Source organism: Cohnella phaseoli (genome assembly GCF_003386235.1).
Classification (GTDB): domain Bacteria; phylum Bacillota; class Bacilli; order Paenibacillales; family Paenibacillaceae; genus Cohnella; species Cohnella phaseoli.
Window position 1 is genome coordinate 57,672 of record NZ_QRDZ01000021.1, and the last position, 57,671, is coordinate 115,342.

46 protein-coding genes (2 of these 46 cut by a window edge) are annotated in these 57,671 nt (G+C 54.9%); 33 read left to right on the forward strand and 13 right to left on the reverse strand.

The genetic code is table 11. The annotated features are described in order from the left end of the window. The 4 genes from DFP98_RS23650 to DFP98_RS23665 all read left to right on the forward strand — a co-directional run. On the forward strand, nucleotides 1-1,303 hold the 3' portion of the coding sequence (locus tag DFP98_RS23650; RefSeq protein ID WP_116063088.1) for a UxaA family hydrolase. It extends 191 nt beyond the left edge of the window; 1,303 of the gene's 1,494 nt are visible here — the last part of the coding sequence; its start codon lies off the left edge, out of view; its stop codon occupies nucleotides 1,301-1,303. Beyond that, nucleotides 1,303-2,247 carry an aldo/keto reductase gene (locus tag DFP98_RS23655; protein ID WP_116063089.1) on the forward strand — a complete coding sequence of 315 codons (945 nt, stop codon included), beginning with the start codon at nucleotides 1,303-1,305 and terminating at the stop codon, nucleotides 2,245-2,247. Before DFP98_RS23650 ends, DFP98_RS23655 begins: the two co-directional genes overlap by 1 nt. Before the next feature lie 12 nt (nucleotides 2,248-2,259). Further along, complete coding sequence (locus DFP98_RS23660) at nucleotides 2,260-3,273, forward strand: zinc-binding alcohol dehydrogenase family protein (RefSeq protein WP_116063090.1); 1,014 nt, start codon at nucleotides 2,260-2,262, stop codon at nucleotides 3,271-3,273. 175 nt (nucleotides 3,274-3,448) lie between these two features. Beyond that, nucleotides 3,449-4,603: a cation:proton antiporter gene (locus DFP98_RS23665; RefSeq protein WP_116063177.1), complete on the forward strand. Its 1,155-nt coding sequence runs from the start codon at nucleotides 3,449-3,451 to the stop codon at nucleotides 4,601-4,603. 142 nt (nucleotides 4,604-4,745) lie between these two features. On the opposite strand, the gene DFP98_RS23670 is transcribed toward DFP98_RS23665, so the two are convergent. After that, on the reverse strand, nucleotides 4,746-5,663 hold the full coding sequence (locus DFP98_RS23670; protein ID WP_116063091.1) for a DMT family transporter: 918 nt from the start codon (nucleotides 5,661-5,663) through the stop codon (nucleotides 4,746-4,748). A 169-nt stretch (nucleotides 5,664-5,832) separates the two neighbouring features. Here DFP98_RS23670 and DFP98_RS23675 point away from each other — a divergent pair, with 169 nt between their 5' ends. Next, entirely contained in the window at nucleotides 5,833-7,053 is a 1,221-nt protein-coding gene (locus DFP98_RS23675; RefSeq protein ID WP_116063092.1) for an MFS transporter, read from the forward strand. Here DFP98_RS23675 and DFP98_RS23680 read toward each other — a convergent pair. The 3 genes from DFP98_RS23680 to DFP98_RS23690 all read right to left on the reverse strand — a co-directional run bounded on the left by DFP98_RS23680 (nucleotide 7,035) and on the right by DFP98_RS23690 (nucleotide 11,137). Continuing rightward, nucleotides 7,035-7,640: a hypothetical protein gene (locus tag DFP98_RS23680; RefSeq protein ID WP_116063093.1), complete on the reverse strand. Its 606-nt coding sequence runs from the start codon at nucleotides 7,638-7,640 to the stop codon at nucleotides 7,035-7,037. The two genes, DFP98_RS23675 and DFP98_RS23680, sit on opposite strands and share 19 nt — an antisense overlap. 70 nt (nucleotides 7,641-7,710) lie before the next feature. Continuing rightward, a complete protein-coding gene (locus DFP98_RS23685) occupies nucleotides 7,711-9,321 on the reverse strand; it encodes a response regulator (protein ID WP_116063094.1) in 1,611 nt (536 codons plus the stop codon). A gap of 1 nt (nucleotide 9,322) precedes the next feature. Then, a complete protein-coding gene (locus DFP98_RS23690; RefSeq protein WP_116063095.1) occupies nucleotides 9,323-11,137 on the reverse strand; it encodes a cache domain-containing sensor histidine kinase in 1,815 nt (604 codons plus the stop codon). A gap of 211 nt (nucleotides 11,138-11,348) precedes the next feature. Here DFP98_RS23690 and DFP98_RS23695 point away from each other — a divergent pair, with 211 nt between their 5' ends. The 6 genes from DFP98_RS23695 (at nucleotide 11,349) to DFP98_RS23720 (ending at nucleotide 21,939) form a co-directional block, all read left to right on the forward strand. After that, nucleotides 11,349-12,719, forward strand: a complete 1,371-nt coding sequence (locus DFP98_RS23695) for an ABC transporter substrate-binding protein (RefSeq protein ID WP_116063096.1) — start codon at nucleotides 11,349-11,351, stop codon at nucleotides 12,717-12,719. Nucleotides 12,720-12,806: 87 nt separating this feature from the next. Beyond that, nucleotides 12,807-13,685, forward strand: coding sequence for a carbohydrate ABC transporter permease (locus tag DFP98_RS23700; RefSeq protein ID WP_181917901.1), 879 nt, complete (start codon nucleotides 12,807-12,809; stop codon nucleotides 13,683-13,685). Further along, nucleotides 13,685-14,536 (forward strand): carbohydrate ABC transporter permease, encoded by an 852-nt coding sequence (locus tag DFP98_RS23705; RefSeq protein ID WP_116063098.1) that lies wholly within the window; start codon nucleotides 13,685-13,687, stop codon nucleotides 14,534-14,536. The genes DFP98_RS23700 and DFP98_RS23705 overlap by 1 nt, the downstream gene beginning before the upstream one ends. A gap of 89 nt (nucleotides 14,537-14,625) precedes the next feature. Then, complete coding sequence (locus tag DFP98_RS23710) at nucleotides 14,626-18,075, forward strand: discoidin domain-containing protein (RefSeq protein ID WP_116063099.1); 3,450 nt, start codon at nucleotides 14,626-14,628, stop codon at nucleotides 18,073-18,075. A gap of 15 nt (nucleotides 18,076-18,090) precedes the next feature. Beyond that, nucleotides 18,091-19,707 carry an S-layer homology domain-containing protein gene (locus DFP98_RS23715; protein ID WP_116063100.1) on the forward strand — a complete coding sequence of 539 codons (1,617 nt, stop codon included), beginning with the start codon at nucleotides 18,091-18,093 and terminating at the stop codon, nucleotides 19,705-19,707. Between the two features lie 51 nt (nucleotides 19,708-19,758). Continuing rightward, nucleotides 19,759-21,939, forward strand: coding sequence for a discoidin domain-containing protein (locus DFP98_RS23720; protein WP_116063101.1), 2,181 nt, complete (start codon nucleotides 19,759-19,761; stop codon nucleotides 21,937-21,939). Here the strand turns inward: DFP98_RS23720 and DFP98_RS23725 are convergent. Next, complete coding sequence (locus DFP98_RS23725) at nucleotides 21,936-22,583, reverse strand: C40 family peptidase (RefSeq protein ID WP_116063102.1); 648 nt, start codon at nucleotides 22,581-22,583, stop codon at nucleotides 21,936-21,938. The two genes, DFP98_RS23720 and DFP98_RS23725, sit on opposite strands and share 4 nt — an antisense overlap. A gap of 306 nt (nucleotides 22,584-22,889) precedes the next feature. On the opposite strand from DFP98_RS23725, the gene DFP98_RS23730 reads away from it, so the two are divergent. The 6 genes from DFP98_RS23730 to DFP98_RS23755 all read left to right on the forward strand — a co-directional run bounded on the left by DFP98_RS23730 (nucleotide 22,890) and on the right by DFP98_RS23755 (nucleotide 29,237). Beyond that, a complete protein-coding gene (locus DFP98_RS23730; RefSeq protein ID WP_116063103.1) occupies nucleotides 22,890-24,836 on the forward strand; it encodes an ATP-dependent DNA helicase in 1,947 nt (648 codons plus the stop codon). 89 nt (nucleotides 24,837-24,925) lie between these two features. Further along, nucleotides 24,926-25,471 carry an NADPH-dependent FMN reductase gene (locus DFP98_RS23735; protein ID WP_116063178.1) on the forward strand — a complete coding sequence of 182 codons (546 nt, stop codon included), beginning with the start codon at nucleotides 24,926-24,928 and terminating at the stop codon, nucleotides 25,469-25,471. 304 nt (nucleotides 25,472-25,775) lie between these two features. After that, complete coding sequence (locus DFP98_RS23740) at nucleotides 25,776-26,213, forward strand: MarR family winged helix-turn-helix transcriptional regulator (RefSeq protein WP_181917902.1); 438 nt, start codon at nucleotides 25,776-25,778, stop codon at nucleotides 26,211-26,213. Then, nucleotides 26,200-27,678, forward strand: coding sequence for a DHA2 family efflux MFS transporter permease subunit (locus DFP98_RS23745; protein WP_116063105.1), 1,479 nt, complete (start codon nucleotides 26,200-26,202; stop codon nucleotides 27,676-27,678). Before DFP98_RS23740 ends, DFP98_RS23745 begins: the two co-directional genes overlap by 14 nt. Before the next feature lie 294 nt (nucleotides 27,679-27,972). Further along, a complete protein-coding gene (locus DFP98_RS23750) occupies nucleotides 27,973-28,890 on the forward strand; it encodes a glycerophosphodiester phosphodiesterase (RefSeq protein WP_116063106.1) in 918 nt (305 codons plus the stop codon). A 59-nt stretch (nucleotides 28,891-28,949) separates the two neighbouring features. Beyond that, nucleotides 28,950-29,237: a YqkE family protein gene (locus tag DFP98_RS23755; protein ID WP_116063179.1), complete on the forward strand. Its 288-nt coding sequence runs from the start codon at nucleotides 28,950-28,952 to the stop codon at nucleotides 29,235-29,237. A 6-nt stretch (nucleotides 29,238-29,243) separates the two neighbouring features. Here the strand turns inward: DFP98_RS23755 and DFP98_RS23760 are convergent, their stop codons facing one another. Next, nucleotides 29,244-29,432 carry a uracil-DNA glycosylase gene (locus tag DFP98_RS23760; protein ID WP_116063107.1) on the reverse strand — a complete coding sequence of 63 codons (189 nt, stop codon included), beginning with the start codon at nucleotides 29,430-29,432 and terminating at the stop codon, nucleotides 29,244-29,246. Between the two features lie 77 nt (nucleotides 29,433-29,509). Between DFP98_RS23760 and DFP98_RS23765 the strand changes: the two genes are divergently transcribed. The 4 genes from DFP98_RS23765 to DFP98_RS23780 all read left to right on the forward strand — a co-directional run bounded on the left by DFP98_RS23765 (nucleotide 29,510) and on the right by DFP98_RS23780 (nucleotide 36,811). Beyond that, nucleotides 29,510-30,499, forward strand: a complete 990-nt coding sequence (locus tag DFP98_RS23765; RefSeq protein WP_220377157.1) for a M15 family metallopeptidase — start codon at nucleotides 29,510-29,512, stop codon at nucleotides 30,497-30,499. A 75-nt stretch (nucleotides 30,500-30,574) separates the two neighbouring features. Next, entirely contained in the window at nucleotides 30,575-31,093 is a 519-nt protein-coding gene (locus DFP98_RS23770; RefSeq protein WP_116063108.1) for a GNAT family N-acetyltransferase, read from the forward strand. Between the two features lie 915 nt (nucleotides 31,094-32,008). Beyond that, nucleotides 32,009-36,385, forward strand: a complete 4,377-nt coding sequence (locus DFP98_RS23775; protein WP_246016668.1) for a DEAD/DEAH box helicase — start codon at nucleotides 32,009-32,011, stop codon at nucleotides 36,383-36,385. 72 nt (nucleotides 36,386-36,457) lie between these two features. Further along, nucleotides 36,458-36,811 carry a PH domain-containing protein gene (locus DFP98_RS23780; protein WP_220377158.1) on the forward strand — a complete coding sequence of 118 codons (354 nt, stop codon included), beginning with the start codon at nucleotides 36,458-36,460 and terminating at the stop codon, nucleotides 36,809-36,811. A 95-nt stretch (nucleotides 36,812-36,906) separates the two neighbouring features. Here the strand turns inward: DFP98_RS23780 and DFP98_RS23785 are convergent, their stop codons facing one another. From DFP98_RS23785 to DFP98_RS23800, 4 genes are all read right to left on the reverse strand, one after another. Continuing rightward, a complete protein-coding gene (locus tag DFP98_RS23785) occupies nucleotides 36,907-37,548 on the reverse strand; it encodes a metal-dependent hydrolase (RefSeq protein ID WP_116063111.1) in 642 nt (213 codons plus the stop codon). Nucleotides 37,549-37,741: 193 nt separating this feature from the next. Beyond that, nucleotides 37,742-38,890, reverse strand: a complete 1,149-nt coding sequence (locus DFP98_RS23790) for a Ger(x)C family spore germination protein (RefSeq protein ID WP_116063112.1) — start codon at nucleotides 38,888-38,890, stop codon at nucleotides 37,742-37,744. Next, on the reverse strand, nucleotides 38,887-40,365 hold the full coding sequence (locus tag DFP98_RS23795) for a spore germination protein (RefSeq protein ID WP_116063113.1): 1,479 nt from the start codon (nucleotides 40,363-40,365) through the stop codon (nucleotides 38,887-38,889). Before DFP98_RS23795 ends, DFP98_RS23790 begins: the two co-directional genes overlap by 4 nt. After that, complete coding sequence (locus DFP98_RS23800; RefSeq protein ID WP_116063114.1) at nucleotides 40,362-41,456, reverse strand: endospore germination permease; 1,095 nt, start codon at nucleotides 41,454-41,456, stop codon at nucleotides 40,362-40,364. Before DFP98_RS23800 ends, DFP98_RS23795 begins: the two co-directional genes overlap by 4 nt. A gap of 253 nt (nucleotides 41,457-41,709) precedes the next feature. On the opposite strand from DFP98_RS23800, the gene DFP98_RS23805 reads away from it, so the two are divergent. Continuing rightward, a complete protein-coding gene (locus tag DFP98_RS23805; protein WP_116063115.1) occupies nucleotides 41,710-42,810 on the forward strand; it encodes a glucosaminidase domain-containing protein in 1,101 nt (366 codons plus the stop codon). Here DFP98_RS23805 and DFP98_RS23810 read toward each other — a convergent pair. The 3 genes from DFP98_RS23810 to desA form a co-directional block, all read right to left on the reverse strand. Further along, nucleotides 42,803-43,408 (reverse strand): response regulator transcription factor, encoded by a 606-nt coding sequence (locus DFP98_RS23810; protein WP_116063116.1) that lies wholly within the window; start codon nucleotides 43,406-43,408, stop codon nucleotides 42,803-42,805. The genes DFP98_RS23805 and DFP98_RS23810 overlap by 8 nt on opposite strands. Continuing rightward, nucleotides 43,405-44,550, reverse strand: a complete 1,146-nt coding sequence (locus DFP98_RS23815) for a sensor histidine kinase (RefSeq protein ID WP_116063117.1) — start codon at nucleotides 44,548-44,550, stop codon at nucleotides 43,405-43,407. The genes DFP98_RS23810 and DFP98_RS23815 overlap by 4 nt, the downstream gene beginning before the upstream one ends. A gap of 92 nt (nucleotides 44,551-44,642) precedes the next feature. Next, nucleotides 44,643-45,707, reverse strand: coding sequence for a Delta(5) desaturase DesA (gene desA, locus DFP98_RS23820; RefSeq protein WP_116063118.1), 1,065 nt, complete (start codon nucleotides 45,705-45,707; stop codon nucleotides 44,643-44,645). A gap of 186 nt (nucleotides 45,708-45,893) precedes the next feature. Here desA and DFP98_RS23825 point away from each other — a divergent pair, with 186 nt between their 5' ends. The 11 genes from DFP98_RS23825 to DFP98_RS23875 all read left to right on the forward strand — a co-directional run. Then, the gene (locus DFP98_RS23825) at nucleotides 45,894-48,161 is read left to right on the forward strand and encodes an ATP-binding protein (RefSeq protein ID WP_246016669.1); all 2,268 of its coding nucleotides are present in this window, start codon (nucleotides 45,894-45,896) and stop codon (nucleotides 48,159-48,161) included. An 87-nt stretch (nucleotides 48,162-48,248) separates the two neighbouring features. Next, nucleotides 48,249-49,430, forward strand: coding sequence for an MFS transporter (locus DFP98_RS23830; protein WP_116063119.1), 1,182 nt, complete (start codon nucleotides 48,249-48,251; stop codon nucleotides 49,428-49,430). A 25-nt stretch (nucleotides 49,431-49,455) separates the two neighbouring features. Further along, nucleotides 49,456-51,006: an AraC family transcriptional regulator gene (locus DFP98_RS23835; RefSeq protein WP_181917903.1), complete on the forward strand. Its 1,551-nt coding sequence runs from the start codon at nucleotides 49,456-49,458 to the stop codon at nucleotides 51,004-51,006. Between the two features lie 108 nt (nucleotides 51,007-51,114). After that, nucleotides 51,115-52,065 carry an ABC transporter permease gene (locus tag DFP98_RS23840; protein WP_116063121.1) on the forward strand — a complete coding sequence of 317 codons (951 nt, stop codon included), beginning with the start codon at nucleotides 51,115-51,117 and terminating at the stop codon, nucleotides 52,063-52,065. Further along, entirely contained in the window at nucleotides 52,058-53,008 is a 951-nt protein-coding gene (locus DFP98_RS23845; RefSeq protein WP_116063122.1) for an iron chelate uptake ABC transporter family permease subunit, read from the forward strand. Before DFP98_RS23840 ends, DFP98_RS23845 begins: the two co-directional genes overlap by 8 nt. Further along, nucleotides 53,005-53,763, forward strand: coding sequence for an iron ABC transporter ATP-binding protein (locus DFP98_RS23850; protein ID WP_116063123.1), 759 nt, complete (start codon nucleotides 53,005-53,007; stop codon nucleotides 53,761-53,763). The genes DFP98_RS23845 and DFP98_RS23850 overlap by 4 nt, the downstream gene beginning before the upstream one ends. A gap of 65 nt (nucleotides 53,764-53,828) precedes the next feature. Continuing rightward, the gene (locus DFP98_RS23855) at nucleotides 53,829-54,845 is read left to right on the forward strand and encodes a siderophore ABC transporter substrate-binding protein (protein WP_246016670.1); all 1,017 of its coding nucleotides are present in this window, start codon (nucleotides 53,829-53,831) and stop codon (nucleotides 54,843-54,845) included. Between the two features lie 23 nt (nucleotides 54,846-54,868). After that, entirely contained in the window at nucleotides 54,869-55,195 is a 327-nt protein-coding gene (locus DFP98_RS23860; protein WP_116063124.1) for an antibiotic biosynthesis monooxygenase, read from the forward strand. Nucleotides 55,196-55,349: 154 nt separating this feature from the next. Further along, nucleotides 55,350-55,724: a hypothetical protein gene (locus DFP98_RS23865; RefSeq protein WP_116063125.1), complete on the forward strand. Its 375-nt coding sequence runs from the start codon at nucleotides 55,350-55,352 to the stop codon at nucleotides 55,722-55,724. Nucleotides 55,725-55,726: 2 nt separating this feature from the next. Further along, entirely contained in the window at nucleotides 55,727-57,445 is a 1,719-nt protein-coding gene (locus tag DFP98_RS23870; RefSeq protein WP_116063126.1) for an ABC transporter ATP-binding protein, read from the forward strand. A gap of 189 nt (nucleotides 57,446-57,634) precedes the next feature. Further along, nucleotides 57,635-57,671 carry the beginning of a neutral/alkaline non-lysosomal ceramidase N-terminal domain-containing protein gene (locus tag DFP98_RS23875; RefSeq protein WP_181917904.1) on the forward strand. It continues 1,367 nt past the right edge of the window, so 37 of the gene's 1,404 nt are visible here — the first part of the coding sequence; it begins with the start codon at nucleotides 57,635-57,637; the stop codon falls past the right edge of the window.

Sequence of the window (57,671 nt, forward strand, 5' to 3'; positions counted from 1 at the left end):
CGGGAAGGCGAAGGCCGACCTGCGGCCGGGAGCTTGGGTGCACACGCACAATTTGCGAACGGGGCTAAAGGGGCTGCTCGACTATAAGTACGAGCCCTCCGCCCAGACGGCAAGCGCCAAAGCTGCGCCGAGGCAAACATTCCAAGGCTATGTAAGAGCAAATGGAGAAGTCGGCATTCGCAACGAAATCTGGGTGATCAATACCGTCGGCTGCATCAACAAAACGTGCGAAATCATTGCCAATCGCGCGAACGCGATGTATCGCGGGCGCGTGGACGGCGTCTATCATTTCTCCCATCCGTTCGGCTGCTCGCAGCTGGGCGACGATCTGCGCTTCACTCAGAAGCTGTTGGCGTCGTTAGCCAACCATCCCAACGCGGCAGGCGTGCTCGTCGTCGGACTCGGCTGCGAGAACAATCAGATCGAGCAGTTCAAGCAAGCGATCGGAGAATCGGACTCGCGCAGAATCAAATTTATGAAGTCGCAGGAGTTGGAGGACGAGCTGGAAGAGGGACTGGCGCTGGTCGAACAATTGGTGGAATACGCGGAGACGTTCGAGCGGGAGCCGGTACCGGTTTCCAAGCTGAAAATCGGCCTGAAGTGCGGCGGTTCGGACGGCTTCTCCGGCCTCACGGCCAACCCGCTTGTCGGCTCGCTGTCGGATCGGCTGATCGAATTCGGAGGCACGGCGATCTTAACCGAGGTTCCGGAAATGTTCGGCGCGGAGACGATTCTGATGAATCGCGCTGCGGACGAAGGCGTGTTCGGGCGGATCGTATCGCTGATCAATGACTTTAAGCAATATTTTATCCGGCACAATCAGGAAATTTACGAGAATCCGTCCCCGGGCAACAAGGCCGGCGGCATTACGACGCTGGAGGAGAAATCTCTTGGCTGCACGCAGAAGGGCGGCAACTCGATCGTAACCGATGTCGTGCCGTACGGCGAACGGGTGCACAGCGCCGGGTTGAATCTGCTGGAAGCGCCCGGCAACGACCTCGTATCCGTCACTGCGCTGACCGCGGGAGGCGCTCACATCGTCTTCTTCACGACGGGGAGAGGAACGCCGTTCGGCGGACCCGCGCCTACCGTGAAGCTATCGACCAACAGCGAACTGGCCCAGCGCAAAAAAAACTGGATCGATTTCGACGCCGGTCGCCTGTTAAAGGATAAAAGCATGGAGGAATTGACCGACGAGCTGTGGGAGCGGACGCTCGCCATCGCTTCCGGAGAGGCGCACACGCTGAACGAAGAGAACGGTTTTCGCGAAATCGCGATTTTCAAAGATGGAGTGATTCTCTGATGAAAAAACGCAAGCTGGGCAGAACGGGATTGGACGTATCGGTGCTAAGCTTCGGGGCGTCCTCGCTCGGCTCCGTCTTCCGGGAGACCGACGACGCCGAGGCGATCCGCGCCGTTCACGCCGCGCTGGACAGCGGCATCAATTATATCGACGTCTCGCCGTATTACGGGCTGACGAAAGCCGAGACCGTGCTGGGCAAGGCGCTTAAGGACGTTCCGCGCGACCGCTATTTGCTGTCCACGAAAGCGGGCAGATACGGTCCGGACAGCTTCGATTTCAGCGGCGGCCGCATCCGGGCGAGCCTGGAAGAGAGCTTCGCCAGACTCCATACCGACTACGTCGATATCTTGTTTTTGCACGACATCGAGTTTGTCCCGGCGGACATCATTTTGGAGGAAGCCGTGCCGACGCTGCACAAGCTAAAGCAGGAAGGCAAAATCCGCAACTATGGCATTTGCGGATTGCCGCTTTCGCTGTTTGAACAACTGCTCCCGCAGATCGACGCGGATGCCATCATCTCGTACTGCCATTATTCGCTTAACGATACTTCTCTGCTTCGCCTGCTCCCGCTGCTGGAGAGCCAGGACGTCGGTCTTGTCAACGCCTCGCCGTTGTCCATGGGCTTGCTTAGTCTGCGCGGAACGCCGGACTGGCATCCTGCGAGCCCCGAGCTGAAAGCCGTTTGCCGGCGTGCGGCAGAGCATTGCGCGAACCAGGGGGAGAACATCGCCAAGCTGGCGGTGCAGTTCTCGACGGCCGACGAGCGCATTCCGACGACGCTTGTCAGCACGGCCAGCCCGGACAACATTCGCGACAATGCTCAATGGGCGGAGGAGCCTATAGATGCGGCGCTGCTGCAGGAGGTAAAGGACATTTTGGCGCCCGTGCGCGATCTGACCTGGACAAGCGGCCGACCGGAATATAACGAAGGCATTACAGGATAAGGAGGCGGGACGATGTTCGGAATTGTATGCGCGGAGGTGGGGCGCTTTGAGCCGATTGAGCTGCCCGAGCCTGTGTTGGGGGAGGACGAAGCGATTGTCGGCATCAAGAGAGTCGGCATTTGCGGCACCGACATTCATGCTTTTGGCGGCAATCAGCCGTTCTTTACCTATCCGCGGGTGCTTGGCCACGAGCTTGCGGGAATTATTGAGCGCATAGGGGAGAACAAAGCGGGTTTGGCCGTCGGCGACCGGGTCGGCATTATTCCGTATATGCATTGCGGGAAATGCGGCGCCTGTCGCCGCGGCAAAACGAATTGCTGCGTTTCTATGAAGGTGCTGGGGGTCCATATCGACGGGGGCATGAGAGAGCGCATCGCTGTGCCGATCTCGCATCTCGTTCGGGCGAACGATCTGACGCTTGACCAAGCGGCCGTGCTGGAGCCGCTCAGTATCGGAGCGCATGCGGTGAGAAGATCGGGGCTTCAGGCGGGAGAGACGGCGCTTGTGATCGGGGGCGGGCCGATCGGGCTCGGCGTAATGGCGTTTGCTCGTCATGCCGGAGCCAGGGTCGTCGCTATGGATGTGAACGAAGCTCGGCTTGCTTTCTGCCGATCGTGGGCGCGCATTGACGAGACGGTGAACGCGAGAGGGGACGCGCTCGACGAACTGACGAGGTTGACGAACGGAGAACTGCCGACGGTCGTGTTCGATGCGACCGGGAACGCGGCTTCGATGGCTGCCGCCTTCGGCCTGACCGCGCATGGCGGAACGCTGGTCTACGTCGGTCTCGTCAAAACCGACATCGCTTTTCACGATCCGCTTTTTCATAGCCGCGAGCTGACGCTAATGGGCAGCCGCAATGCGACGAGAGAGGATTTCGAGACGGTGTACGAAGCGGTGAGAAGCGGCTCCATCGACGTAGAGCGATACATTACGCATAGAGCGCCGATCGGCGACATGATCGAGTCTTTCTCGGACTGGATGGATCCGACGTCGGGGGTCATTAAAGCGATGGTGGAGTTGTAGGTTAGCGCCGCCATCCCGCAGATGGCGCCAAAGCCGCTATTGAGAAGCTGCTAAATAAACGGTATAATAAGCTTTATTCATGAACAAAATAAGCAGCAATCCGGAGGAGCCTGTCACAGCAGGCTTCTTTTTGTCTTTTTTAGGGCTGTGGAAAGCATGCAACGGGGGGAAACGCGTGGAATTCATTTTGGAGCTTATGTTGATCATTCTATGTACGAAGTTGGCGGGAGATCTGTCCGTCCGTCTGGGACAGCCTGCCGTTCTGGGCAAGCTGCTAGCCGGAATCGCGCTTGGGCCCGCCGTGCTCGGCTGGGTCTCCCAGGGAGGCTTTATCGATCAAGCGGCGGAAATCGGCGTGCTGCTGCTAATGTTTATCGCAGGGCTTGAGACCGATCTGGAGCAGATGAGACGAAATTGGCAATCGGCGTTTGCAGTGGCCGTTGCCGGAATTATCGTTCCATTCGCTGGCGGGTACGCTGCCGGAATCGTCTTTGGATTAAGCACGACCGCCTCGTTATTTCTTGGAGTCGTGCTGTCGGCGACTTCCGTCAGCATCTCCGTGCAGGTGCTCAAGGATATGAACAGGCTGAATTCGCGCGAAGGGACAACGATTCTTGGCGCGGCCGTGCTCGACGACGTGCTCGTTGTCGTTCTGCTGGCGGTTATGATGAGCGCATTCGGAACGGGAGCGGATATTTCGATTGGCGCGCTGATCGGCAAGAAGGCGCTGTTTTTCGCCGTAGTGATCGCCGTTGGCTGGTTGGTCGTCCCGAGAGTGCTGAAATGGCTGGCGCCGCTGAAGGTAACCGAGGCGGTCGTTAGCGCCGCATTGGTGATCTGCTTCGCTTTCGCTTACTTCGCGGAGGAACTGCAAATGGCCGGCATTATCGGCGCTTTCGCCGCCGGAATCGCCATCGCTCAGACCGAATTCAAGAAGACGGTGGAGGAGAAAATCGAGCCGATCGCGTACTCGCTGTTCGTTCCGGTCTTTTTCGTTAGTATCGGGCTGAACGTCTCCTTCGCCGGAATCGGAGAACAGTGGCTATTCCTGCTTGTCGTCTCGGTGGTCGCCTGCATTACGAAGTTGGCGGGGGGCTGGTTCGGCGCCCGTGTGACCGGCTTCGACGGACGTTCATCGCTTTTGATTGGAGCGGGTATGGTATCTCGGGGGGAGGTCGCGCTGATCATTGCCACGATGGGCCTGCAGGGCGGTCTAGTGCTTCCGAATTACTACACCCCGATCATTATTGCCGTGATCGTGACGACGCTGGTTACGCCGCCGCTGCTCAAACAGTTCGCAAAGGATCGGCCAGCGAAACAATTTAACTAGTAAGGCGCAGATAGTAAGGGGCCGCACCATAAGCAGGGTCGTACAAGATGATCGATAAAGAGAAGGTGCACATGCACGAACACTCTCTATCGATCTTTTTTTTGTACGACTTTTTGCTTATGGTACAGCCCCTTTAGGTAGTTCAGGCGGCTTCTGCGGAAGTGGAGGCAGCAGGAATGCCGAGCGATTCCGTCCGCATATAGAGCAGCAGGCCAACGATGACCAAAACGCCGCCGATAAGCTGGGACGTCGTCAACATTTCTCCGAACAACATCAGCCCCAACAGACTGGCCCCCACCGGCTCTGCAAGTACGGTCATCGAAATGGTCGTCGGGCTAATGAATTGCAGCAGCCAATTAAAGATCATATGGCCGAGCACAGTTGGAACGATGGCGAGCAGGATGAAAATGAGCCATTCCGTCGGCACATAATCGATGACGTTAATTCCAAGAACGGCATTATAAATCGCAAAGCAGACGAAAGCGATGGCGAACACGATCAGGCTGTACAAATAAGAAGAAACTCGCCTGAGAATGACTTTGGCCACCAGCATGTTCACGACGACCGCGAGCATGCCCGTGAAGCTTAGCATATCCCCCTTAAACGCTTCGCCAGAGATGCGGAAATCCCCGGAGCCGACGACGAAGGCCCCTGCCAAAGCGAGGGCGAGTCCGAGCAGCGGCAGCTTGCCGATTTTATCCTTGAACGCAAAGTAGGCGCCGATCATAACGAAGACGGGTTCCAGCGTGAGAATAATCGTGGAGCTTGCAATCGACGTGTAATTAAGCGAAGCCATCCAGAGCAAGAAGTGCAGCGCCAGAAAAAATCCGGCCAGCCCGAGCAAGCCCCAATCCTTGCGCGAAATCGAAGATACCGATCGCAGTTGGCGATGGCCGAACGGCAGCATCAGCAGCACTGTGAACAGCATGCGGTACATGCCTTGGACAGATACCGGAGCATCGGAGTAACGGACGAGAATCGGAGCGAAGGAAATGGCGATCATTCCCACGATTAACGGAAGGAGAACCGGAATAGGCGCAGATGACGGTTTGTGATTCATGGTTGAGATCCTTTCCTTATCTTGAAGCAACCTTACCATTGTAAGGCCGAATCGGCGAAAGAGCAATGAACTTCCATCCCCGAATAAAAACATAGACAAAAATATAATTTGTTTGTATATTAATAAACGTAAATTAAATTTGTTTGTTTTAAAGAGAGGGAATTATGGCATGTGGAACAATCGTTACGTCCGCGTCATCTTATCGTCCAGAATTTTGCTCAATTTGGGCGTCTGGATCAGAAACTTTGCCGTTTTGCTGTATGTGAGCGAAATGACCGATAACGACTCTTATTACGTTTCGTTGATCTCGGTGGCCGAGTTTGCGCCGATTTTCATTTTTTCCATGATCGGGGGAACGCTGGCGGATCGCTGGAAGCCGCGCCGCACGATGGTTTGGAGCGATCTTCTTACCGCGGCGTCCGTATTTGCCGTACTGCTGGCGCTTATATACGGAAGCTGGCACGCGCTGTTTTTCGCGGCGTTCGTTTCTTCGGTGCTGTCGCAATTTTCACAGCCGTCGGCGATGAAGCTGTTTAAGCGGCACGTCCCGGACAAGCAGCTTCAGGGCGTGATGGCCGCTCATCAGTCGCTTTCTTCGCTCTTTATGGTAATCGGCCCGGTCGCCGGAGCGTTTGTCTATTCCGCGTTCGGGATAGAGACTTCTTTGACCGCAATGGGAATCTTGATCGTCGGCTCCGGACTTCTTCTGTTGAGACTTCCGAAGGACGACGAGGAGCCGACTGCGGGGAGAGGCAAGGCGCATTTTCTACAGGAGCTGAAGGATGGCCTGCGATACGTGGCTGCGAATCGGACCCTTCGTACGCTTGGCGGCACATTCGTAGCGGCGGGACTTGCCGTCGGTCTGATCCAGCCGCTGCTGCTGTTTGTCGCCATTGAAAACCTGGGACAGGACCGGACCTTTGTCCAATGGCTGCTTATGACCAACGGAGCGGCGACGCTGGTTGGCGGTGCGCTGGTGATGACCGCCGTCAAAAAAGCCAAACCGCAGCAGCTGCTGGCATTCGGCTTGCTGGTTAGCGCGGCCGGAACGGTCGGTATCGGATGGTCGCACAGCCTGGCGGTCATTATCGCGTTACAAATCGCCAGCGGGCTGTGCTACCCGCTGATTATGATCGGAATCCAAACGATGATTATGCGAAATACGGAAGGGGCTTATATCGGCAGAGTAGGGGGCGTGATGACTCCGCTGTTTATGGGCATGATGGTTGTCGGAATGTCGCTCGGGGGCGGATTAAAAGCGACGCTGTCGCTGCAAATCGTCTATTCGATTTCCGCGATTTTGTTTATGGCAGGCTCGGCCGCGCTCATCCCGCTGCTGGGTAGCGGTAGAAGCCGTACGTCGCGAGAGGATTATAGACCGAACGCTTGATAGACGAGGAAGGTGACGGTCGCTGCCAATGCAACTCCCGCGAGCGCTTGTGAGAGGGTATGTGCACCGACGCGCCACCTTGCCCAGCCGACGAGGACGATGAGCGGAGCAAGCCAGTAAGCTAGCGGTGTTAGGAGCAGCGCTAGCGTCAAGACCGTTCCGGTCACTCCGATCAGATGCAGGCTGATTTTCCAGCGTGCCAGCTGCGTGACGAGCAGAGCGGAGGCGACGGCGCAGACCATACCGGCGAAGGTCGCCAGCAGCTCAAGCGGCGCTTCCAATAAGAGCAGAAATGCGAAGGCGCAAACCATGCAACCGATCGTATACAGGAACGGAACGAGGCGCTGCTCGCGGCGGCTGATGTCATGGTCGCTCCAGCGTCCTCGCGATACGCCGCGCCGGATAAACGCGAACGGGGCGGCGGCCGATCCGAGAATAATGACGATGCCGCACAGTACTCCTTCGTAGACGGTAGGCGCAAAACGGATCGAAATGATCATGAATAACGGAACGATGAGCACAAATGGATGAAGCAGGAAAGATACGATATATGCGAAACGATAGGAGGGGGAAATCCCGGTTGTCATCCGTTTAACCTCTTTTCCTCGGAGTTTCATCGATTATAGCATGCGACTTGTCGCCTTTCACCTTCAGAAATCAAGTGTTCCTGAACCTGTACTCGCTTGGGGTGAAACCCGTTGTTTTCTTGAAGACTTTAGAGAAGTATTTTTCGTCGTGGTATCCGACAAGTCTGGCGATCTCGTAGGTCTTATAGTTTCCTTGTCTCATATATTCTTTAGCCTTGTTTATTCTTAGCCGGAGCAGGAAATCGATAAAGTTCTCGCCGCTTTCCTTCTTGAATTCGCGACTGAGATACTCGGGACTGATGTGCAGCTGTTCGGAGACGAGCTCGAGGCCGATTTCTTCATGGAAATGGGCGCTCATAAATTCTTTGGCCTTGTCCACCAGCTTCTTTGTGCTTCTGGTAGATCTCTCGGAGATGTAGTCAAAGCAACTTTGCAGCAATGTCTGAAACCATTCGATGATTGCGGCTATGCTCTTAAGGCGATTGACCTTCGTATAAAGATAGTATTCCTCCCCCATCACAGCTTCCGGATCGAAGCCAAGCTGGCTCATGATCTTATGGATGAGGATGAGCAGGTGATAGTTTAATTGCTGAACATCCTTGATCTCGAAGGAGCAAGGTTTCGCGAAGATCCGATAGCGATCGGCGATGAACTGCATTCCCGCCTCGAACTGACAGGAGTCGAAGACGGCGAGCAGTTCCTGTTCCAGCTTGAGGTCAAGAGCCAGAAGCAGCGGCTGGATCGGTTCTTCCGGTCTATAGGCATATACGCCGTCGACATGGGGCTCGGCGATCGTCTGCGCGTAAGCTCTTCTTGCCGTATCGAAGGAATTTCCCGCGGCAGGCAAGCTGCACTCTACAGAACCGATGGCTGCCGCAATATCCAGCTTCAAATAGGTATGTGCCATTTGTCGAAGGGCCAAGGACTGGCCGACGATATCGGGAAATCCCCCTTTCTCGTCGAGAGAGCCGCTGTTTAGCAAGAAGCCGACCCCTTCCTCCCACTTGAACGGCTCCGCCGTGAATCCCCGCTCGCGGAACACCTCGGAACACATATTTTCCAGCCCGTATTTCAGCAGTTCGAGGTCCGGATTGGACATCGCGAGGGCAAGCTCGTCTAAGTTGTCGATGCCCGCAAGCCAGACGCAGTAATGCGGATGTGTGAATTCAAGGTCGTATTCCTGGCATTTTCTAGCCAATTGGCTTTCATCCGCATGTCCGTTCAGCGCCTCTGTCAGCAGCTGCCTGCGCAGCGCTGTCGTTCCTTGTTTCAACTTGATTTTGATTTTCAGCTCGTCCTCGAACAGTTCGCGCTTCAGATTCAGCACTCGGAGCGCTTCTCGCATGACCGTTTCCAAGTCCTCGTCGCTTAGAGGTTTGAGCAAATAGGAGAAAGCGCTGTGACGGATCGCCTTCTGCGCGTATTCGAATAAATCGTATCCGCTAAGCACGATAAAAAGAATGTCGCTGTATTCTCTTCGTACGGTTTCCAGCAACGCGATTCCGTCCATTCCCGGCATGCGGATGTCGGAGAGGATAAGATCGAATTTGCGGCTCTTGATCATTTCCAGCGCCTGCGTGCCGTCATGGGCCATCCAGATGTCCGTGAAGCCGATTCTTTGCAGAGAGTCATGAAGAGTCGAGCGGATCTGGCTCTCATCTTCGACAATAAGAATATTCATCTTACATATCCGCCTCCTGAGTACGCTGCAGAGGCAGCGTGATTTTAATGGTCGTATGCAGACCGGACTTGCTGCCGATCTTTAGTCCGAATTCCTGACCGTATTGAAGTTGAATGCGGGAATTGACGTTTCGGATGCCGATATGCTCCATGGAATAAAGGGGCTCATCGTAAGGTTGCTTCAGCAGCGTATTGAAGTGGCTGAGCGCTTGCTCCGAGAATCCCCGGCCGTTATCGTAAATATAGATCAGCCACTTGTCTCCGGATGCTTTGGCAGAGATGCGGATCTCGCCGCCGAACGATTTCTCTTTCAGCCCGTGCTCGATGGCGTTCTCCACGATCGGCTGTAGGGTGAGCCGAAGCAAACGACAGTTCCACAACGATTCGTCTATGTCGTAATGTACGGTGTATTTGTCGGCGAAACGGATCTCATGCAAGTATAAATACTTGCGGATATGATCGATCTCCTCGCGCAGGCTTACGGAGCTGCTTCCCTGATTCAGGCTGTAGCGGAATATTTCCGACAGATTCTGAATCATCGCGGAGGCTTTATCATACTCGTTCCGGTCGATGACGGATTTCGTCGCGTACAGAGTATTGTAAAGGAAATGCGGGTTGATCTGGCTCTGCAATGCGCTGAATTCGGCCTGCTTGCGGAGCAGGTTGGCCTCGTACTTCTGGTTGATCAGGTTTTCGATGTTTTGCACCATATGATTAAAGGCGCTGCTGATCTGGGCAAGCTCGTGAGTTCCCTTCACCGGGACCCGCGTAGAGAAGATTCCCATCTCCAGCTTCTTGAACGACGGCATCATTCTGCGCAGCGGCTTAACGAACATATAGGAGACGGCTATGGAGATAAAAAAGACGATCCCGGTAACGATCGGCAGCATGATTAAATTCATGTTTTTGAGATAGGCGCTCTTCTTCTGCAGCTCGGCAACCGGAAGCAGGGAAATTACCTGAAACCCGTATTGCGAAGGTTTGCTGGCGATCAGCAGTTCCTGCCGGCCGTCCAGATTAATTCTTGCCGGGGTTTGTCCTTCGGACTGTACGGCATCCAAAATGGCCTGCTTCTCGGGCTCGTCCAAGGGAATGTTGGAATAAATCAACTTACCCGTACGGCTGATGATGGCGACTTGTTCGCCCTTCTGCAAATTGACGGTTGCGATATCATCGAAGAACTGCTGCGTATTCTGATCGACGAGCAGCACGCCGATGGTCCTGTTGGCATAATAATCCATGATGGATTGGGCAACCGAGATAACGGTCGGCTTCGTTTCATTCGTCAAATACAGGATGAAATCATTCGTGTGCGGATCGATGAAATAGGGAGCGCCGTTCAGCGCCAGCGTCTCCTTGAACCAAATCTCCTCTTTCTCGGAGCCGGAGATTGAATTTTTCCCCTGAATGTTGATCGCGTATTTGACTTCGCCCTCGGCGTCCAACAGACTAATGCCGTTCAGCTTGTCGTTCATCTGGAGCACCGCAAGGAAAAAGTTGTCAAGGCGTTCTTTAACCTCGAAGAACGTATCGCTTCTGTCCGTCGGATCGGCGTTTAAGAGGTAGTTGATCTCTTTGTTGATCAGAAATAGAGAAGCGGATTGCTTCTGCAGCACTAGGACATTTTCGTCGATATTGCGCATGATTTGAGAGGAGATGTTGACTTTGTTGCGGATATAGTCGGCTTCCGCGTTGCGCGCCGACAGGCTGTAGGACAGGAATCCGTAGAGAAATAAAGGCACCGAGATTACAACAAAATAGATAACGAACAAACGGAAGGCGATGGTGTTCTTGAGGAGAAACCGCCAATTGCGCATAGATGCTGTCTCCTGTCATGTAGTCCTCTTGAGCTTGTGCTGACATCATACCATGACTTGATTCTGCCGTGGGAGAGCAGGGGGAAACGGGTCAAAAAAATACTCCTATTATCAAATATTTGATTCTACTTTCAGACGATAGCCATGCTTACAATAGAGAAGCAAGACGCGAACAGAGAGGATTCACGACGACAGAGGAGGGGCTTTGCAAATGAAAAAACCATTCATCTCGATTTTGACGGCTACGCTAGCGATCGGAGTTATCGCAGGCTGCGGGTCGAACAACGATGCCGGGAATACGCCGGCAGCCAGTCCGACCGGATCTAGCGAGACTTCGGGAGCAAGCGGGGGCCAGACGCAGGAGGGATCGGAATCCGTTCAGGACACGGAAGCATTCACGATCTCCGTAGCCAGCTGGAATCTGGCCGACGAGCCGCTCGGGATCGTCCAAGCCTACCGAGAGGCTTTCGAGAAAGCCTACAAGGTCAAATATCCCAATGCGACGATCGAATACAGAAACTCGCCCGGCGAGAAGTATTTCGATCTGCTGAAGGCGCAGATGGCGTCGCACTCCGGCGCGGACGTCATTCAATTCCAGCCGGCGCAGCTCCCCTTGTTCGCCAAGGCTGGATATATTGCCGATCTGTCCGACATGGATTTCGTGACGAAGATCGACGGCGCGGCGAAGATCCAGAGCTCATACGACGGCAAGGTCTATGCGGTCCCGTTCGATCTGAACAGCAACGGCGTCTGGTATAACCGCAAAATGTTCGAGGAGAACGGCATTTCCGTGCCGAAGACGTGGGACGAGCTGCTGCAAGTGGCGGCGGACTTGAAAACCAAAGGAATCGCGCCGTTCGCAAGCGGCTTCAAAGACGCCTGGGTGGCGAACATGACCGTCGGTGTTTTCTTGCCAAACGAGTATGGCAGCGAGACGTTCGAGACGGAGGTCTATCAAGGCACGAAGAAGCTGAACGGGCCGGAGCTACAGGCGGCCTTCGCCAAGCTTCAGCTGCTTGTAGACAATGAATACTTCGGCAAGGGCGCTCTCAGCAACGGTTGGGATTTGCAGCGCAAGGACTTCGAGGAAGGCAAAGCGGCTATGATTATCCACGGGGCTTACATCGGCGGATTGGTCAACAGCGAGATGAAAGACAAGGGCGGGATGGAAACCGGATTCTTCGCGCTGCCAAGCGACAAGGGCGAACCGGTGTTGGGCGTGACGGCCGGGGTGCTGACCGGCGTTAACGCCAAGGCGAGCAATGTTCAGCGGGCGAAGGACCTGGTCATCGCCATGCACGATCCGGAAGCGATCGTTATTCGCGACAAGGATGCGGGTGTCTTCCCGGCGATTAAGGGTATCGATATTGACTACGCCGAGATTGGAAACAAGGATTTCCTGAATGTCATCGGTACGACCAAGAGCATCATTCCGGGACAATTCATGCCGACTTCGATCGGTGATATTTACGGTAAAATCTTCACCAAAATGCTGTCGGGCAGAGTATTTGAACCTTCCTGGCTCGATGAAGCCGATACGGCGTTCCAGCGGGACAAAGGGCTGGTAGCGGCGCCGGAATAAGCGGAGAAGAGAGAGGGAGGCGGCGGGATGCTGTCTCCCTTTGCAATAACACAACCAGTAGCGTCAAGCCGAAAGCGGGGATGCCTTATGAATTCCGGTAAGAAAAACGGGTTGATCGAGCTTTCGTTCATCGGACCTGCTCTGATCTTGTTCCTTATCATTGTAGTATGGCCGTTCGTCAGCTCGCTCTACTATTCTTTCACGCAATGGGATGGGATTACGAACCCGGTATTTATCGGATTCGACAACTTCGTCAACCTGTTCAAGGAAGAGAGCTTCACAATCGCGCTTAAGAATACGTTCGTGTTCGCCCTGGCGGGTCTGCTGATCAGTAATGTTCTAAGTCTGCTGCTCGCTCTGGCGTTAAATCGCGCGGGGAAAATGCAGTCCGCGCTGCGCACGATTTTTTACTTGCCGGGAGTCGTCAGCTTTGTGACGATGTCGATCGTATGGACGCTAATCTATCATAACGACGGGGCGATTAATCAGCTGCTGCGATCGCTGGGCCTACCGTCGCTTGCGAGAGAATGGTTTGGCAATTATGATACCGTCGTTCCCGCGTTGATCGTAATCATGGTCTGGGGCGGCGTCGGCTTCGGGGTTATCGTATTTCTGGCCGGGCTAAACTCCATCCCGGCCGAACTCTATGAAGCCTCCGAATTGGACGGGGCAGGAGCATGGGCCAGGTTTAAGGCGATTACGTTCCCATTGCTGATGCCGTCGATTACGATCGTAACCTTTCTGGGACTGACAACGACGCTCAAGTTGTTCGATCTTCCGTTTATTATGACCAACGGCGGTCCGGGCGACGCCTCCAACACGATCGCCATGATCATCTACAAGCAGGCGTTCAGCTATAGTAACTATGGATACGCGACGGCAGGAGGAGTGCTCTTGTTCCTGTTCGTTGCTATCGTTTCCATCCTGCAGCTGAAGATGACGACGAGCAGGGAGGTACAGCTCTGATGAACTCTTCCGCTGCTGCGGCGAATAAGAGACGGAGAACGGGAAGCACGGCTGCGCAAGCCGCTTCGTATTTGTTGGCGCTCGTGTTTCTTGCCCCGTTTCTCTTATTTTTCCTGAATACGTTCAAAGACAAAGATCATATTTTCGACGCGTTCCATATGCCGGATCTAACGAATTTCGACAACTATACGAAAATGTTCAAAAACACAGATTTTACGGCCTCCTTGCTGCTGACGATTTTCATTTGCGTCGCTACGCTGTTTTTCATCGTCCTGTTCTCTTCGTTGGCCGGGTATATGATTAGCCGATCCAATCGGAAGATGATCAAAATGCTATATGTTCTGTTCGCGGCCGGCCAGATCATCCCTGCGCAGACCAGCATGCTGCCGCTCTACAAGCTGGGGGTCGCCACGCAAATGATCAACACGGTGCCCTATCTGATTATCATTTACGTCGCAGGCGGTACGGCGTTCGCGTCGCTGTTTTTCGCCGCATTTACGAAGACCATCCCTTACGCGCTGGAGGAGTCGGCTTTCATCGACGGCTGCGGACGGTATGAGACGTTCTTCCGCATCATTTTTCCGCTGCTGATGCCTGCGACGGCGACGATCGTTACGACGACAATCTACTGGTACTGGAACGATTTCCAGGGCCCGTTGATCTACTTGAATTCAACGAAGGTCGCACCGCTTATGATGTCCATCTATTCGTTCATGGGGTCTAACAATACGGTAGACTGGGGACCGGTATATGCCTTATGTTTCGTTTCCGCGATCCCAATGATCCTTTTCTTTCTGTTGACTCAACGCTACTTGCTCAAAGGGATGGTTGTCGGTTCGGTCAAAGGCTAGGTGTTAAATTTAGGGGGATAGTCGGCAGTATGCCGTATCCCTTCAGTACGAATTGAAAGCGTTATCTTACTCTGTGGAGGTCGAAACCTATGAAACGAATTTCATTGCTTTCTTTTTTTCTCGCCGGTTTGTTGAGTTTTAACCTAATTTTATCCGGTCATGTTCCTGCCGCCCATGCCGAAGATCCGGGAACCGTCTATTATGTCAGCCAGTCCGGGGGAGACGATGCCAACGACGGTCTGACGGAAGATACGCCATGGCAAACGCTTGCGAAAGTGTCGGGAATGACATTCGAACCCGGAGACCGGATTTTGTTGAAGGCGGGGGAGAGGTGGACGAATGAAACATTAGTCCTCCATGGCAGCGGTACGGCGACGAATCCGATCACCTTGTCCGCATACGGTATCGGAAGCAAACCGGTAATTTCCCCGCAGATCGTCGATTCCTCGGCGATTACTCTTCATAACGAAGCCGGCTGGAAAGTGACGGGGCTTGAACTGGAGAAGGCGATGATGGGAATTAATCTGGAATACGACAATGTGTACAACATGGAATTCATCTGGCTGGAAGATCTGTTCATCCATGATATGGACGATACGTATAATAGCAATCCCAACAAGTACAATCATTTCTCCGTAGGAATTGCCTGGATGGGCAATCAGGCCGCCTCGACTTTTCACCTGAAAAATATAACGATGAAATCTATTGTTTTTGATCGCATCAATTCGCCGTTATGGCAGGGAGCCATATCCCGCCATACCAATTCCGCAGGATTCGGGATTAACGCCCGATTCGGCGACATTACGATTCAAGATCTCACTTCGACCAATTCCAAGCAGTGGGGCTATAATTTCAACTTTATGGTCAACGCGACGGTAACCGACATCAGCACTTCGAATGTGGGAATTGTCAGTGCGGACAGCGATGGAGTAAATCCTTACGGGATCGGAGGGATCGTCGTCGCGTATTCCAGAGACATGGTCTTCGACGGCGTGAACATCCACAATGTCAGCAAAGGTGCGCAGGGATACGACGGCGTAGGATTCGATTTCGAGGGCGGTCTGGAGGCTTCGAATATTATGCTGAGGAACGCCGTCATCGACGGCACGGACGGCGCAGGTCTCATGATCTTCAATAACGGCGGCGTCGGCGGAACGGCAGGTGCGTATGCCGACACAGTGACGATAACGAATTTTGGCAGAAGCCCGGGCAATTCCAGCGGCGGCATCAAGTTCTTCCCCGATAGCGGAACGGGGACGATCAAGAACTCGACGATCGATCGGGGAAGCTCGAACAGCCCGTTTATCGAAGGGCCGACGACTGGATTTACGCTCGAGAACATGACCTATATTCCCGACGTCAATCGGGCGGATTTCATCCGGATGGAAGACGTTCTGGCAGGCAATTGGAGAGACCGATTCGGCAAGGAAGGCTACCGGATAGAGCAAGGGGAGGACAAGCTGCCGGATTATGTGGAATTCGCCGTAAGCGGGCAAACGGACAGCGTCGTATGGGAAACCGACAGTGCGGACTATCGGGCTCTTACCGATGCGAAAGGCGAGCACAGGAGGGCTGCAGCCGTATATGCCGACCGAGGAGCGGAACTGGTTTACGATCTCAACCTGAAGGACGGTCTTGTCCATCAAATTGCGCTGTATATGGTGGACTGGAACAGATCGGGTCTGAAACAGAAAGTTTGGGTTGAAGGTGCCGGCGGAGAGGTCTTGATCGCGGAGAAGGAAATTTCCGATTTCGGCGAAGGCAAGTACTATGTGTTCAATGCGGCTGGTCCGGTGAAGGTGAAAACCACAGTTGTGGAAGGAGAGCGCGCGGTGATCAGCGGCGTTTTCTTCGGTGCAAGCAAGGCGACGGCGCCCATGACCGTTAACAAGACCAGCGCTGCGCCGAAGCTTGACGGCAACGTGGGTTCGGAAGAATGGAGCTCTGCCGACATCATTGAGATGAGCTACGAGAAGCAGGTCGCCAATGGCGACGGCAGCCTGATCGGAGGAGGCGCGCACACGGATTTGACCGGCGAGCTCAGACTGATCTGGGATCGGTTTGGTCTGTATTTGGCGGGAGAAGTAAAGGATAGCGAGTACTTCAATCCCTACGGGACGGGAGATCCGTTGAATAACAACGATGTGATTCAGGTGACGCTTGATCCGCTTAACAAGAAGACCAGCGGTACGGCCGACGCTTACATTTTCGATTTCGTTCCAACCTCGGGAGCCGATCATTCAGGGGCCGGAACATGGTTCGAGCATTGGAAATGGGGAAGTTCCGATTACCGGGCAGGCGTGAAGGTTGCGGGTAAGCTGACAGGAGACGGTTATGCATTGGAAGCCTTCATCCCCTGGGACGCATTGAAGAAAAACGGAGAGTCTTTCCAAGTCGTCCCGGGCATGAAAATGGGCATAGGTCTAATGATCGGAGATTTCAAGGCTAACGGTCAATTGAAGGGCATTCTGACCAACTTCGGACAAGGCGAAAATGCGATTGGAGACGCTTCCGCTTATCGCACCGTAATCTTCGCGGAGAAACAGGAGGCCGATGCGGTCGTCTCCCGCGGCAAAATCATTACGGCTTCTAGCAACAATGCGCCCAGTTCCTCGCCTTTGATGGCAATCGACGGCAATGAAGCGACTTCCTGGGTAGCCGCCAACGGAGACTTGCCGCAATGGCTGGAGGTGGACTTGGGCAGAGCCTACAGCTTGAGCGGAATCGATCAGCTGTTCCTGACGAACGATCCTTGGAAATATACCGTTCAAGGCTCTCTTAATGGAGAAGACTGGACGACGATCGTAGATCAGACGGCGAATACCGAACAGGGGCCGTCGTTCACGCATGCGGTCGAGGGAACTTACCGCTATGTAAAGCTCACAATGATCGAAGGCTGGGGCAATTGGGCTACGGCCAAGGAGTTCAAAGTCTATACGAATGAAGCGATTCTCACGTCATCGGCTTACGAGATCGATGACGAGCGAATGACCGTGTCCGGCGTACCGACCGGAGAAGCGGTCGATACGTTTAAGAGTAAGCTGGCTGTCGTGAACGCAACGTTCGCTCTGTACAAGGCGGATGGATCAACTCTTGTTACCAGCGGCAAGCTGGAGAACGGAATGAAGCTCGTGCTCACGTCGACGGAAGGTCTCGGCGCCGTCGTTTACACTGTGAAGACGAATGCGGAATATTCGATCGATTCTTCCTTCAAAGTCGGGAGCGTGACGAATCCGGCTGTGCTTGCAGGAGGTCAATTGCTGACCGGCAACGCCCAATTTACCAATCTGTCGAATGCCAGCCGTACGATCACGATGGTCGTTGGGCTATACGATCATACAGGAACGGACGGAGCATTGGTCAGCTTCTCGTACAATACGAGAACTCTGGCGCCGGGCGAAACGGGCTCCTTGTCCGCCGGCTTTAAGCTGCCGGAAGCGATTGCCGGCTACAAGGCCAAAATCTTCGTGATCGGCGGCAGCGATCTAATGGCCCCGTCGGCGGTGCTTAGCGAAGCGGCAGTCCTGACTTCAGAATAAAGGAGAGAATGCCCGATGAGAAAAAGGATACTAGCCATATTGGCGGCATTGCTCTTGTTTACCGCCCCGGGATTCGCAGGAGCGGCGGAAGAGGATGAATTGGCCGTTTCCATTCGTTCTTCCGACTTGTCAGTTACCGTTAAGGGACGTTTAGCCGCCGCGGCTAACCAGGATGTCCTGATTACGGTTATCGATCCGGACGGCAAGTTGGCTTATTTCAATCAGACGAAGAGTGATGCGCAGGGAAGCTTCCAGTTTGTCTATCAGTCCCAAGCCTTGGAGGCGGGTTCGTACAGGATTAGCGCGATCGGTTATTCTTCCGGCCCCAATGCTCCCCGACTGGAGACGCTCTACACGTACACTGAATCCTCCGTCGTTCCCGGGGGGCCTCCGGTTCAGCCCCCGGCACAACCAGGAGCGGTTACGGAAGCGCTTCTTGAGTTGACTTCCACAGGCGGGGTTATCTTGAAGCCTCCCGCCGTTTATGACGAAGCGGGTCGGTCGTCGCAGCTTTCCATCGCGGCGACACTGTTCCGTCAAGCGGTACAACTGGCCAAGCCGGACGACCAGGGAGTCAGGCATTTGATCGTGCGCATGCAGACGGCTCCTGGCGCGCAGGCATATCGGATCAAACTGCCCTCCGAAGCGCTGAGCGCGGAGGACAGAGGGGTGAGCTGGACGTTGTCCACACCTCACGGAAACTTGGTTGTATCCGGGGATATGCTTCATGACTTGAAGCTCAAGGCCGCCGATGTCGTGGAATTCTCTTTTTCCTTGCAGGAATGGAAGGATCGGGACAGCGTCTTGACGGAGGGGATCGGCGACAGGCCTGTGCTGGAATTGAATATGAGCGTCAACGGCCAGCGGGTTCATTGGCAGAATAACCGGTCGTCCGCCCGCGTGACGATTCCATATACGCCTTCTTCGCACGAGTCGCTCAGTCCGGAGAAGCTTGTCGTCTGGTACATCGACGAGTCCGGGAAAGCCGTGGTCGTCTCTAACGGACGATACGATGCGTCGCGGTCAGGCATGACCTTCCGGACGAAGCATTTCAGTTCCTTCGCTATCGCCTATAGCGCCAAAAGCTTCGCCGATTTGACCGGAGTGCCTTGGGCCAGGAAATCCGTGGAGGCGCTTGCCGGCAAAGGAATCGTGAACGGCCTGTCTGCGAGCCGTTACGGACCGGACTTGCCGGTGAAGAGAGCGGACTTCCTCGTGTTGTTAATGAAGACGCTGGAGCTCGCAGATGGAGAGGGAGCCCGTAGCCAGTTCTCCGATGTTCCGTCCTTCGCTTATTATGCGTCAGCGGTGCAGACGGCTAGAGAGCTTGGCATTGCCAAGGGGGATGCCGGCAACCGTTTCAAGCCCGATGCCCCAATCACGAGACAGGAAATGGCCGTTCTGGCGTACCGCGCGCTTGCGGCCGCGAATGTCATTCTCCCGTCCGAAAGGGACATGCTGGACGGTTACGAGGATGCGGCCAACCTTGCCGAATATGCCAAGGAAGGCGTCGCCGCGTTGACTGCCCAAGGGCTTATCCAAGGGGACGGTAACAGGTTCAGACCAGGCTCGCTTACGAGCAGAGCGGAAGCGGCCGTATTCATTTATCGGCTTTACCAGCTGCAGGAGTAGACGAACTTCGGCGCTGATACATCTATCCGACTGACAAAGGGAGGCTCTACTATGTCGAGCAAGCGTCAAATGCTGGGGATGTTGTTTTTCGCTGCCGCATTCGTTGCCGTTTTACTGTTGGTGAAACCTGGGGAGGCCAGCGCGGCCGTGTATTACGTCAACAATCAGAGCGGTTCCGGCTGCAACAATGCCGGGGCGGGAACGTCAACGGCTGCTCCTTGGTGCGATTTTACGCCAGTTAACGCCAAGACCTTTTCCGCCGGCGACCAAGTTCTACTCAAGAGCGGTGCAGCTTGGACCGGTCAGACATTGAATCTTCAAGGGGAAGGTACGGCAAGCCAGCCTATTCTGTTGTCCTCCTACAGTACGGGGAACAAGCCGATCATTGCTCCCGGAACGATAGATTCGATTGCCATTCTCCTAAATGGTAAGGGGGGTTGGAAAATCGCCAATCTCGAATTGTCTAACGCATGGGAAGGGATCAGGCTTCAATATGATCATGTTTATAATAAGGATTATATTTGGATCGAGAATTTGACGATCCGCAATATGACTTCGGCATACAACAGTGCGCCAACGTCTTATAATCACACCTCTGCCGGGATCAGCGTCAAGACGATGGCAGATGCGGTCTCCCCGCCTTATTCGGACAAGGTGAATGCGCCCGGGAGATTAACTGCCTTGACCAATCTGACGATCAAGAATGTCAATTTCTACAATTGCGATACGGCGACATGGTTCGGTGCGCCGGTTACCGGCTTTAATCCATCCGAGCACCTGTGGGTGAAGAAAGTCATCATGCAGGATTTAACGATCGATGGAGGAGGCATGTGGGGATTTAACGCTTTGTTTGTTGATGGAGGCGTCTTTACGAATCTGGTTGCGAAAAATATCGGAGGGGTGTCCAATCCGTTTGGGTCCGCTGGTTTTGTTATCGCCTACTCGAAGAACGTAGAAGTGATCGGCGGCGAAATCGTCAATGTGAGCCGACATCCCGACCAGAATTATGACGGCGTAGGCTTCGACTTCGAGGGCGTCGGGAAGAACATATCGCTCCGCAACATGAACATTCGCAACACGGCAGGAGCAGGTATTTTCCACTATAACAATTCGGGTCTGCCGGACATCGATACCGTCATCGACAACAACATTGTGAGTCACTATGGCAACAATCCCGGCAACAGCAGCGAAGGGATTTATTTTGCCGGAGGCAGCGGCATCGTAACGAACAACGTGTTCAACAACAGTTTTGCTCGCAGTACGTATGGGGGAAGTTACGGAGAATTTGTGTTTGCGAAAAATACGGCGAACACGGTAAGCCCAAGCTTCGTGCCGGTGCCTCCATCGGTCATTGGAGCTCCTGCGGGTACCGGGCTGGTGACGTCGCAAGTGCCGGGAACGCTCCGCAATGACAGCAACGGGGAAGTCGGCTTCAAATTTACGACGGGTGCTACGGAGATTACCCTGCAAGGATTGGGCAGGAAGGCGGTGGCCGGAAATTACAAGACACATACGCTCAAGCTGCGAAAGGACAGCGACAAGTCGTTGGTCGGAGCGTGCAGCGTCAGCACTTCGACCGCTGTTCCGGATTCGCAAGGTTATCAATACTGCAAGCTGGCTGCAAACGTCAGTCTGCAGCCAGCCACGTCATATTTGCTAACCAGCACCGAAGATTACGGCGGAGATTACTGGCATAGCGACGATACGACGATCGCGCTTGGGACAGGGACGGTGAACGGATCTATCTATAACAATGGCGGCGGATGGAGCAGCGGGATTGCCGGCAATCGCGCGTATGGTCCGGTGACGCTCTTGTATACGTTAACGAATATAGCCAGGAGCGGCACGGCAGCGGCATCCGGTACGGATACCGCCAACGGGTATGCGGCTTCCAAAGTCAACGACGGCATTGCTTCGACCGATTTTAACGGTTGGGCAAGCGCATCGCCTGCAATGCCGCAATGGATTGAGATCGACTTTGGCTCAAATAAAACCTTCGGCCGGGTGGAGCTGTATACGACAAGCGGGTACGAGCTCAGAGGGTACCAGATCCAGGTGTGGAACGGTTCATCCTGGGTAAACGCTTTCCCGGCTGTGACCGGCAATTCATCCGCGCACCGGACACATACGTTCGCTGCCGTGACCGGCTCCAAAATTCGCGTGTATAGCACTCAGGGCGACGCTGCAAGCAGCTACGCCCGGGTGAACGAACTGGAGGTTTATAGCTACTAATAGAAGAAGAAGAGGCCGCTGTCATTCATATCCGTCGATTCCTTGTCGTCCGTCGTCGTAGCTTGATCCGTCTGCGACTGTCCGTTGTCGGACGACGTATCGGCGGGAATGACACGGCGTGCCGTCACATAAGTTTTGTCCCAAGTGCTGCCCTCGAATTCAGAAATCGTGACGCCGATGCCGACTCTGTACGTGTGAAGAATTTTGCCGTCTCCGATATAGAGGCTGACGTGATTAATGACGCCGTCGCGGTTCGTGTCGGAGAAGATCAGGTCGCCCGCCTGAAGCTGGCTCTTCGGAACGTATACGCCGACTTGCGCTTGTTGTCGCGAAGAACGGGGAATGCTAATTCCGTTCTGGTTGAAGACGTACTGGGTAAACGAAGAGCAGTCAAACGCATCGGTACGATCCGACTCGGCTCCGTATAAATAACGGACGCCCATAAACTTCTTTCCTACGGCGATGACGTCGTCCGCGATCGAATGCGCCGCGCCGTTAGCGGCTGTCGTCTGAACGGCGGCTGCCGCGGCGTGGGCGGCATGGCCATCCGCGAACATCGTTCCTGCGGAGAAAGCGATCGTCAGACCGAGCGTCGCGCCCAGTACGACTTTGTTGAATTTATATTTTGCAATCGGATATTTCATATTGAAATGCCTCCTTTTGTTTTTCCTTCGTCTTTCCTCTGCAACCCACTTTACCACATCATTTTGACCCATCATTTTCTACTAATAAGCGAAAAATGCGTCTTCCAAGGGGCTCGGCCCCATTCTTAGAATACGATGAGATTTTTCACATCCGGAGGCGCTTGACAAACGGGGGACAGAGGAGGATGACGACAAGACGAGCAAGCGGGCTGCATCATCGGGTAGCGAAACCTCGATTCAACCTTTGCATTTCCGATCTGAAAGTGTGATAATGACTCGATAATCTGGTTGTGGAGGCATTATTCTTTGAATCGGTATCCTTTTGCAGTAGAGCCGGGTAAACCTTATGTGCAACAGGTCGGAGAATGGGTCGCTGACGTCTTCTACGACGCGCTGCCCGAGGCCGGCTTCGAAGTTCGCGACGAACAGATTTACATGGCGTTTCAATTGGAAAAAGCGTTCGCGGACAAGCGAACGATTTTCGCGGAGGCGGGCGTAGGAACGGGCAAGACGCTGGCCTATTTGCTGTATGCGGTCAGCTATGCCCGCTATCATCGCAAGCCTGCGATCATCGCCTGCGCCGACGAATCGCTCATTGAGCAGCTAGTCAAGCCGGAAGGCGACATCGCCAAGCTGACGAAGCATCTGGGGCTTTCGATCGACGCCAGGCTAGCCAAGTCTCAGGACCGCTATCTGTGCCTGAACAAGCTTGATCGCGCCAGAACAGAGTATGAGGATCCGGAGTTGTACCGCGAGTTGTACGAGCAGCTTCCGGCGTTCGTGCACAAGAGCGAGGGGATGCAGTCGTTTCACGCTTACGGGGATCGCAAAATGTACCCGCATCTGAACGATCGCCAATGGGACAAAGTCAATTGGGACCCGTTCCAGGACTGCTTCGTGTGCGACAAGCGACATCGCTGCGGACAGACGCTGTCCCGCGAGTTTTACCGCCAATCGGCGGATCTGATCATTTGCTCTCACGATTTTTATATGGAGCATATCTGGACTTATGAGGGCAGAAGAAGAGAAGGACAGCTTCCGCTGCTTCCCGAGCATTGCGCCGTCGTGTTCGACGAAGGCCATCTGCTGGAATCGGCGGCGCAGAAGGCGCTGACGTACCGCATCAAGCACGAGAGCTTCGAGCAGCTTGTCACTCGGCTGCTGAAGAACGATATTCGCGAGATACTCGCCGTGCTCATCGACGAAGCGATCGACAGAAGCGAAGAGCTGTTCGTGCTGCTGGATCGTCATAGCCGCGTCGTTCCCGGTTCGGACAGGCGAGAGGTCCGGTTGAACGGCGAGTTGTACGGGGCGGTTGCCCGTCTGCGCGGGACGCTCGACGCGATAGAAGAAGAGCTGGTGTTCGAGAGCGAATTGTACACCTTGGACGGATACCAGCTGCGAATCGTCGAGGAGCATCTGGAGATGATGCAGAAGGCGCTAGGGCTGTTCCAAAGCTCCGGTTCGCTCATATGTTGGGCCACTGACAGCCCCACCGGACTGACGCTGGTCATTATGCCGAAGGCGGTCAAAGAGGTGCTGCGCGAAGGCGTATTCTCCCGTTCGATGCCGATCGTCTTCTCATCGGCGACGCTGTCCGTCAACGGCAGCTTTGACTATTTGGCCGACACGCTCGGAATTGATCGGTACTTGTCGTTCAGCGTGGCTTCTCCTTATGAATACGCAGGGAGAATGGAGGCGCTTTGTCCGCTGAGGGAAGGCGAATCCGGCTTTTCCGGCAAACTGAAGGCGGCTGCTCGTATGCTGCTTCGGACCGGAGGCAGGGCGCTGATGCTATTTCCGTCCCGCGAGGAGCTTGCTGAGTTCCAGGCGGCCGTTTCCGGCTGCGAAGAGCTATCGCATCTCGATTTCGTTTTCGAAGGAGAGGGCGAGATCAGCCGCCTGATCGCGGAATTCGAAGCGAACGAGACGATGGTGCTGTGCGCCGTCACGTTATGGGAAGGACTGGACGTTCCCGGACCGTCCTTATCCAACGTTATCGTCTGGTCTCTGCCTTTTCCCCCGAACGACCCGGTATTCGCCGCCAAGCGTCTTGACGCCGCATCTCCGTATCATGAGGTGGATTTGCCGTACATGCTGCTGCGTCTCAAACAGGGCATCGGCAGGCTGATCCGCTCCAGGGACGATTCGGGTCTGGTTGCGTGTGTGGCGTCGGAGCTGCAGGAAAACCCGGAACTGACAGAGCTCGTGAGCGGACTGTTGCCCGAGGGCGTCGAGCTGCGTTTCGGCTGAGGACGTGTGTAAAATAAGGTTTGTCTTTTGTTACAGCGGTGTTAATATAAGGAAAGAGAAATCCAATTAAAGGGGGTTGCGATCGAATGTTGAAAATCGCCGTACTAATCGGAAGTCTGAGACAGGGTTCCTACAACATGCAGTTGGCGCTCACGATGAAGGAACGCTATATTAACAAAATGGATCTGGAAATCGCGGACATTCGATCTCTTCCGTTCTTCGACCAAGACATCGAGCTGAATCCTCCTCGGGAGGTTCATGCGCTGCTGCGCAAAATCGCCGCCGCGGACGGTGTGCTGATCGTGACGCCGGAATACAACTGGTCCGTTCCCGGGGTGCTGAAGAACGCGATCGATTGGCTATCGCGCGTCGACAAGGTGCTGATCGGCAAGCCGGTTATGACGGCGGGAGTATCCCCCGGAGTGATGGGAACGATCCGCGCCCAGCTTCATCTGCGCGAAATCCTTGCAAGCCCCGGCATCCAGGCGAGGCTGCTGCCGCCAGCAGGCAACGAGATCATCATCAGCTCTGCCGCGCTCAAGTTCGACGAAACGACGAGCCGGCTGGTCGACGAGTCGACGGTGCGCCATATCGATCGCGTCGTAGACAAATTTATCGAATTTGCCAAGCAATAAGGGGACATCGGGCAAAGGGGTTGCCTCATAAGTAGGATCGTGGAAGATGATCGATAGCATCGCAGGGGATACATGCACGACAACCTCTGTCGATCATCTTTTCGAACGACTCTTTTACTTATGAGACAGCCCCTTTTTCTATTTCTCCAGAATCTTTATGATCATTTTTACATATGTAAACATTGACATACGAACGAAAAGAGCGTATGTTATTTCGTATGCGAAATGTTCCTTTGCGAACGATAACTGTACAGAGGAAAGGAGAAAGGGGGAATTCCCGCTGCAGGAGAATGAAGACATCCAAATGATTTTTCAGTCGTTTCGCGAGGTCAATCAAGCGTTTCATCAGTCGATGACGCAGACGACTCAGCGTTTGGGCATTACCGCGATTCAATATTTCGTGCTGAAGATCGTCAGCGAGAATCCGGGCATCGGCCTTAACGAACTGTCCGACAAAATTTTTTCCGTCACCAGCACGGCCAGCGGCATTGTGGACAGAATGGTGCGGGCAGGCTGGCTATCTCGCGAACGTCCGCCGACGAACCGCAGGTCGATCTCGCTAACGCTTACGTCCGAGGGTCGAGACTTGGCGGGCCGAGTCAAAGCGCTGCGGCAATCGCAGCTGACAGCAATTATTTCCCAGATTTCAACGGAAGACGTTGCGGAGCTGCAACGCATACACAAGCAAATTGTGAACATCATACAGAGACAGAGAGAGGAAGAGAACCATGAGTACAAGTAATCTTAGAAGAGGTCCGATCGTCGCCGCGCTTATTATCGCCGCGTTCGTCGCGATTCTGTCGCAGACGCTGCTGAACGTGGCTTTGCCGGTCATGATGGAGGATCTCGGCATTAACGCGAATACGATCCAATGGCTGTCGACAGGCTACATGCTGGTCAACGGCGTGCTCGTCCCCGTCAGCGCATTTTTGATCGATCGTTTTACGACCAGGCAGCTGTTCATGGCCGCCGTCGGTTTGTTTACGTTCGGTACGGTGATTTGTGCGGTAGCGCCTAATTTCGAGCTCCTACTGACCGGCCGCTTGATTCAAGCTGCGGGAGCGGGCATTCTAATGCCGCTGATGTCGGTCATCTTCCTGACGATCTTCCCGATTGAAGAACGCGGCAAAGCGATGGGCATGATGGGCTTGGCGATGATCTTCGCTCCGGCCGTAGGTCCGACGCTGTCCGGATGGGTCGTCGAGCATTACGACTGGCGGGTGCTGTTCTACATCGTGCTGCCGATCTCGGTGTTCTCGCTTATTTTCGGCGCAGTATCGATGAAGAACGTCACCAAAAATACGATGCCCAAGCTCGACTCCCTCGGTATCGTGTTCTCGACGCTTGGCTTCGGAGGTCTTCTGTACGGATTCAGCGATGCGGGCCACGACGGATGGGACAGCACGCGCGTCATCGTCAGTTTGGTCGTTGGCATCGTCGCGCTTGCATTGTTCTTCTGGAGAGAGTGGACAATCGACAAGCCGATTCTCGAATTCCGCGTATTCAAGTACGATATGTACTCCCTGACTACCGTTATTAACGTCATTATTACGATGGCGATGTTTTCCGGCATGATCCTGCTTCCGATTTATCTACAGAGCATTCGCGGCTTCTCGCCGATGGATGCCGGACTGTTGCTGCTGCCCGGAGCCATTCTGATGGGCATTATGTCCCCGATTACCGGTATCATTTTCGATAAAGTCGGAGCTCGCTGGCTTTCCGTCGTCGGTCTGATCATCACGACGTATACGACTTACGAGTTCAGCCAGCTGACGGTGGACACGACCTACACGCACCTCATTATTATGTATTCGCTGCGCATGTTCGGCATGTCGATGCTCATGATGCCGATTCAGACTGCGGGCATGAACCAGCTGCCGCAGCGCCTGAACGCGCACGGCTCGGCGATGTCCCAGACGCTGCGGAACGTTGCCGGAGCGCTTGGAACGGCGTTCCTCGTTACGCTTATGACGAACGCAGCCACTAGCCGCGTTAAGGAACTGGTCGTTCAGAACAACATCGATCCCGCGAACCAAGCGGCTATGCTCGAGGTGACGCAACAAGGTACGATCTACGGTATCAACCATTCGTTTGCCATCTCGACTTGGATGACGGTCGCGGCGCTTGTACTTGCTTTCTTCATCCGCAAAGTCAAGCCGCATCAAGAGCCGATCGCCTCCGTGCAGCTCGGCAAACAAACGAACTAACAGCATAGCGCGGACCCGCGCACTCCGCAGCAGCCCGATAAGTCGGGCTGCCGCCTAGCCAACGCCGCCTTTTGCCCGCTATAGTCGGAACAATCGGGCTGCAATTCAGCCATTGGTTTCTTGCTCCAGCCCGCCCTCTCGGGTTGCGGTTTGCCGGCATCTGCTAAAGCGTACGTCCCCGCTATGGATCGTTTGAGACGATCTTGCGGGGACATGCGCTTTTTTGGCATATCCTTTTCAGCCGACGTCCAAACATGGTAGTATCAAGAAATCGGACATCGCAGGGAGGCATACATGTTCAAGAAGCTGCAGGAGTCAGTGAATATTTCCAGAGGGTACTTGTATGCGTTGCATTTGATGCTGCTTACCGCTCTTGTCGGTCTGATCTATTCCTTGTCCGCGTCGTTCCTCGATTTTCCGAGCCTGTTTCTGTCCGATAAGAAAATCGTAACGATCGCCCATCGCGGAGCTTCCGGCTACGCGCCGGAAAGCACGCTCTCCTCCTATCGTCTGGGGGTCAAGATGGGGGCCGATTATATCGAGATTGACGTTCAGATGACGGCGGACGGAGAGCTAGTCGCTATGCATGATACGTCGGTGAATCGCACGACAAACGGCAAGGGCGCCGTGAAGGACATGACGCTGGCGGAAATCAAGGCGCTCGACGCCGGCTCGTGGTTCAACGAGAAGCATCCGATTTATGCGAGGGACGACTATGCGAACGAGAAAGTTCCGACGCTTAGAGAAATATTCGAGGCGTTCGGCAAGGATACCCGTTACATGCTGGAGACGAAGGACCCGGAGGACTCCCCAGGCATGGAGGAGAAAATGTGGGCTCTCGTCGAAGAATACGATTTGCGAAAATATGTCGCGGTCCAGTCGTTCAGTCCGGCCAGCTTGTTGAAGATCAGAACGTGGGACAAGGACGTACCGCTGTTCCAACTGCTATGGTACAATCGCCCGGCGCGGATTTCGGAGCGCACGTTAAGCGAGATTGGAGAATATGCGAACGGGATCGGAGCGAACTACTTGCGGATCAACGAGGATTACGTGGATAAAGTCAAACAGTCCGGCTTGCTGATCTACCCCTATACGGTCAACTACCAAGTCAATATGGAGAATGCGGTAAAATGGGGAGTCGACGGCGTCCATACGGACTTTCCCGACCGTTTGCTTGAAGTGATCGAGGAGTTGGACGATCCCGAGGCATAATGAGCTTAGAGGAACGACGAGCGGATCCCGACATCGACATCGCGAAGGAGGAATATCAGATGGCGAAAGGAAACAAAAGGCGTCCAAGCCCCGCTGCTGCGAAAGATTCGGGCGCTTCTTGGGAGCGGAGCGAGCAGCAGGGCGCGACGCTGAAGGATAGGCTGGGCGCGGACACATTGGCCAAACTGAAGCTGCAGGCCGAGACGCTTAAGCAGGATGAAGCTAAGCTTAAGGAGGCGAAAAGGCTGGAAGCCCAAGCGGCCAAGGAGGCCGAGCAGAAGAAGCGGGAGCAGGATTTCGGATATTTGCTGAACGAGTCTTCGCTCGATTGGAAGAAGTTCAAGTAACAAAGGCTAGGCGTGATTACTGGCCGGCTTCGGCTCAAAGCTCATGCAGGGCTGGCCCGAGGAGGATAACACCGTCAGGCTGGGCAACGTGGCGGATTTGAAGCCGAACGAGCGGCAGCCCTTCGGGAAGTTCGGATCCCAGGTAATATAGTAGTGGCGGCATTTCATGCAGTCGACGCGTCGGGTTTCGGACATCGTTCTCCCTCCGTTTTCACTGATCTATTACAATTATAACTGCATGGCGGCCGACGGTCGAGAGAGGAGGACGAGCGATGAAATTTCGCAAGCGAGGAAAAAACCTTCAGATGTCGGCGCTGCTTCTGGCGTTGGCGCTCTCTGCTTGCGGCAATGACGCGGAAGGGGCGGGGACGGACGCTTCGACTTCTCCGGTGTCCATCCCTACCGCTTCTAGCAATATCCCCGAGGCTCAGGGAGTTGAAGAGGGCGCATCCATCGAAGAGACGGGAGAAAGCGGCTCGGCGACAGATAGCGGGATGGATTCGGGGCCGGAATCCCAACAGGAGCTAGGGACGGAACCGGATCTAGGGACGCAACCTAGCCTGGAGACGGAACAGAGCCTGGAGACGGAACCGAGCTTGGAATCGCAACAGCAGCCTTCGCCTCCCCCGGTTTCTTCCCCTGCAAGAGGGGCATTGCCTGATGGGTTCGTCTATCTTGACGAGTACATACCGGATGCTTTGTTCGAGATTCGTTACGCGTCGGATTACAATTTTGTCGGTGCGGTAGTCGACGGCTATAAAGCGCCTGTAGCGATCGCGACAGAGGAGGCGGCTCAGGCGCTGCTGGGGGCGAACGAGGAGCTTAAGCAGTCCGGGTATGCGCTCCTTATCTACGACGCCTACCGTCCGACGAAGGCTGTAGCTCATTTTATCCGCTGGGCGGCGGACGTGGAGGACACGGCGATGAAGGACGTTTTCTACCCGGACGTCGACAAATCGCAAGTGTTTAAGCTTGGTTACGTGGCCTCCAAATCGGGGCATTCGCGAGGAAGCACCATCGACTTGACGGTTGCGGACGCGGACACCGGCGTTCCGCTGGATATGGGCGGACCGTACGATTTTTTCGGCGATATTTCCAGTCATGGCACGAAGAAGATTTCGGCGGAGCAGACCGCCAATCGCGAACTGCTTAAGAATGCTATGGTGCGACACGGCTTTAAGCCTTATAATAAAGAGTGGTGGCATTACACGCTGAAGGACGAGCCATACCCGAAGAAATATTTCGATTTCGACGTTGAATAGGCTTGCACGGGTTAATTCTTCAGCTGCACGGGAATTCTAATCTTATTCTAGTTCTAGAGGAACGGGAGGCGTTATATGTCCATTTTCACAAGCGTTGAACGGGCGGAACCGGAAGATACGACGGAAATTATGCGTTTGCTGGCGAACACGGCGGAATGGCTGCTTCGCAAAGGCTCTACGCAATGGAACGCTCTATTGAGGGGCGAAGACTCGCACAATACGCCTGAAGCGGTTAATCGCGGAGAGGTTTACATTTTCAGGGACGATGGCAAAATCGCGGGCATGGTCATTCTGATGGAGCAGCCTAACTCATGGGATCGCCATCTGTGGGCCGGTAAAGCGGAGGATGGGGCCGCCATCTATTTGCATCGTCTCGCTGTTAATCGTAAATATGCGGGAAGGGACGTCGGCAAGCAGATTATGCAGTGGACCGAGAGCTTTGTCCCGGAGCAGCTACATAAAGGGATTATTCGCTTGGATTGCCTGTCCAGCATCCCGGCGCTTAACGAGTTTTACCGTAACCTGAATTATGATTTTGTAGGAGAGGGCGTCAATTCCTCGGGAACCTACAGCATGTACGAGAAAAAACTATAGGTGAGCAGAATCCCGACCGCGTCTGTAAGATGCGGCGGGTTGTTTTTTAACGTTGCAAAATTTATAGCGGACTTTAACAGGCCCAGAAGTGGCAGAAACGCCGAATAGAGCGGAAAACCCGCTTTAAATTCGCCAGAAGTGGCGGAATCGTAGAATAGAGCGGGAAACCCGCGTTAAATTCGCCAGAAGTGGCGGAATCGTAGAATAGAGCGGGAAACCCGCGTTAAATTCGCCAAGTAGGATGGCGGAAACGCCGAATAGAGCGGGAAACCCGCGCTAAATTCGCCAGAAGTGGCGGAAACGCCGAATAGAGCGGAAAACCCGCGTTAAATTCGCCAGAAGTGGCGGAAACGCCGAATAGAGCGGAAAACCCGCGTTAAATTCGCCAGAAGTGGCGGAAACGCCGAATAGAGCGGAAAACCCGCGTTAAATTCGCCAGAAGTGGCGGAAACGCCGAATAGAGCGGAAAACCCGCGTTAAATTCGCCAGAAGTGGCGGAAACGCCGAATAGAGCGGAAAACCCGCTTTAAATTCGCCAGAAGTGGCGGAAACGCCGAATAGAGCGGAAAACCCGCTTTAAATTCGCCAGAAGTGGCGGAATCGTAGAATAGAGCGGGAAACCCGCTTTAAATTCGCCAGAAGTGGCGGAAACGCCGAATAGAGCGGGAAACCCGCGTTAAATATCGCCAGAAGTGGCGGAAACGCTGAATAGAGCGGAAAACCCGCGTTAAATTCGCCAGAAAGCGGCGGAATCGTAGAATAGAGCGGGAAACCCGCGTTAAAATTCCCCGCATCGGGGGTGGAGTCGCAAAATATAATCAGTCCAGCCCAGCTCCGAGAAGGGAGGCGAATGTTATACCGTTTCACCCTTTGTTGTCTGAGTGGTTTACCGAGACGTTCGGAGAGCCGACCGACGTGCAGAAACAAGCTTGGCAGGCTATTATGGAAGGCCGCCATACCCTGATCGCGGCGCCGACCGGCTCGGGTAAGACGCTAGCCGCGCTGCTTCCCTGTCTGGATCGAATCGTCAGCGCGAAATCCGCCCCGTCGCCGAGAAACTCCGCATCATCCGCATCAGGCGTGCGAGTGCTGTATATCACACCGCTTAAAGCGCTGAACAACGACATTCATCATCATGCGCTAGGCTTTGTTGAACAGCTGCAGGCACGGGCGGAAGCATGCGGGGCGCAGTGGCCGGGAATTCGCAGTGAAGTGCGCACGGGCGATACGAGCGCAAGCAAAAGGGCGGCCATCCTGAAGCGGCCGCCGGATTTGCTCGTGACGACGCCCGAATCTCTCTATTTGCTGCTGACGTCCGACAAAGGTAGGGCCATTCTGGGCACCGTGGAGCAGGTGATCGTCGATGAGATCCACGATGTCGCTGCGGACAAGCGCGGCGCTCACCTCTCGTTGTCGCTGGAGCGGCTCGTCCATCTCCGCGGAGGTCGGCCGGTCCAACGGATCGGCGTATCCGCGACGCAGAATCCGCTGGAGCGGGTCGCCGCGTTTCTGGGCGGTTGGGAGGAAAACGGGGCGTCAACCGTCTCGAACGACGGACAGTCGGGTTATGCAGCGGAACGCCAGGAGGAGAGGGCGCCTCGTCCGGTTGCGATCATAGAGAGCCGGATGCGCAAGAGCATGGGCGTATCGATTACGATGCCGGACCAGAGTCTGCCTGCCGCGACACGCGAGGCGGTGTGGCTGCCGCTGCTCGACCGCATCATGAAGGCGATGGAGGGCTGCCGCTCTGTGCTGCTGTTCGTGAACAGCCGCAGATTGTGCGAACGGCTCTGTTTGCGGCTGAACGATCATGTCGGCTACGAGATGGCCCGATCGCATCACGGCAGCATCTCGCGGGAGCGGCGGCTTGAAGTGGAGCGACTGCTCAAGGAAGGCAGCCTGCGCTGTATCGTCGCTACGTCATCGCTGGAGCTGGGCATCGACGTCGGTCATATCGACCTGGTTATTCAGCTCGATTCGCCGCTGGAAGCGGCCAGGGGCATCCAGCGCATCGGCCGGGCCGGCCATGGCGTCGGGGAGACGAGCCGCGGCTTGCTGCTGGCGAGGCAGAAGGCCTCGCTGCCCGAGCTGGCCGTACTCGGTCGGCTCATCGCACGCCGCGAGATCGAGGAAATCCGCATTCCCGAAGCGCCGTTGGACGTCCTCACCCAGCATATCGTTGCGATGGTCGCCTCAGAGGATTGGCAGCTTCGCGATCTGCTTGCCGTTATTCGAGGGAGCGACAGCTATCGCGGGTATTCGCTGCATCGGCTGGAAAGCGCTTTGCAGGTTCTATCGGGCTACTATCCGTTCGCCAAGCCGTTGATCGATTGGGATCGCGCCGCAAATCGGTTAACGAAGAGAAGCAATACGGCGATGGCGGCGATAACCGGTGTCGGGACGATTCCGCAGAGCGGCAACTATCCGGTGCACCATCTGGAGAGTCGCGCCCACCTCGGCGAGCTGGACGAGGAGTTTATCCAGGAAAGCCAGGTCGGGGACGTCTTCCAGCTCGGGACGAGCTCCTGGATGATTCGCGAAATTCGCAACGACCGCGTGTACGTTGCCGAAGCCGGCAACCGTTTCAGCGAAATTCCGTTTTGGCGCAACGAGGCGGGCAGCCGTCCCTACGAGCTTGGACAGAAGGTCGGCGCTTTTCTGCGAGAATTGGCCGAGGTGCTTGCCCTGCCGGACGAGGTCGACGAGCGCAGCCAGGAACGTAAGGAGAACGCTTGCGCCTGGCTCGGCGAGCATTATTGTATGGATCGCACTTCGGCCGAACAGCTGATCGAGCTCGTTTCCTCGCAGCACCGCTTCTGCGCGCTGCCGACCGATCGGCAGATCGTAATCGAGCATTATCGCGATGTGATGAACCAGACGCATGTCATCGTTCACAATCTGTGCGGAAGAACGGTTAACCGGGCATGGCTGCTTGCGATCAAACGACAGTTCGAGCAATTGCTGCCCTATCGATTGTATGGCAACGCCAAAGATAACGGAATCGAATTCGTGCTGCCGGAATGGGATGCGTCCTGGCTGCAGGCGATTCGGCAGGTGACGCCGGGCAACGTCGAGTTGCTGCTGACGGAAGCCGTCAGCGGTTCTCCGCTGCTGGGCATCGCTTTTCGCCGCATCGCGGAGAACAGTCTGCTGCTGTCGCGCAGCTTTACCCGCACGCCGCTGTGGCAGAAGCGTCTTCGCAGCGAAGAACTGCTGAGGAGCGCGCTTCCTTATGCGGAAGGGTTTCCGTATTTGCGCGAAGCGATGTCCGAGAGTCTACGCGACTACTTGCGTATCGATCAGCTTAAAGAGCTGCTGACGAAGCTCGTATCGGGCGAGATCGGAATCGTCGTCAAGGAGACGGCCTATCCGTCGCCTCTAGCGGCGCAGTTCATCGCCGATTACGTCAACATGCAGGTATATGAAGGGGACGGACTCGACGAGACGACGCGGCTGCAGCTGCTGAGCATCAGCAAGGAGATGGCTGCGCAAATTTTCGACGAGAACGCGCTTGGCCAGGCCGTCAGCCCGGATGTTATCGAAGCCGAGAGGGTAAGGCTGAACGATCCGGAACAGGCGCCGGCTAACGCGACCGGACTCGCGGCGCTGCTTAAGCAAAGAGGAGACTTGACTTCCGCGGAGATCGTGCGAATAACGGGGGAAGCGGGACTGCGCTGGCTCGGCCAACTGCAGGAGCAGGGCCGCGTATCGGCGGTCGACCTGTCCGGAGACGGGGAAAGCCGCTGGATTTCCTCCGACGAGACGGAGACTTATGCGGTTTTTCCGGAGACGCCGGAATCGGTTATGTTCGTGCTGGGCAGGTATGCGGATAACGTCGTCTCCTTCACGGACGCGGAGCTGTGCGAACGCTATCCCGCGCTTACGCTGTCTAATGCCAAGGAGGCAGTCGAAGAGCTGCTGGAGAAAGGTCTGATCGAGCGAGCTCCGCACGCGGCAAGCGCCGACGAGCGGCTATGGACGAGCGCAAAGGTCGCTTCCCGGCTCGTACGCCTATCGATTCGCCATGCGCGCAGCAAAGCCGAGCCGATTGAGCCGGCTCGCTGGTGCGGGCAGATCGCGCTGCGCCAGCACGCCTGGAACGGGACGCAGCTTCAGGGCAGCGAGGGGCTGCTCGAGGTGATGAAGCGGCTGCAGGGCTTATTTCTTCCGCTCTCTCATTGGGAGACGATTGTGCTGCCGACGCGCTTGACCGGTTATCGCAAGGAGCATCTCGATCTGCTGTGCGCATCGGGCGAGCTGATCTGGATCGGCCGCAAGGAAGAAGGAGACAAGGAAGGTAAAGTCGCCTTCTTCCTGACGGACTCGAAGCCGCTCTATTCCGCCTTTCTCGAGGAGGCGAAGCCTTCCAAGCATCCAGAGCTGCTGAAGCGGATTGAGGCGGACGGAGCCAGCTTCTTGACGCGTCTTAGCCGCGAACTGGACAAGACGCCATCGGAGCTGCTGGCTGATCTGATGGATCTGGCGTGGGAAGGCCGCGTGTCCAACGATCAGTTCGCTCCGCTGCGGCTGCAGGTCGGAACGGTCAAGCCGAAGCAATGGGAACGGGCGGGATCGGGGCAGGGAAGATGGTATGCGACAAGCTCCCTGCTCGACCCAGGCGAAGCGCGATCCCCTGACCCGGACAAGTCCGGTGCGGAGCAGCAATCGCCCGTGCTCGTATGGACGCATCATCTCCTCAACGTCTATGGACTGATTAACAAAGAGCTGGTGGCAAAAACGGCCCCTTATTCTTGGGATCTCTTTTACCCGACGCTCAAAAGGCTGGAGGAATGGGGCGTTTTGACGCGCGGAGCGTTCGTCAAAGGCGCTTCGACGCTGCAATTCACGACGCGCGAACAGAGCGAATCGATTCGTCAGCCGCTGCCGGATGCCGCAGAGCCCGCCTTATCGGTGCTGTCCTCGGCGGACCCCGCCATACCGTTCGGCCTGCTGATGGATTGGCCGCAAGGGAAGGGCGGGGCGAGCTATGCGCGCAAGCCGGGCAACTTCCTGGTCATGCAGGGAGACCGCTGGCTGTTCTGGATCGAAAACAACGGGAAGCGGGTGTTCGAAGCGCCGGGAGCGGACGGGTTGCAGACCGAACAGGCTGAGGATAGGCAGGCTGCGATGCTGCTCTATGCGCTTCATGCCATCATTCGCAGCCGCAAGCTCGTTAAGATTAAGGTCGACAGCTGGAACGGCCTGCCGATCCTGGAGACGGGACAGGGGCGGCGACTGGTCGGCCTTGGTGGCGAGAAGGACATGCGTTCTCTCGTATTCTGGTCGAAATAGGGGAAGCCAAGAAGCCGCGCATCGTGTACAATGAGGGGGAAGAGTTCATCCGATTTCATGGGAGAGATGGCCTTGCAGAACGAGAACGTGCTTTGGGAAGGGAAGCCTTTCAACTTCGGATTCCCTAGCTTCACGCATTACCGGATTACCGAGCGCAGAATCGTCGTGGAGAAGGGGATTTTCACGAAACGCCGGGAAGAAATCCAGCTGTACCGCATCAGGGATATTACCTTGAAGCGCAATCTGCTTGAAAGAATGCTGAAAATCGGGGATATTACCGTCCTCTCCACCGATACGACCTCGCCAAGCTATTTGCTTCGCAATATACGGGACAGCGTCACCGTATCGGACTTGCTGGGGCAGGCCGCCGAGACCGCGCGGTTGAAGTTCAGAGCTCAGGAGCTTACGGAAATCCAAGTGCAGTAAACCGGGAAGGGGCTGCGCCGAGATCATCTCGATCGATGATCAGGCGCAGCCCCTCTTGCATTGTGCCGTCAATTCAGGTTCAGCCTCTACAGCTCTCAACGAAGCTTAATCGGCTTCTTGTAGAGCGGATACAGCCACTTGACGCCGCTTGGGGTCATTGTATCCGTTAGCAGATGCGAAGCATAGCCGGCGATCGCAACGGCGGTCACTCCCTCGACTCCCGATTGCTGCTCCAGCCCCCAGCCGATCGCACCCCAGCCGATCAAAGCCCAAATCGTATGCGTCATTCCCCGATGCTTCAGCCATGGAGCCCAGGCGACGAATACGCCCAAGCCGCTGAGCCAGGCGTACCCGTACACCCAGCCGCAAGCAAACAGGGCGCCACCGATCAGACTGACGATCGCATTGCGGATGACCCCTTTCTTGGCGACCAGGCCGAGCAGGAACGCGGAAATCGCACAAGCGGCATACACGGGATCGAAGCGACCGGGAACGACAACTACATACGCCAGCCCCGCCATAAGCAGCAGCCCCGCGACCAGCATCGCATTTCTCAGCCATTGCGAGAGCTTCGTAATTTTACGGCTGAGTATGCTTGGTCCGTCGAGATCGGCGCTTAAGGCGGACAGTCCGGCGACGGAGAAGAACAGTGCGGCGTTGTTTGGACTAAACGGATAATAAGCGCAGGCCACCGCGCCGATCGCGCAGCCGATGGCCAGATGTGTCGTGCCCTTCATTCATTCCTCCGCAGGCTGATCATGTTGTAAGCCTATGCCGTCACGCTCGCAAATAAGCTTAAGCAAACATATGTTTGCTTAACTATTATACAAGCTGATGAGAGACGGGGCAACCTGCGCGAGATGAAGAAATCCGGGCGCGACGTTCTCGTACGATTGCTCGCGTTGAGTCTCGCCGATCCTTTCGCTACGATCAGTCGTATCTGCCCTTGTACTTCCCGGTGTTGCGAATATCGATTTTAATCACGATTTTGCGAATGCTGTCCTTGCTTATCAGCAGCTTGTCGTTTTTACGCAACTGGTGCCATTTCTTAGAATGGTTGCGATAAAGCGTCTCTTGAAGTTTAAGCACATCAACCTGCTTGGCCAGACCGTTGCGAAAGCTGCGCATAATCTCATCGCGCACAGCTTCTTCTCCGAGCCGCTCCAGCTCTTCGATACTGATGTTCTCGTTCAACTGATCCAACGTCGCATCCAGTTTCAGACTCAGGTCGAACACCGGCTGTCCGTTTATCACATCGGACTCGACATGATAAGACGGCTTGATAAGAACAAGAGACGCTTTCGGCTTGCCCTCGGCAGGAACTCGGATTAAGGAGCGCTTCAATTCTCTCTGCGTCCAGCGCGTGCCCGCAAGCTCGTCCTCGGATAGCCAGGCGATCGCTTTCTTGTTGCGGAAGAAGAACGCTCCGTCGATCGTCAGCATCGTCTCCGGCTTCTGATCCTGCTGCCATACGTCCCGGTTAATCGCGATCGACGGCAGCATGACGGCTTCGGCCGGCTCGGTAATTTCCGCGATGACCCGGTTGCTTGTCTTCGGCACGATGAAGGAGCGCTGAGAGAACGTTTGCTCCGGCGTGAACATGATCGTATCCAGCGGAGACAGATGGAAAATCGATTTCTGTATGAACAGATCGGGCAGCTTCTCGCGCGTACCGAAAACGAGAATGTTGTAGCGGATTTCCCCAAAACGGTTGGCCGCATTGTACGCTTCCTCGACACCGTGGCGCAGCAATCTTTCCGAGCATACGATCGTTTTGACATGCCCCCAGAAAATGCGCATTTGCGAGGTCGCATAAATAGAGGAAAGCGATTCGCTCAGCGTTGCCCCTATGCCTTTGGCAATCCATACCGGCAGAGGTTTGCCGATTTGCATCGTCTCGTTGCGTCCGACGTTGGTAAAGTTCAGAAATTGAACGTAAGTAATGTACTTTCCATCTTCGAAGTCGAGTCCGATCGCGGTCGCGTAATCCATCGTTTGAATATCCTTGGAGTTCCAGCAGGCGGTCAGCGACAGCAGCACGATTGCCGCAGCAGCGGCCTTCCCCACTTTGCGAATCATTTCTCGTCACCGTGGTGGTCGGGATCGATCGGATGGAGCGCGCCCGGACGCTTCCTCAAGCGACTCCAGGGCACGCGTAAGTAGGAATCCGCCAAATCCTTGACATTAAGCGGGGACATCGGCGCCAGGTAAGGCACTCCGAACGAATGAAGCCTCGACAGGTAGGCGATGAACAAAATCAGACACAGAATCAAGCCGTACATGCCGATCAACGACGAGACGAGAAAAATACCGAAACGGATGACGCTGACGATCGTACTGAGCGATTGGTTGACGAGCGTGACCGAGGTGACTGCGGTGATCGCGCCAACGACGACAACGGAGGGGGACACAAGGCCGGCTCGAATCGAAGCGTCTCCGATAATAAGCCCGCCGACGACTGTTAACGTCTGCCCGATCGAGCTCGGAAGCCGCACGCCCGCTTCCCGGAAAATTTCCATCAGCGTGAGCAGAATGAACATTTCGATCTGCGCGGACATCGGCAATCCGAGCCTGGCGCCGGCGATCGTAGCCATCATCCGAAACGGAATCTGGTCCTGATGGAAAGCGACGAGAGCCACCCATAAACCGGGCAACGAGATGGAGAGGAACAGGCTGATATGCCGGACGATGCGCGCGAACGAAATGTAGGTATAGTTGAAATGCACGTCCTCCGGAGACTTCATCAGCAGCGATAAGCCCGCCGGACCGATCAGCACCATCGGAATGCCGTCTACGATCAGAATGAACCGCCCGGCCAAAAGACTGCTGACGACATAATCCGGCCTTCCCGTTAACGCGAACGTAGGGAAGACCGAATATTTGGAGTCCGCCATCTTTTCCTCCAGTTGGTTAATGCTGTACAGCCCGTCGATATCGATCTGAGTGATCCTCTTGTGCACTTCCCGCAAAATTTCCGGCGACAAAATATCCTTGAAATAGATTAACCCGACTTTCGTTTTCGTCCTTCTGCCGAGCGTATATGTTTCGTAATTCAAGCTGGAGCTGCGTATCCGCTTGCGAATAAGCGCCACGTTCACGACGAGATCTTCCGTAAATCCGTCCTTGGGCCCTTTGATCGAAATTTCCGTGTTGGATTCTTCCGGAGTCCGCTGCGGGCGATTACAGATATTCATTTTGTACATGCGTCCGCAATCCGTGAACAGGAGCAGCACGTCCCCTTGGAACAAATACTCGGCGACAACGTCTCCCGGTTCATCGGGTTTCACTTCGATAAGAGGCAGTCCTCCCGAGTAACCCTTCGTTTTCATTGCGAAGGACCCATCCCCTAAATAGAACTGCTTTAGCTGGGGAAGGAGAACTTGGCCGAATTGAGAGGTATCGCACAGGCCTTCCGCATAAACCATCACAACCTCGGAGGCAGGCTGATCGGTCAGCTTGCAAGGCATAATCTGCACGTCCGCAGAATTCACGAATAAATCGCGCAGCTTCTTTTCGTCCCATTCAGACTCTTTTTTTGAAGATTGCCGTCTCATGCTGCTCCTCCTTTGGCCGGTTTGGCAAACCACGATATGGACATCCAACAGAACGAGGCGGACAGGGCTACGATCAGAGAAATCGGAAAGTAGTACCGATACATCCACAAGTAGAAGGCGTACTCGTTAATCGGAAAAATGGACAGCGCGACATAGCTGAGCGCAATCAGCATAATGAATCGGTTCCGCAGCTCGTTCCGACGAATTCTTAGCAGATCGAGCACAAGGAAGATGGACAAGCTGATCCTTACGCATGCGCCGGCCAGCCATTGATAGATAGAGAAAAAGTCGACATGCTCCACATAAGAGCCCAGCTTGACGAGCCTCCACTGCTCGTATGGCGATACCGTCTGCTTTGCCGCTTCGCTCGGCCCGAACTCCGTAATGCCTCCGATTAACGGACCCATCATGATATACACCATTAACGCTCCGTACACCATCAAGGCCCACGGCTTCACTTTTTTCTGCAGATGCTGCTTCATGGCGATCAGCGTTAAAATCTCGACAAAACCGCCGCCCGCATAGATCATGCCTTGCAGAACCGGGTTAACTCCGAATTCCAAATAGGGCTTCAGCAGGTTGAAATCTTTCTGCGGATAATTCGATATGCCCGCGAACGAGCCGAGAATAATCACGAGCGGCAGCAGAATGCCGGACATGATCGCGATTACGCGCAGCCCCCAGCTTGCATAGAGCGCGCAAAATCCGGTCAGAATCAAAGCGAGGATCACCTTCGGCGTGCCGGGAAGATAGTTGGTGATCGTCCAGGTCGCCGAATGGATGACTGTCATCGCACCGATCATATAAAGCTGGATGCAGAGCGGCAGCGTCAACGCCCATGCGAGAATCGGATTCGTTTTCTCCGCAAGCCACGGGTGCAGCGCCATACTCCCGGACCTTCTCATAAATAGAGCCAGCAGCAAGCACCACGGGATGAACAGCACGCCGGCGGCGATAACCGCAATCCAAGAGTCGCGCCCGGATGCATCCAGAAGCATCGGATTTACGATGACGTGGTTGGTTAAACCGTTCGTCAGCATGAGAATCGTGCAAGCTTGGAAAAAGTTGATCGATCCGTTCGAACTCTTCAAGTCGAGACCACCTAAACAGTTGGTAATGTTTGCAACAAAGCTATTATGCGCGATACCGCTCTTTTCTATGTCAGAGCCTTCCGGCCGTTTCCAGTATCAGCCTCTGCCGGCCTGGAATATGAAAATTTTCTAATCGACAAATTAACAATTAATCTTCGCTGAAAGAATGACAAGCTTTTCATCCGCATATATGTACAATCAAACCGATAACTAACGGCTGCCATCACCAAATTGACGGAAGAGGTGTATCCGGATGGTTAGGGAAACTATTCGTAAATGGGTCGCATACATCATAGGAGCGGCATTAACGACGATTGTAGGAATCAGCTGTCTAACGGCAACAGCGCCGGTTGGTCCCGCCTCGCCGGCGGCATCTAGCTTATCCGAAGCGGACTGGAAAGCCGATTTCGCATTGCCCGCCGCGACGGCTGTCGAGTCTCAGGTCGCTACCGAGGAGCTTTCGTTCGAATACGAAGCGCCAAACCCTCCGGATCGGTTCCAGTCCGCGGTCGTCTCCGCGACCGTAGCCGACATCGCCAAAAATCCCTACAAGGAAGTACATATCGCGGCCTCCGCAAAGCCGCAAACGCAGGTTTACGAAGTGACGGCTTATTTTCTTAACGTCAGAACGAATGCTTATCCGAAATCGAAAATCAAATCGGTAGTGGCGAAAGGAACGCGGTTGGAAATCGTCGGCAAGACGACGGAAGGCTGGCTTAGAATTAAGGGCGGGGGTTACGTGCATGGAGATTATGCGAACCTCGTAGAGGATGCGTCCGTTTCTGAAGACAAACCGAAGGCGGTGGAGGCGGGGACGGAGACGATCCCGACGGAGCCGGCAGCGCTAGCAGCGCCAGCGACGGAACCTGTTCAGACAGAGGAAGAGGCGGAGGAGCAGAACAAAGTCCCTGTGGTGCCGACCTCCAAAGTAGAGACGGAATCCGGACTGTCGGAAGAGGATATCGCGCGGATTTTTAAAGGCACGGATCTGGCGGAGCAAGGGCTGGAGGAAGCAATATTAGAGGTGGAGAAGATGTACGGGATCAACGCTTTGTTCACGATTGCCGTCATGAAACTGGAGAGCGGCAACGGCAGCAGCCGATTGGCCAAAAATAAAAACAATCTGTTCGGATTAAACGCGACGGGTCCCGATCCCCATCGCAAGGCGTTCGCCTTCGAAACGAAGGGGGACAGCGTCAAAAAATTCGGACAGCTGTTAGCCGACAAGTACGTCGACAAAGGCTATACGACGATCGAGAAAATCGCGACTAAGTACTGCCCGGCAAACTCCAAATGGCCGAGCCTGGTCAAAACGATTATGAAGAAGGACTACAAGAAGCTCAACATCATTTGAACCAGCCTTTCTCGGTGAATTTTTTGATCGCCTCGACCCGGTTGCTGACGGCTAGCTTGTCGAGGATGACGGAAATATAGTTTCGTATCGTGCCCGTCGTCAGGAACAGCTCAGTCGCGATTTCCTTCGTGTTTTTACCGTCGGCGATCAGTCCGAGCACTTCCTTCTCGCGGTCGGTAAGCGGGTTGCCCTGATGTTCCCGGTAAGCTTCGTCGACTAGCTCCGGCGCATAGACGCGACGGCCGGCTAGCACGCTGCGGATCGTGCTGGCAAGCTCCTCGCTGGGGCTGTCCTTAAGCAGGTAACCTACGACTCCGGCTTTAATGGCGCGTTCGAAATAGCCGGTACGGGCGAACGTCGTCAGAATAATGACTTTGCAGTCCGATTCCTTTAGCTGCTCGGCGGCTTCCAGACCGCTGAGACCGGGCATCTCGATGTCCATAATGCAGACGTCCGGCCGGAGCTGGCGCACGAGCTCTACCGCTGCCGCGCCGCTCGACGCCTTGCCGACGACTTCCATGTCGTCCTCCAAGTCGAGCAGGGAGCCGAGGGCTCCAAGCAGCATGCGTTGGTCTTCGGCGATAACGATTCGAATCATGGCAATTCCTCCTTGATGGTTCGCTGCACAATTTGCGGGATCGTCGCAACGATGGCCGTGCCTTCGCCGATCACGATCTCCAATGTTCCGTTGACGAATTCCAGTCTTTCTTTCATGCCTTGAAGGCCGTGGCCTTGTCTGAAATTGAGTCGTTCCGGCCGACTGGCGCCGTTATCGCGAACCTCCATAACGACTACGGTGTCGCTCTGTCGGAAGCCGACCGCGCACTCTGTCGCTCCGCTGTGTTTGACAACATTGTTGACCGCTTCCTTCAGGCACATGCTCAGCACATTTTCCGTCAGCAAGGAAACGCCTTGCAGCGCAGGATCGCCTTGCAGCTTAAATTCGATTTGCGCTGCGAGCAAAATTTGCTTGATTCGCTCCAACTCGTCCTCCAAACGTGTGCCTCTCATCTCCGAGACGAGCATGCGGACTTCTTGAAGCGCGGTTCTGGCCGTATGCTGGACGTCTTTGATCTCAGCCCGCGCGCGTTCGGGGTTGGCGGAGACCAATTTGTGCGCGAGATCGCTCTTGAGACCGATCAGCGACAGCTTCTGCCCAAGCGTATCGTGCAGATCGCGAGCGATGCGCTGACGTTCCTCCAGCTTGACCAGCTCGGCGATACGCTGGTTGGCGTCTTTGAGCTGCTCCTGCAGAGCGTCCTGCTTGTTGCGATTGTAGCTGCCGAGAGGGAGCAGAATGACGCCGAGCAGACTAATCAGGATAAACGGCGTCTGCGTAATGAAGAACTTGTCCTGCATAATGAAACCGACGTTAACGGCGATCAGGCTCGTGGCGATATGAATCGTATACAGTGTAATAAATCCGGCTTTGTTCTGAACGTTGCCGATGAAGAACGCCAGGAAGAAGGCGAAATAAGCATAGCTGAACAGCACCGTCATCGCGATCGAGATGGCGATCTGCACGCCTATCCCAACGTAAACCGGCCAACCTTTGGCACTCAAGGTCAGCCGATAGCAGAAGAAGAACAGTACGATCATCAGAATGCCCGCGGCGATCTCCAGATTCGACGATGAACGGAAAATAAAATAGAAGGGCAGTATGCAGAACATCAGCCATACGTATGGGCTGATTCCGGTCGTTTTCGGGAAAATCTGAAATCTTCTAAGTTTTCTGTACATCTGTGGTTACGCTCCTATTGGCAATAACGCTCCATTAATCGGCAAGGGCCTTCTCACGGTTATTTTACCATAAGAAGGCCGTAGGTTGGCGGTTATGCGACTTCGTTGTCCGGCGCGGCTTTCGGCGTCCGTCCTGCGGCCGAGGCGCTGGTCCGGGAAGCTTGTAGCAGATGTTTAATCTGCCCGAACGTAACGAAATCTTTCTTTTGTTCGTCCCACAGCTTGAATTTCACTGCGGCAAAGCTTGACTTCAGCGTGACCGTCGTCGCGTGCTGCAACGGAGGGACGGACTCGTGCGCTTTTTCCAGCAAATAGTTAGGCACTCTCGGGCTTAGATGGTGAACATGATGAAACCCGATATTGCCGGTCAGCCATTGCAACGCCTTCGGAAGCTTGTAGTACGAGCTGCCCTCGACGGCGGCCTTGACGTAGCTCCATTCCGCATCGTGCTCGTAATACGTCTCCTCGAATTGATGCTGCACATAGAACAGCCAAATACCCGCTGCGCCGGACAGCCAGAAGATCGGAAGCTGTACCAGAAGGAATGCTTGCCAGCCGAGCGCCCAGATGAGAACGCCGTACACTGCTACAATGCCAAGGTTGGTGATCCATGTATTCACTCGTTCGGCGCGTCGCGCCCCTTTGCGATTAAAACGATATTCGATCAGGAAGACGGCGAACGGGCCGATTCCGAACATGACGATCGGGTTGCGGTACAGGCGGTAGTAAAATCTCGTCCATCTCGACGCTTCGAGATATTCGTCAGTGGTCATCAGCCACATGTCTCCTATGCCGCGCTTGTCGAGATTGCTGCTCGTGGAATGGTGGATGGAATGGCTATGCTTCCATTGATGGTAAGGGAACAGCGTCATAATTCCCGTGAGCGTTCCGAGAATCTCGTTCGCCTTGCGGCTTCTGAAGAACGATTGATGACAGCAGTCGTGAAAAAGGATGAAGATGCGGATCAAGAAACCGGACGCCAACAAAATAAAAGGCAAAGAAAGCCAATAGGATACGGACAGGCTCAGATAGGCCGCCGCCCAGAGTAGAATAAACGGCGGAATCGTATTGATCAGCTGCAGTAGACTGGCTTTCGTGATCGGCTTTTCATAAGGAGAGACGCTTTTCTTTAATTGTGCTGTGTTTGAAGTGGCCATATGATCCTCCTTACGCAAGTTTATAATCTTATTGTAGAAGGAGAACGGGCCGGACGTTAGTCATAAGTGTCAGTATTCGAACATGACAAATGTCATGTCAGAAGGCGAATTTTTACATTCAGAAAGAGGAATCCGTCGAACGATGTCTAAATGTAATAGGATCAACTGGATCCGGAGGCAAGGCTCGTGTCGATTAAAGTCAAGCTTTCGCTGCTGATCTCCTTGATCGCAACGATTATTTTAGCGCTAAATATATCGATTTACTATTACTCGTCCAAGAATGAGATGGAGAACAGTTTGAGGCAGGAGATGCTGACGATCGCCAAACAGATCGGAACGAATCTGGACGCTGCGGAGAAATCGATGAGGCTGATGGAGTCCATCATCGGGGAAAAGCTGCGGACGGTCGCCATATCCGCTCAGAGTGCGTTAAATCCGCGGATTGAGAACGTCGGCAACGAGCAGTTGGCGGAGCTCAGCCGCAAGCTCGGAGTAGATCATATTTCGCTGTGGAAACGAGGGGACGGCGACATCAAAGTGTTCCGTTCGTCCGATCCGATGGAGCTGAATATGGGCTCAAAAACGATGGACTACTGGTACAGGGCGTTTAACCAGCTGCTCGACGACCGCCAAGTGACGATCGAGCAGGGGCAGAAGCTGGATCACTATTGGTCGGGGCCGTATCAGTACGCATCCTCCGATCCCGATCGGGTGCATAAATGGGGCTATTACTACGACGGAACGACCGACTACATTATTAACCCCTACGTCAATGCGCAGGTATTTCTCGATTACGAGAACAAAATCGGAACAAACGCGCTTATCCGCAGCGTCATGTCCGGCAACGAGGGCATCTTGGCGATTACGGGCTTCGATCCTAAGTTTTTCGGCAAACCCGAAATTGTCAAGCTGAAGAAAGGCAGGCCGGTACGCAATCTTGACGTTCGGGACGTGCCATTCGGCATATACGCCTATGCGGACAAGGAACAGGACGTCGAATTCGTCCTGCGGGCGGCGGGGACCGGAGAAGTATCCACGGCCAGATTCAAAATAGACGGCAAAGAAGTCATCAAAAGCTTCATTCCGCTGCAGAACGAGAAGCACTACGTCGTCAGCGTCATTTTCGATTACGGATCGATCAAGGAAGCTTTGAACCGCCAGCTGTTTCTGCTTATGTTTATTTCCGCAGGCTTGCTCGTGCTGGTCTGGACGACCAGCTATTTCATCTCCGGGGCGATGATCAGACCGCTTCGGCATATCGTCGATTACGTCAATGAGATCGCGGTCGGGCGCTTCGGGAGAAAGATTGAAACGCGCGCCCGCGACGAGCTCGGCACGCTGTCGCTGCGGGTGAATGCGATGGCGGACAACCTGCAGACGTACATGGGCAAGCTGCAAGATTCGGCGGAGGAGCTCAGAAGTACGAAGGAGTACTTGGAGTCGTTCGTCAACCATACCTCGGACGCCATTCTCGTCACGGATCTGCAGGGAGCGGTTAAGCAGGCGAACCAGGCGTTCGGCGCGATCTATGGCTGGAACCCCGAGGACGTTCTCGGCCGGGAGCCGTCGATCATTCCGGACGAGCTGAAACCGGAGAATGAGGCGATCCGCGTCCGCGTAGCGACAGGGGAATCGGTTACCGGCTTCGAGACGGTTCGGCTTGCGAGGGATGGGAGCCGCATCGACGTCAGCATCACGGTATCGCCGATTCGCAACGATCGCGGAGAGGTGGTGGCGATCGCGGAGATTTCGCGGAACATAACGGCGCGGAAGCAGACGGAGGAAGTGATCCGCCGCACGGAGAAGCTGTCGGTCATCGGGCAGTTGGCCGCCGGCGTGGCGCACGAAATCCGCAATCCGCTAACGACGCTGCGCGGTTTCGTTCAATTGGGGCAGAAGCAGGGCTCGCTTTCCAACGCGTATTTGGACATCATGCTTCCCGAGCTTGAGCGGATCAACTTGATCGTCAGCGAATTTCTCGTGCTCTCCAAGCCGCAGATCAGCCAATTCAGACCGACCGAGCTGTCGGAGCTGCTCTGCGACTTGATTTCGCTGCTGGAGCCGCAGGCGAGCCTTGTGAACGTTCACTTCCGGACTAGCTTCGCGGATAACGTGCCTCCGATCGTCTGCGACGGCAATCAGCTCAAACAGGTATTTATGAACGTGATTAAAAACAGTCTGGAAGCGATGGAGGAAAACGGCGGAGAAATTGCCATCGATCTGTCATGCGACGGGGCGAACGCAGTCATTCGGGTAGCCGATCAAGGTCGGGGCATCGCGAAGGAGCATTTGACCCGGCTCGGGGAGCCTTTCTTCACTAGCAAAGCTTCCGGCAACGGACTTGGCCTGATGGTCAGCCAGCGAATAATCGCGAATCACAAAGGCAAGATGAGCTTCAGCAGCAAGCCGGGAATCGGAACATGCGTGGAAATTCGGTTGCCGGTTGTAGCTTAAGCCGGAAAAGCTGTTTGCTGTTTAAGGCTGCTTCTTGTTGAGCAAAAGTTAGAGCGTTTTTATTTTGGGCGGGGAGCGCGCAAGAAAATGAGCATTGCATCCGATTTTAGGCAATTTATTAGAATCCGTTGGGCATGGGCGCTTGTTGCGGCCATGTTTCTGTACGGCATCGGCGTCGGCGTGCTCGCGCCGATGAATGCCGTATATATGAAGGACGGCATAGGACTGACCAAGCTGCAGATTACTTGGGTGTTCAGCAGCTCGCTGCTGCTGAATATGCTGCTTACGGTCGCGGTAGGCTTGTTCAGCGATCGGCTGAGAAGGCGCAAGGCGATTCCGATGACCGCTGCGGCCTTATGCGCGTGCGGCCTGCTGCTCTACATGCGCGCGGACAGCTTTGTACCGGCGCTGCTCGGCATGGCGCTAGCCAGCGCGCCTTCGGGCATGATCATGGGGCAAATGTTCGCGATGGCCCGCAACCATTACACGCGCTGGGCTCCGAATATCGTTGAGATCTCGCAGCTATGGCTAAGGGCGACGTTCAGCGTCGGCTTTTTCACCGGTCTGCTCGTCGGCGCGAATGTCTATTTGTTCGCGTCCTTTCGAGGCGTGCTATGGGGCAATCTGCTCGGCTATGCCGCGCTGTTCGCGCTTCTGCTGCTGTATCGGGAGGTGGAGACGGAGCCTGGAACGAAACGAACGGCGGGAGGAGAGCCTTATTCTCTAGCGATGCTCATTGCGCTGCTCTTGCTGTCATGCGCCGATGCGATTCGCGGACTGTACTTGCCGCTTGTCGTCAGCGGGAAGTTCGGAGACCCCCGTTACGCATCTTATTTATGGAGCGCTCAGGCGGTATTCGAGCTGCTGTTCATGACGGTGGCCGGTTACTGGGCGGCGAAGTACGGCAGCAAACGGTTGATTCTGTATGCCGCCGCAGGCGCCTTCGTAACCTATATCGTCTACGCGCAGACGGACTCGCTGGCCGTTTATTTTACGATGCAGCCGATTTACTCCTTCTTCGTCTCCGTTCTGCTCGGAGTGGCGATGGGGTATGTGCAGAGAATGTTTATTCACCGGGCGGGCTTCGGAGCCAGTCTGTACGTGTTTATCACCCAGACGGCAGCGCTTGTCGGCTACATGCTGCCGCTAGTCGTTCCCGGAATTTCTGCGGACATCTTCTACATTCCCGCCGGGCTTGTTCTCGTTTCCGTAGCGATCCAGTGCGTCGTATTGCTCAAGGAGAGAGCGGTCGGCTACAATAAGGCATAATCCGATGTACAGGGGAGATTCAGACATGCACAGGGTAGGCTTCGCGCCGCTTCAATACCAGGGCTCCGCCGAGCTTCCGCTTGCTGGAGGGGAACAGCTCCTTCTGCCGGCTCATGCTTGCGATCGGTTCGGCGTCTGTCTCTATTCCGATCTTCAGGCTTCGTTGGACGACCTTCATGGTCGCGCAATTCGTATTCCGGCCGGGGAGCTGTTCCATCTGCCCGCAGGCCGCCCAGTTGCGATTGCGTCGAATGCTTCCGGGCGCGCGACTTTGCTGCTGGTGGCCTTCAGCGGACTCGTACGGCAAAGGGAGTCATCCGGTAAAAGGACCTCGGCCGGCATTGTGAGCTTTCGCTTCCCGCAGATGAAGAACTGGGTATCCGAATTCGCCGCGGCGTCTGCGGAAGAGCTTGATTTGCCAGACTACTACTTGGCTCAAGCGCGACTGTATGCTCTTGCCTCCGCCTATGCGAATGCTCGCCGCAGCCCGACGGGCGAAGAATCCGCGCTAAACGATTATTTGGAGCAAACGAGGCAAAGAATCAGAGACAACTACGACGCGGCGTTGGATATGGAGGAGTTGGCGAGAAATTCGGGCGTCGGCTCCAGCCGCTTTTACAAAATGTTTCGCAAGATGACGGGATTAAGCCCGCTCAAGTATTTAATCACGAGAAGGCTGAACGCATCGCTGCGCCTTCTGTCCGATCCGAATGTGAGCGTGACGGAAGCGGCTCATTCGGTCGGCTATCCGGACGAATATTATTTCAGCAGGCTGTTCAAGAAGCAGATGGGGCTGACGCCGACAGACTACGCGTCGCGGGCGCAATTATCGGTCGCCGCTCTTAGTCCGATTTTCCGCGGCGACCTGGCCGTGCTCGGCATTGTCCCATGCGTCGCGCTGCCGAGAGACTGGGATTTGGATATGGAAAACAGGGACGGTTATTTGCGCGAAATCCGCGAGGCTAAGCCCGATCGGATGTTAACGGGGCCGCTGCCGGACGATTTGATTGCCGAACTGCGCCTAATCGCGCCGTTGACCGTATATGCTTGGCACGAGCATTCATGGAAGAAGCGCTTGGCGGACTTCTCGCAGCTGCTCGAATTAGAGAGCGTGGCGCAGCGCTGGTTGGCCGACTTCGATCGCAAAACCGACAACGCCAGACAGCATGTCGAGGAGCGGCTGCAGAAGACGCCGTTTCTAATCGTCGGCGTACGGGAAGGAAATTTCCGCGTTTATGGCAAACTGAGGCGAAAATTCACCGATCTGCTCTACGACGAGCTCCATTTCCAGTCGCCGTCTGCGGCGGACGAGATCGGATTCCTCGACCAGTCGGCTATTGCGGACGTAATCGGGCTGGGTGCCGATCATGTGCTGTTTCTGATCGAGTTTGCGGCGAGTGACGCGTACTGCGCTTCGCTTGAGCGGCAATGGAAGGATGCGTCCGGCTCTGCCGGAGGGGAGAGGCGCTGCTTGTTCATTCGGCTCGGCGAGCCGTTCGTCTACAACGCGGAAATGCATGAACGGCTTGTCGACCAGATCGTCGATTATTTGTTTGCTTCCGAGAGCGCAAAATAGAAATGTCCATGAGAGAAATCGAAATGTCCATTCCGGTTTCTCTTTTTTTATGTAAAATGATAAAGGTATTATGCAAATGAGAATCATTATCACGAAGAGAGAGTCGCAATGAAAATCGGTTATTTGTGGGTCGCGCTTATCGTATTTTCCTTCACCTCCTTGTTTGTCGGCGTATCCAATTTGAGCCCGCTGGACTTGTTCCGCATGACGGATTATCAGTGGGAAATTATGTGGATCAGCCGAATTCCGCGACTGATCAGCATTCTGATCGCCGGGGTAGGGATGAGTGTGATCGGTCTGATCATGCAGCAGCTGGCGCGGAATAAATTTGTCTCGCCGACGACGGCGGGAACGACGGATTCCGCAAGCCTGGGCGTGCTTGTCGCCATTCTGGTGTTTCCCGCGGCTTCGCCGCTGTTCAAGATCGCGGTCGCATTCGTGTTCGCGCTTGGAGGCACGATGCTGTTTATGCGGATTCTGAACCGCATTCAGTTCCGCGATCCGATTCTGATCGCGCTCGTAGGCTTGATGTTCGGAGGGATCGTCGGATCGATCACGACGTTCCTTGCGCTAAAGTACAATTTGCTGCAAAGCGTGAACAGCTGGCTGTTCGGAGACTTCTCTTCCATCTTGAAGGGGAAATACGAGATGCTGTACGTCAGCCTGCCGCTTATCGCGCTCGCTTATCTGTATGCCAATCGGTTTACGATCGCCGGCATGGGCGAGGAGTTTGCAGTCAATCTCGGCTTGAAATATCGGCAGGTCGTCAATCTCGGTCTTGGCATTGTCGCGCTAGTAGCTGCGGTCATTCTGCTGACGGTCGGCTCGCTGCCCTTTCTCGGGCTGATCATCCCGAACATCGTTTCCTTGTACAAGGGCGACAATTTGCGAAGCAGCCTTCCGCATACCGCATTGCTGGGAGCCGTATTCGTACTGGCCTGCGACATTCTCGGCCGCATCATCATCTATCCGTACGAAATCTCGATCGGACTGATGGTCGGCGTGATCGGCAGCGGCATCTTCCTCTACCTGCTGTTAAGGAGGAAGAGCTATGCGTGACTCTTGGAAGCTGATTGCGCTGGGAGCTTTGGCGCTGGCGCTGATCGCCGTGTTCATGACGATCGACGGCAGCGGCAACTGGGATTACATACTGCCTCGTCGGTCCAAGAAGATTCTGGCGATTCTGTTGACCGGAACGGCGATCTCGGTCTCGACCGTCGTTTTTCAGACGCTGACGAACAACAAAATATTAACGCCGACGCTGATCGGTCTCGACTCCATGTACGTGCTGCTGCAGACGGCGATCGTGTTCCTGTTCGGCTCCGCAACGCTTACGTCGATGGCGAAAAACGTGCAGTTCGCGCTGGCGGTAGGCATGATGGTGTTGTTCGCGGGACTGCTGTACAAGTTTTTGTTTAACCGGGAAGGCAACCATCTGTACTTCCTACTGCTCGTCGGCATTATTTGCGGAACGTTCTTCTCCAGCATTTCGAGCTTTATGCAGATGCTGCTGGACCCGAACGACTTCCTGATCGTCCAGGATAAAATGTTCGCCAGCTTCAACAACATGAATACCGATGTGCTGATCCTATCCATCGTGCTCGTGCTGCTTGTGCTGTTGTATTTCTACAGAGACTTCAAGTATTTGGACGTCATGGCTCTGGGCAAGGAGCACGCGGTGAATCTGGGCGTTCCGCACGGACGCATCACAAAACGTCTGCTTGTCGCGGTGGCGCTGCTCGTCGCCGTATCGACGGCGCTGGTCGGTCCGGTTACCTTTCTCGGGCTGCTCGTCTCGAACGTCGCGTACCGGCTAATGAGCACGTTCCGCCACAAAGTCGTGATCGCGGGCACCGTATTGATCAGCATCGTCGCATTAGTGGGCGGTCAGCTGATCGTCGAGAGGGTGTTCACCTTCTCTACGACGCTTAGCGTCATTCTGAACTTCGTCGGCGGAATCTACTTCCTATACTTGTTGTTGAAGGAGAGCAAGTCATCGTGATTGAAGCGAGAGGCATTACGAAACGCTACGGAGACAAACACGGTATACACGCCGTTACGACCTCAATCGCCAAAGGCAAAATTACGTCCTTCATCGGGCCGAATGGCGCGGGTAAAAGTACGCTGCTCTCCGTCATCAGCCGGTTGTTTGCGCCCGACGCGGGGCAGGTGCTGATCGACGGGCTGGACGTCGGCAAGACGGACAGCGCGGAGCTGGCGAAAAAAATATCGATTCTCAAGCAGGCCAATTCGATCAACGTCAGGCTGACCGTGCTCGATCTGGTGCAATTCGGCCGTTTTCCTTATAGCAAAGGCAGGCTGAATGCCGACGATCTCAAGCATGTCGAAGCCTCGATTCGCTACATGGAGCTCGAAACGCTCCAGGACAAGTACTTGGATCAGCTCAGCGGAGGCCAGAAGCAGCGAGCGTTCATCGCGATGGTCCTTGCGCAGGATACCGAGTATATTTTGCTCGACGAGCCGCTTAACAATCTGGATATGAAGCATTCGGTCCAGATTATGAAGGTGCTGCGCCGCTTGACGGACGAGCTCGGCAAGACGATCGTGCTCGTGCTTCACGACATCAATTTCGCCTCGGCTTATTCCGACTTTATCGTCGCGATGAGGGAAGGGGAAATCGTGCGGGAGGGACCGACGGACGAAATGATCGATACGGCGGTGCTGCGGGACATATACGATATGCACATTCCGATCCACGTCGTGGACGGGAAAAAAGTATGCGTCTATTTCTCTTGAGTTGTGTTGATTCGCGTGAGCGAAGTCAAATGACTATATAAAAAAATAACTAGGAGTGGTCTACTGTGAAAAAGGCATTATCCCTCATTCTGATGTCCGTAATGGCGATCGCGATTCTCGCTGCCTGCGGCTCCAAAAACAATAACGAAGGCGCCGCAAGCCCTTCGGCCAGCCCGTCCGCATCGCCAAGCGCGTCCTCGGCTCCGTCGGAATCCGTCAGCCCATCCGAGTCCGTTGCCCCAGCCGAAGTCACGATTACGCACGCTCTCGGCACGGCTACCGTCAAGACGAATCCGGAGAAGGTCGTCGTGTTCGACTTCGGTACGCTCGACACGCTCGGCAAGTTGGGCGTCGAAGTGCTGGCGCTGCCTAAAGCGTCGATCCCGGGCAATCTGTCCCAATACGGCGATGCCAAATACGAAGACGCAGGCACGCTGTTCGAGCCGGACTTCGAGAAGCTGAACAAGCTTAAGCCCGACGTTATTTTCATTAGCGGCAGAACGGCTCCGGCGTACGAAGAGCTGAACAAAATCGCGCCGACGATCCAAATGTCGATCGATTACAGCAAGTATACGGAATCTTTCTCTAACAACGCCAAGATTATCGGACAAATTTTCGGCAAAGATGCGGAAGTGAACGCCGCTCTTGAAGAGTACAATGCGGCTGTTGCCGAATTGAACGGCAAAGCGTCCGGCGCAGGTAAAGCGCTGATCGTTCTGACGACAGGCGGCAAAATCAGCGCTTACGGACCAGGCTCGCGCTTCGGCAGCATCCATGACGTATACGGCTTTGCCGCCGTCGACGAGAACATCAAAATCGATAATCACGGCAACAGCATTTCCAACGAGTACATTGCGGAGAAAAATCCGGACGTTCTGTTCGTCATCGATCGCGACGCGGTGGTCAGCGGCGAAGGCACAGTTCCGGCCAAAGAAGTCATCGAGAACGATCTCGTAAAGAAAACGAACGCCTACAAAAACGGCAAAATCGTGTATCTCAACGCCAACTTCTGGTACCTGTCCGGCGGCGGCTTGAACACCGAGCTGGAAATGGTTAAAGAAGCCGCTCAAGCGGTACAGTAACTTAAATCAGAGGAGGACTGTCCATGCTTATCCAGACGAGAACGATTGTCGTGCAGAAGGGCAATGTCGACAAGGTCGTCGAGAGATTCAGCCGGGAAGGCATTCTCGACGAGCGCGAAGGCCTGATCGATATTACAGTGATGACGAACAAGCGAAGCAAGGAAACGGAAGAGGTTGTCGTCATCATCCGCTGGGAATCCGAGGAAGCTTGGAAAAACTGGGAGAAGAGTCCTGAGCATATTCAGGGGCATCGCGACAGCAAAGGTCAAACCCCTCCTGACTATGTCATCAGCACCACAGTCAACATGTACAATGTGAATAAAGTCAGAAAAGGAAAGTTTGGGCAGTAATCCCTGACGGAATGGCGGGGAAGGGCATGCATCTCCCGAGGGCATCATTTTTGGGGGAGGCGTGCCCTTTAAAATCGTTGACATCGGCTCCTTCTTGGTATACATTTGTATACATAACGATATGTATACGATTGTATACAAAGGAGGAATTAACATGAGAATGGGACATTTAGACGGGGAAGGACGCGGTCACGGACATGGGCACGGGCATGGCCGCAGGGGAGATCAGGCTCAGCGCGGTTCGCGAGAGCATCATGGAGGTCGCGAAGGCGGCCGCGATCCGAGGGGAGCACAGACGTTCAGAAGAGGCCGCGTCCTTATGTTTCTGGAGCAATTGCAGGTGAAACGCGCGAGGCTTGCCAAGCAGCTTGTCCAGCCGGAATTCGAGGCGATTCGGCCAACGCTGTCCGGGGAGCTGAAGGCGCTGGACCAGATCATCGATGAGTACGTCCATCTGTTCGATCTTCAGGAGATCGGAGAGGAGCCGAGGCCGCAAGGACCGGTTGACGGAGGAGAGGGGAACGATTAACGATGCTTCGCAGGTTTTTCTCGTATTACCGCCCTTATAAAGGCTTATTCATTCTCGATTTCACTTGCGCGGTGATCGCGGGTCTGCTGGAGCTTGGCTTCCCGCTCGCGGTTAGCCAATTTATTGACGATCTGCTGCCAAGCGGCAACTGGAAGATGATCGTGCTGGCCAGCATCGGCCTGCTCGGGATTTACGTTCTTAACACCGTATTGAACTACGTCGTCACCTACTGGGGCCATATGCTGGGCATCAACATCGAGACCGACATGCGGCGGAAGATGTTCGATCATATTCAGAAGCTGTCGTTCCGGTTTTTCGACAATCATAAAACCGGCCATCTCGTCGGTCGGGTAACCAACGATTTGAACGACATCGGAGAAATCGCCCACCACGGGCCGGAAGACATTTTTATTGCCATCATGACGTTGGCAGGCTCGTTCACGCTGATGGCATACATCAATGTGGAGCTGGCGTTGATCACCTTTATCATCATTCCGATCATGGCTTGGCTGATCATCATTTTCGGGGGCCGCATGACGAATACCTATCAGCGGCTGTTCGGCAACGTCGGCAGCTTTAACGCCCGCATTGAAGAGAACGTGGGCGGCATTCGCGTCGTGCAATCGTTCGCCAACGAAGAGCACGAGAAGAAGCTGTTTGCGGTTGACAACCAGAACTTCCGCGAGACGAAGCTGCTTGCCTACAAGACGATGGCAAAGAGCTTCTCAGTTTCTTACATGCTGATGCGCTTGATTACGATATTCGTGATGGTGTGCGGGGCATGGTTTTACATCGACGGCAGAATCGAGCTTGGAGAATTCATGGCATTCTTGCTGCTGTCGAACATTTTCTTCCGTCCGATCGAGAAGATCAACGCCGTTATCGAGAGCTATCCGAAAGGGATAGCCGGGTTTAAGCGCTATGCGGAAGTGATCGACACCGAGCCGGACATTGTGGACGCCAAGGACGCCGTCGCGGTCGATACGCTGCGCGGAGACATCCGCTTCGAGAACGTGTCGTTCGGCTACGAGGAAGGCCGCGACGTACTTAAGGGAGTGGATCTGTCGATCAAGGCGGGAGAGACGATTGCTTTTGTCGGGCCTTCCGGCGCAGGAAAGACGACGATTTGCAGCCTGCTGCCGAGATTTTACGAGGTTTCCGGCGGGCGCATTACGGTCGATGGCATGGACATTCGCAACCTAACGTTGAAATCGTTGCGCCGCAATATCGGGATCGTACAGCAAGACGTTTTCTTGTTTTCCGGATCGATCCGCGAGAATATCGCCTACGGCGACTTGAAGGCGACCGACGAGCAGATTTGGGAGGCCGCCAGAAGGGCCTCGCTCGAGGATATGATCAAGCAGCTTCCCGAAGGCATGAATACGATCATCGGAGAGCGCGGCGTTAAGCTTTCGGGCGGTCAGAAGCAGAGAATGGCGATCGCCCGCATGTTCCTGAAGAACCCGCCTATTCTCATCCTGGATGAGGCCACATCGGCGCTCGACACCGAGACCGAGGCGGCAATCCAGCAATCGCTGTCCGAGCTGGCAGTCGGCCGGACGACGCTGGTCATCGCCCACAGACTGGCGACGATCAAGAACGCGGACCGGATCATCGTCGTCGACGAGAACGGCATCGCGGAGCAAGGGAGCCACCGCGACCTGATCGCGTCGGGCGGCATTTACAGCAGGCTTCATCAAGCTCAGTATCAGCACTCCTAATTCACTCTTTTATTACGACAAAGAAGCTGCCTCGACAGGGGAAGCTTCTTTGTCTTTCCAACGCTATTTCCCACCCGGGGAGAACAATGAAGTAACAGCCAGGACAAAACATTACTCTTTGCGCTCCATTTGCCCGCACCTATAATGAGAATCAGCTTAGCAGCTTCATATTTAAGGAGGGAATCGACGATGACGAGTTCCGTGGAAGATATGAGAAACAATAGCT

Excerpts from the sequence above, each read along its gene's own strand:
- DFP98_RS23720 (WP_116063101.1), top strand. The coding sequence starts at position 19,759 with ATGTCGAGCAAGCGTCAAATGCTGGGGATGTTGTTTTTCGCTGCCGCA.
- DFP98_RS23760 (WP_116063107.1), bottom strand. The coding sequence starts at position 29,432 with ATGTCCGAAACCCGACGCGTCGACTGCATGAAATGCCGCCACTACTAT.
- DFP98_RS23870 (WP_116063126.1), top strand. The coding sequence starts at position 55,727 with ATGCTTCGCAGGTTTTTCTCGTATTACCGCCCTTATAAAGGCTTATTC.
- DFP98_RS23685 (WP_116063094.1), bottom strand. The coding sequence starts at position 9,321 with ATGAATATTCTTATTGTCGAAGATGAGAGCCAGATCCGCTCGACTCTT.
- DFP98_RS23670 (WP_116063091.1), bottom strand. The coding sequence starts at position 5,663 with ATGAATCACAAACCGTCATCTGCGCCTATTCCGGTTCTCCTTCCGTTA.
- DFP98_RS23745 (WP_116063105.1), top strand. The coding sequence starts at position 26,200 with ATGAGTACAAGTAATCTTAGAAGAGGTCCGATCGTCGCCGCGCTTATT.
- DFP98_RS23865 (WP_116063125.1), top strand. The coding sequence starts at position 55,350 with ATGAGAATGGGACATTTAGACGGGGAAGGACGCGGTCACGGACATGGG.
- DFP98_RS23675 (WP_116063092.1), top strand. The coding sequence starts at position 5,833 with ATGTGGAACAATCGTTACGTCCGCGTCATCTTATCGTCCAGAATTTTG.
- DFP98_RS23705 (WP_116063098.1), top strand. The coding sequence starts at position 13,685 with ATGAACTCTTCCGCTGCTGCGGCGAATAAGAGACGGAGAACGGGAAGC.
- DFP98_RS23680 (WP_116063093.1), bottom strand. The coding sequence starts at position 7,640 with ATGACAACCGGGATTTCCCCCTCCTATCGTTTCGCATATATCGTATCT.
- DFP98_RS23785 (WP_116063111.1), bottom strand. The coding sequence starts at position 37,548 with ATGAAGGGCACGACACATCTGGCCATCGGCTGCGCGATCGGCGCGGTG.
- DFP98_RS23845 (WP_116063122.1), top strand. The coding sequence starts at position 52,058 with ATGCGTGACTCTTGGAAGCTGATTGCGCTGGGAGCTTTGGCGCTGGCG.
- DFP98_RS23770 (WP_116063108.1), top strand. The coding sequence starts at position 30,575 with ATGTCCATTTTCACAAGCGTTGAACGGGCGGAACCGGAAGATACGACG.
- DFP98_RS23690 (WP_116063095.1), bottom strand. The coding sequence starts at position 11,137 with ATGCGCAATTGGCGGTTTCTCCTCAAGAACACCATCGCCTTCCGTTTG.
- DFP98_RS23725 (WP_116063102.1), bottom strand. The coding sequence starts at position 22,583 with ATGAAATATCCGATTGCAAAATATAAATTCAACAAAGTCGTACTGGGC.
- DFP98_RS23715 (WP_116063100.1), top strand. The coding sequence starts at position 18,091 with ATGAGAAAAAGGATACTAGCCATATTGGCGGCATTGCTCTTGTTTACC.
- DFP98_RS23765 (WP_220377157.1), top strand. The coding sequence starts at position 29,510 with ATGAAATTTCGCAAGCGAGGAAAAAACCTTCAGATGTCGGCGCTGCTT.
- DFP98_RS23695 (WP_116063096.1), top strand. The coding sequence starts at position 11,349 with ATGAAAAAACCATTCATCTCGATTTTGACGGCTACGCTAGCGATCGGA.
- DFP98_RS23860 (WP_116063124.1), top strand. The coding sequence starts at position 54,869 with ATGCTTATCCAGACGAGAACGATTGTCGTGCAGAAGGGCAATGTCGAC.
- DFP98_RS23815 (WP_116063117.1), bottom strand. The coding sequence starts at position 44,550 with ATGTACAGAAAACTTAGAAGATTTCAGATTTTCCCGAAAACGACCGGA.
- DFP98_RS23700 (WP_181917901.1), top strand. The coding sequence starts at position 12,807 with ATGAATTCCGGTAAGAAAAACGGGTTGATCGAGCTTTCGTTCATCGGA.
- DFP98_RS23805 (WP_116063115.1), top strand. The coding sequence starts at position 41,710 with ATGGTTAGGGAAACTATTCGTAAATGGGTCGCATACATCATAGGAGCG.
- DFP98_RS23740 (WP_181917902.1), top strand. The coding sequence starts at position 25,776 with ATGATTTTTCAGTCGTTTCGCGAGGTCAATCAAGCGTTTCATCAGTCG.
- DFP98_RS23830 (WP_116063119.1), top strand. The coding sequence starts at position 48,249 with ATGAGCATTGCATCCGATTTTAGGCAATTTATTAGAATCCGTTGGGCA.
- DFP98_RS23655 (WP_116063089.1), top strand. The coding sequence starts at position 1,303 with ATGAAAAAACGCAAGCTGGGCAGAACGGGATTGGACGTATCGGTGCTA.
- DFP98_RS23790 (WP_116063112.1), bottom strand. The coding sequence starts at position 38,890 with ATGATTCGCAAAGTGGGGAAGGCCGCTGCTGCGGCAATCGTGCTGCTG.
- DFP98_RS23660 (WP_116063090.1), top strand. The coding sequence starts at position 2,260 with ATGTTCGGAATTGTATGCGCGGAGGTGGGGCGCTTTGAGCCGATTGAG.
- desA (WP_116063118.1), bottom strand. The coding sequence starts at position 45,707 with ATGGCCACTTCAAACACAGCACAATTAAAGAAAAGCGTCTCTCCTTAT.
- DFP98_RS23795 (WP_116063113.1), bottom strand. The coding sequence starts at position 40,365 with ATGAGACGGCAATCTTCAAAAAAAGAGTCTGAATGGGACGAAAAGAAG.
- DFP98_RS23810 (WP_116063116.1), bottom strand. The coding sequence starts at position 43,408 with ATGATTCGAATCGTTATCGCCGAAGACCAACGCATGCTGCTTGGAGCC.
- DFP98_RS23710 (WP_116063099.1), top strand. The coding sequence starts at position 14,626 with ATGAAACGAATTTCATTGCTTTCTTTTTTTCTCGCCGGTTTGTTGAGT.
- DFP98_RS23755 (WP_116063179.1), top strand. The coding sequence starts at position 28,950 with ATGGCGAAAGGAAACAAAAGGCGTCCAAGCCCCGCTGCTGCGAAAGAT.
- DFP98_RS23840 (WP_116063121.1), top strand. The coding sequence starts at position 51,115 with ATGAAAATCGGTTATTTGTGGGTCGCGCTTATCGTATTTTCCTTCACC.
- DFP98_RS23750 (WP_116063106.1), top strand. The coding sequence starts at position 27,973 with ATGTTCAAGAAGCTGCAGGAGTCAGTGAATATTTCCAGAGGGTACTTG.
- DFP98_RS23835 (WP_181917903.1), top strand. The coding sequence starts at position 49,456 with ATGCACAGGGTAGGCTTCGCGCCGCTTCAATACCAGGGCTCCGCCGAG.